Source organism: Tropicibacter alexandrii (genome assembly GCF_003667315.2).
In the GTDB taxonomy this organism is placed as follows: domain Bacteria; phylum Pseudomonadota; class Alphaproteobacteria; order Rhodobacterales; family Rhodobacteraceae; genus Tropicibacter; species Tropicibacter alexandrii.
The window spans coordinates 108,285-163,589 of record NZ_RCTZ02000008.1; the positions used below are offsets into that span (position 1 = coordinate 108,285).

The following is a 55,305-nucleotide window of genomic DNA, read 5'->3' on the forward strand; positions in this document are numbered from 1 at the left end:
GGCGTCATCGGGCGCTTCGGCAAGGGGGAAAGGCAGGGTCATCGCAGCACCTCTACAGGGTCGTTCAAATGCACCGGGCCACCGCGGGTCACGCGCGCCTTGACCGAAAAGTCGCGGTGCCCAAAGCGGTCGAGCGTGGCGAGAATGTCGGCATCGCGTTCACCGGTGGCAGGGTTGGCATGGGTGGCGAGGCAGCGCTCGGTCCGGCCAAGGATTTCGAGCACGGCCTGCCCGATGCGGATGCGCTTGCCGATCCAGTCGAATTCGGCCCAAGGCGCGGCGCCGTCGATCCATAGGTTGCCGCGCCAGCGGGCGATGTCGAGCGCCACCCCGAGCGATGTCTCAATCGCCCGGTGGGAGGCCATGTTGCACAGCGTGATATCGCCCTTCGAACTGTCGAGGAATTGCCGCCCCCCGGCGCGCAGCAGCCGCGCGGGTTGGGGGCGGTTCTCGGGAACGAAGCCCCGTAGCCAGTCCAGCAGCGCCGCCGCCTCCGTATCGGGGGCAAAGGTCAGGTTCGGGCGTTCGGGATGTGACAGGGTCAGGCTGCGGTCGTCGATCATGCGCGCGGTGATCGCGGCCAGCTTGGGAGAGCCGGCCACGCGGGTGAAGTTCCGGCAGGACGCCCATTCGGACCCGTCGACATCTGTCGCATCATGCGCCACCGCCCAAAGCCGGTCGAACGGCAGGGGCAGACCCTCTGACAAAAGAACGGACGCGAGGGGCTCGCGTCCGTGGCTCTTGATCGGGTATCGCCAGATCCGGGTGACCGTGGCGGTCATTTCTGATCGGCTTTCTTGCGCTTGAAGCCCTTCTTGATGTTGCCGAACACGTCCGGTTTGGCCCCGTGGCTGCGCATGATGATGTATTGCTGGGTGAAGGTGATGGTGTTGTTCGCGATCCAGTAAACCACGAGGCCCGAGGCAAAACCGCCCAGCATGAACATGAACACCCAAGGCATCCATGCAAAGATCATCTGCTGCGTCGGGTCGGCGGGCGCCGGGTTCAGTTTCTGTTGCAGCCACATCGAGATGCCCAGCAGGATCGGCAGGATGCCGATGAAGACCAGCGCGAGGATGCTGCCCGCTTCGGGCGCGGCCCATGGGAAGGCGCCGAACAGGTTCCACAGCGAGGTCGGGTCCGGTGCGGACAGGTCATTGAACGGGCCGAAGAAGTCGGCATGGCGCAATTCGAGCGTGACGAAGATCACCTTGTAAAGACTGAAGAAGATCGGGATCTGCAGAAGGATCGGCAAACAGCCTGCGGCCGGATTGACCTTTTCCTTCTTGTAGAGCGCCATCATCTCCTTCTGGAGCATCTCGCGGTTGTCACCGACGCGCTCCTTGATCTTTTCCATCTCGGGCTGCAATTCCTTCATCTTCGCCATCGAGACGTAGGATTTGTAGGCCAGCGGGAAGAGGATCGCCTTGATCAGCAAGGTCAGCACGATGATCGCGACGCCCATATTGCCGATGGCTGCGTTGAGCCAGTGCAGCACGGCGAAGATCGGCTTGGTCAGGAAGAAGAACCAGCCCCAGTCGATCGAGTCGAGGAACCCTTCGATGCCGGACTTCTCGTACTCACGGATGGTTTCCCATTCCTTGGCCCCGGCAAACAGCTGGGTCGTCACGGCCTGTTGCGCCCCGGCCTCGACCTGCATCGTCGGCAGCACGGCCTCGGTCTGATAGATATCGCTGCGCTCGTTATACTTGGCGACCTGTTTGAACGCGGTGCCGGGGGCAGGGATCAGCGACGTCATCCAGTAGTGGTCGGTGAAACCAATCCAGCCGTTTTCCGCTACTTGCGTGACCTCGGCGCGGGCGCCTTCGTTCTGGTTCACGTCGAAATCCGGCATGTCGGCGTAGTCGATTTCAGCCAGAGTGCCGTCAGCCATGGCCACGACACCCTCGTGCAGGATGAAGAAGTTCTTACGGTTGGCGGGTTCGCCGTGCCGCGCGATGATGCCATAGGGCGCGAGCGAAACCGCAGAGTCACCCGGGTTCTCGACGCTTTGCGTGATGGTAAAGAGGTAATCCTGATCGACCGAGATCGCGCGGCGGAAGATCAGGCCCGACGGACTGTCCCAGCGCAGGATGACCGGGCTCTCCGTGGTGAGGGTCTCGCCGGTCTCGATGGTCCATTCGGTATTCGCGCCCGGAACATCCTCGAGGTCGAGTCCCGCGCCGGGTGCCCAGCCGTAAAGCGCGTAATAAGCGCCCTGCTGGCCCGCCGGTTCGAGGATCTGGACGATTGGCGAATCCGGTTCGACCTCTTCGGTGTAGTCCTTGAGACGCAGATCGTCGATCCGACCCCCGGTGAGGGAAATCGTACCCTCGAGGCGCGGCGTATCAAGCGGCACGCGCGGGGCTTCGGCCGCGTCGACCGCATCCGGCGCGGGCGTTGCGCCACCGGGCGCGGCGGACGGTACGCCCGCCACGTCGGCCGTGCCGGGTGCTGCGGTTTCGCCCGCCACGGGGGCATTGGGGTCTTCGGCCGGTGGCGTCGGGGGGAAGAACACCATCCAGACCAGGATCACGAGCGAACTGAGAACGGTCGCGATGATGAGGTTCTTGTTCTGGTCGTCCATTGCGACAGCCGCCTTTCCCTTGAAAAGTCACCGCTGGGTTCAAACCTCACGCGCCTCAAAGGTCAAGCGGAATCCCGGATTATTGCCGGTTCTGCGGCACATCGCTGCGGGTTTCCCGGGCTGCGCGGGTCCTCGATACCTCGCAGCGCCGGCTTTCCGGAAGGCACGCCCGGTGCTTTAGCCAGAGCTGCGGCCAAGGCGATGTGCGCCTGCGATGCGTTCCGCATGTTCGGTCGCCCAGTCGACCATCTGGTCGGGCGGCATGGGGCGCGCGATGCCGAAGCCTTGAACGTGATCGCAGCCAAGTTGCGCAAGGAGCGCATGTTCCCCAACACTTTCCACGCCCTCAGCAAGGGTTTCCAGGCCGAGGCGATCGGCCATGCCGAGGATGGCCGCCAGCATGCGGTGCTGGTCCTCGTCCCGATCGACCCGCGTGACGAAGCTGCGATCGATCTTCAGCCGGTGCACCTTGAAACGCCGCAGCGAGGTGATCGAGGCATGTCCGGTGCCGAAGTCGTCGAGGTCGATATGGCAGCCCATTTCGCCCAAGGTCACGATATTGCGAGCAACCACACCTTCGGGCGCGCCGGCAATCACCGTTTCGAGCACTTCGATGCCCAAGCGCTGGGGCGTCAGTCCGAAACGGTCCAACTCCCATTGGATTCGCTCCACCAAACGGGGGTCGCGCAATTCGCTGTCCGAGAAGTTCACGCTGACCCGCGGAATCGACAGCCCGGCCTGGTCCCAGCTGCGCAACGCGGTCAAAGCATGTTGCAGGATGACCTCGCTGAGGCGCTGCATCTTGCCGGTTTCCTCGAGCACGCGCAGGAACTGCGCAGGCGGGACGATCCCGCGCTCGGGGTGAATCCAGCGCGCGAGCGCCTCGACACCGCTGATCGCGCCGGTCGACGTGCAGACCTGCGGCTGAAACCAAGGCTGGATCTGGCCATTGGCCAGCGCCCGGTCAATCTCGGATTTCAGCGATGTCTGGTCGCGATGCGCCGCGCGCATGTTCTCGGACCAGGCGCGGATCGCCGAAGGACCGTTGGTGATGGCCTCGGCCAGGGCAACCTGTGCGGCTTCGAGCATCTGTTTGCCGGTGGCATCGTCGAGCAGGCGGCTGCTGCCGCAAAAGCCGACTGAGGCTGACAGGTAGCGGGTCGCATGTTCGATCAAGGCAGGCTCCTCGACCGAGGACTGAAGCCGGGTCGCCAATTGCAGCAGCGCCTCAAGGTCGAGGCGCAGCGACGGCGCCAAGAGAATCATGAAGCGGTTGTCGCTGAGCCGGACCGCATGATCGCCACGGCGCAAGGTGTTGCGCAGCCGGCTGAGCGACAGGTCGCGCATCGAATCGGCGGTTGCCGCCCCCGCGCGTTCCGCGACATCGCTGAATCCATCGAGTTCCAGCAGGATGCACCCGGTTGCAAGATTGGCGCCCCGAGCCCGTTGCAGGGCCTTTTCGGCAAGTTCCGCCGCACCGGCCATATTGACGAAGTCACTGTCCGGGTCGATCGGACTGCCCGCCGTCGGTTCGGCCGAATGGCCGGTGAACACGAAAAGCAGCGGCATTCCCAAGGCTGCGACGACCAAAAAAGGTTCGCCCCCCAACCAGAAAGCCGCCAAAACGGCCGCGGGCAGGAATGCCAATGCCTGCGGCCCGTGAAACAGCTTGCGTGTCCAGTTTTGCACCCTAGCAATGCGTGCGGTCATGCCCGCCATGAGCAGCGCCCTTTCCCCAAGTCTTCGGGGACAAATTAAGGGCAATCCGTAACTCGGATATTAATGCAGGTCCGGGATATCGCTCGAATTCGTCCAGTTTACGCTACGCAACAGCCCCGCAAAGTCGAAGAGCTTGGGGTCGAGCATGTGCGACGGGCGGATATTCATCAGCGCCCGGAACATGACATTGCGCCGTCCGGGGCTGTTTTTCTCCCATCCATCAAGGATTTGCTTGACCTGTTGACGCTGCAACCCGTCTTGAGAGCCGCACAGGTCGCATGGAATCACCGGGTAATCCATCGCACGGGCGAATCGCTCGCAATCGGCCTCGGCCACATGGGCGAGGGGGCGGTAGACGAACAGGTCGCCTTCCTCGTTGACCAGCTTGGGTGGCATCGTGGCCAGACGCCCCCCGTGGAACAGGTTCATGAAGAAGGTCTCGAGGATGTCATCGCGGTGATGGCCCAGCACGACGGCGCTGCAGCCTTCCTCGCGGGCGACGCGGTACAGGTGGCCACGGCGCAGACGTGAGCAGAGCGCGCAATAGGTGCGCCCAGCGGGGACCTTGTCGGTGACGATGGAGTAGGTGTCCTGATATTCGATCCGATGGGGAACGCCCATTTTCTCAAGAAATTCAGGCAGAACCGTCGCCGGAAAGCCCGGCTGACCCTGATCGAGATTGCAGGCCAGAAGCTCGACCGGCAGCAGGCCGCGCCATTTCAGTTCATGCAGGACCGCCAGCAGCGTATAGCTATCCTTGCCGCCGGACAGGCAGACCAACCAGCGCGCGCCGGGTTCGATCATGCCGTATTGCTCGACCGCCTCGCGCACGTCCTGCACCAGCCGCTTGCGCAGCTTCTTGAACTCGGTGGTCTTCGGGGCGCCGTGGAAAAGCGGGTGGATGTCGTCGCCGTCGTCCAGCATGTGCAAACCTCAATCCGGTACGTTGTCGATGCCGGAGCCACCCAGCGGATTGCAGCGCCCGATGCGCCGAAGCGCCAGCCAGCTGCCCTTGATCGCGCCATGCTTTTCCAGCGCCTCGAGCGCATAGGCCGAGCAGGTCGGGTGGAAGCGGCAGCCATGCCCGACCCAAGGCGACAGCACCAGCCTGTAGGCGCGCACGGGCAGGGCGGCGATATGGGCAAGCGGGGTCATGCGTGGGCCTTGCGCAAGGCGCGGCGCAGGTCGTCCTGCAACGCCTCGAAATTGCGCGTGTCAGTTTGCTCACGCCGGCCAATCAGCACGTAATCCCAGCCATCCCGCCCGAGTTCGGGCAAGATCAGGCGCGCGATCTCGCGCAGGCGGCGCTTGGCCCGGTTGCGGGCCACGGCATTGCCGACCTTCTTGGAACAGGTGAACCCGACGCGCACCCCGTCGGCCTCGCCCTCGGGGCGTTTGCGCGCCTGCAACAGGAAGGACCCGGCAGGCACACGCTTTGCCTGTGCGGCCTTGAGGAACTCGGCGCGCTTTTTCAGGACGGGCAACTGGGCGTGGCTTTGGGGCATGAGAACCTGCGCAACATGCAAAAGGGTCGCCGCGGATTGCCCCGGGCGACCTTTTTGCAGGCAATCACAGCCTCGTCCGGGGACGAGGGCTGGGACTTATGCGCTCAGGCTCTTGCGGCCGCGGGCGCGGCGTGCGTTCAGAACCTTGCGGCCAGCTTTGGTGGCCATGCGGGCGCGGAACCCGTGGCGACGCTTGCGAACCAGGTTCGACGGCTGAAAAGTGCGTTTCATCGCGGCTACTCCGTGTCATGGACCCGCGGCGAAGGTGACTCGCACGGGCTAGGCATTCGAAGCCCTGCCTATAGGCGGGCATTTGCGCCCTGTCAAACGGGGAATCGGGCCTTGTTGCAACATTCATGACGGTTTTCGCAGGGGAAATGTTTCAACACGGGGCGGGAAGGCGGGATTCCTCACGATCCGGCCGCCCGGCGGTCAAGGGGCCGTGATAGACCTGTCGCGCGGGCCGGGGAAGGGGCATGTTTGGACCTGACCGCAAAAGGAACCCGACGTGACCGAGATGACCCAGAGCAAACCCCGGCGACACTGGCCGCTGATCGTGATCGGCGCCGTCGCCGTCATCGGCTTTTTCACCCTGCGGGACACGCTGACCTTCGACACGCTGCGCGACAACCGCGAGGCGCTGCTGTCCTTGCGCAACGATCATTTCGCGCTGATGGCGGGGGCCTTCGTCGCGATCTACGTGGCCATCGTGGCATTTTCGCTGCCCGGCGCGGCGGTTGCCTCGGTCACCGGGGGCTTTCTGTTCGGGCTCTGGATGGGCACCGCGTTCAACGTGGTGGCGGCGACGATCGGCGCGACGGGGATCTTTCTCGCGGCGCGGGCGGGTCTTGGCCGCAGCCTTGCCGCGAAGATGGAGACATCGGACGGCACGCTCAAGCGGGTCAAGGAGGGCTTGCACGACAACGAGATCAGCGTGCTGCTGATCCTGCGGCTGGTGCCGCTGGTGCCGTTCTTCGTGGCCAATCTGGTGCCTGCGCTGGTGGGTGTCGGATTGCGCAATTTCGTCTGGACGACGGCGGTCGGGATCATTCCGGGCGCGCTGGTGTTTACCTCCATTGGGGTGGGGCTGGGTGAGGTCTTTGACCGTGGGGAAAGCCCGGACCTGTCGCTGTTTTGGGCGCCGGAGGTGATCGGGCCGATCCTTGGCCTCGCGGCCCTCGCGGCGCTGCCCATCGTAATCAAGGCCGTGCGCGGCAAGGGAGCCCTGTGATGAAGGTGATAGAGACGGATATTCTTGTGATCGGCGCTGGCTCCGGCGGGCTGTCGGTCGCGGCGGGCGCGGTGCAGATGGGGGCAAAGGTCGTCCTGCTGGAGGCCGGCGAGATGGGCGGCGACTGTCTGAATTACGGCTGCGTCCCGTCCAAGGCGCTGATCGCCAGCGCCTCGATCGCGCACCAGATGCGCAACGCGCAGGTTTACGGCATCGCCAATGTCGAGCCTCAGGTCGACTATGCCGCCGGGCAATCCCATGTGGCGGATGTGATCGCCCAGATTGCCCCGGTGGACAGTCAGGAACGGTTCGAAGAACTTGGCGTCACGGTGATCCGGGAATTTGGCCGGTTCGTCTCGGACCGCGAGGTCGAGGCGGGCGACACGCGGATCAAGGCGCGTCGGATCGTCATTGCCACCGGCTCCAGCCCGCTGGTGCCGCCGATCCCGGGGCTGGACAAGGTGCCCTATCTGACCAACGAAACCCTGTGGGAGCAGACCACGCGCCCGGATCACCTGCTGATCATCGGCGGCGGTCCCATCGGCCTTGAAATGGCGCAGGCGCATCGGCGGCTGGGCAGCCGCGTCACCGTGATCGAGGGCTCGAAAGCGCTGGGCAAGGACGACCCCGAACTGTCCTCCATCGTTCTCGACAACCTGCGCGCCGAGGGGATCGAGATCGTCGAACAGGCGCAAGCCGCAAAGATCCACGGCACCGAAGGCGCTCTGACCGTCGAGACGGAGGACGGGCGCAGCTTCACCGGATCGCATCTGCTGGTCGCCGTGGGGCGGCGGGCGAACACCGAGGGCATGAACCTCGACAAGGCCGGGATCGAAACGAGCCGCGCCGGGATCAAGGTCGACGCCCATCTCAAGACCACCAATGCCCGCGTCTATGCCATCGGCGACGTGGCAGGCGGGCTGCAATTCACCCATATGGCGGGCTATCAGGCGGGGATCGTCATCCGGTCGGCGGTGTTTGGCCTGCCTGCCAAGGCCTCGACCGCACATATCCCGTGGGCTACCTATACCAAGCCCGAACTGGCGCAATGCGGCCTGACAGAGGCGCAGGCACGCGAGGAACACGGCGACCGGATGGAGGTTGCGCGCTTTGAATACCACCACAACGACCGCGCCATCGCCGAGCGCAAGACCAAGGGTCTGATCAAGGTCATGGTGGTCAAGGGGCGGCCCGTCGGCGCGTCCATCGTCGGCCATCAAGCGGGCGAATTGATCGGGCTGTGGTCGCTGGCCATCAACAGCAAGCTGAAAATGTCCGCCATTTCGGGCATGGTCGCCCCTTATCCGACGATTGCAGAACTTAACAAACGTGCCGCAGGGGCCTATTTCTCTCCCAGATTGTTTGAAAATGACAAGGTAAAGGCGGTCGTCCGGCTGATTCAGCGCTGGCTGCCCTGAGGTGCGAATGCTCAATTCCTTATCAGGACGTTTCCTGATCCTGACCGTGATTTTCGTGATGCTGGCCGAAGTGCTGATCTTCGTGCCCTCGATCGCGCGCTTTCGCGAGGATTACCTGCTGGCGCGGCTGGAACGGGCGCAGATCGCCTCGCTTGCGCTGTTGGCCGACGACATGCTCAGCGAGGATCTGGAGAAGGAATTGTTGCAAAATGCCGGGGTTTACAATGTGGTGCTTCGCCGCGACCAGATCCGGCAACTGGTGCTGAACTCGCCGCTGCCCGACATGGTCGCCAGTACCTATGATCTGCGCGAGGCGATGGCCTTTGATCTGGTGCGCGATGCAATGTTGCGGCTGGCCGACCCCGAACCGCGTGTGATCCGGGTGATCGGCGTGCCCTCGCTGGATGCGGGGCAGTTGATCGAGGTGACGATGGACAGCGGCCCGCTGCGCACGGCGATGATCGATTATGGCTTGCGCATCCTGTGGCTGTCGGCGCTGATTTCCATCGTGACGGCGGTGATGCTGTTCCTTGCGGTCCGGGTGCTGCTGGTCAAGCCGATCAAGGGGGTCGTCGGGCAGATGCAGAACTATGCCGCCGCCCCCGAGGATGCCCGCCGCATCATCACGCCCTCTGCCACCGTGCGCGAATTGCGCGAGGCCGAGGATGCGCTGAAGGCGCTGGAAACCCAGCTGACCCAGTCGCTGAAGCAAAAGGAGCGGCTGGCGCAACTGGGCGGGGCCGTCGCCCGCGTCAGCCACGATTTGCGCAACATCCTGACCTCGGCGCAGCTGTTCACCGACCGGATCGAGATGTCCGAGGACCCGGCGGTCAAACGCATGGCGCCCAAGCTGGTGAACTCAATCACCCGTGCCGTGTCGCTGTGTGAAAACACGCTGGCCTTTGGCCGGGCCGAGGAACCGGCGCCGACCCTGACCCTGTTCAACCTGTCGGAACTGACCAACGAGGTGCTGGAGGCCGAGCGGCTGGCCATCGGCGATGACGATATCAGCCTGTCCGAAGATGTACCCGCCAGTCTGATGCTGCGCGGCGACCCCGAACAGATCTACCGCGTCCTGTCCAACCTCGTGCGCAATGCCCGGCAGGCGCTGGCCGCGACCGGGCAGCATGGCGAGATCAGCGTGGCTGCCACCACCGAGGAGGATGACTGGGTCATCACCGTCACCGATACCGGCCCCGGCCTGCCGCCCAAGGCGCGCGAACACCTGTTCCAGCCGTTTCAGGGCGGAGTGCGCAAGGGCGGCTCGGGCCTTGGGCTGGCCATCGTCGCGGAACTGGTCAAGGGCCATGGCGGCACCTTGTCCCTGCGCCGCACGGACGAGACCGGCACCTGTTTCGAGGTCCGTATGCCGATGGGCCAGATGATCTGAAAAAATCTGAAAAAAGCCCTTGCGGAGGTCACGCACCATCTGTAAACCCCGCCCTCACGGACCGATAGCTCAGCTGGATAGAGTACTTGACTACGAATCAAGGGGTCGGGGGTTCGAATCCTCCTCGGTCCGCCATCAAAAAGCCCCGCAAACGCGGGGCTTTTTGTTTTTCTGCGTCTTGCCAGTCACTTGCAAGCGCGGGGATGCCCACCCGGTAGGCGGCACCCCCGGTCCGGGACTAGTCCACGCTCAGCCCGCTGGGTACCGCGTCGGGCCGCCCGAGCGGGCGTTGCAAAGCGGTCTTGCCGGTCAGCGCGTTCAGGAAGGCCTCTAGCGCGTCGATATCGTCCTCGATCATCGTCACCGGCGTCAGGTCGAGGAAAGCGACCTGACGGGCCATTTCCTCGCTGTCGTCGAGCACCGCGAAATCCCCCGTCAGCCCGTCGATCTGCGGCAGCCGGGCCATGCCCGGCGTCCATGCGCTGCGGGTGGTCAACGGATCGCACATATGGCGGATCATGTCGCGCAGGGTCGGGTAGGCCCCGTTATGGCCATAGGGCGCGGTCAGCGCCACGTTGCGCAGCGACGGCGTGCGGAAGCGGTACGCATCGGCGGGGTTCTTCGTCGTCTCCATCCGGCCAAGGTCGCGAGGGCGCGTATCGCCGTCGAAGGGCCGCCCCGGCCCGAATTGCGGCACACCCACGGCATAGAAATTCTGGTCGGTGAACAGTGGTCCGGCATGGCAGGTCGAACACCCCGCATCGCCAAAGAACAGCTCGCGCCCGCGTTCGGCCAAGGCGGGCAGCGGTTTGCCTTGGGTGATGTAGTCGTCCCACGGGCTGTCATGGCTTTGCCATTCCGTCCCGATGAATGCCGCGAGGGCATTGGCGATCTCGACGATGGTGATGTCGTCCGGCGAATTCACGTTGCGAAAGGCGCGTTTGAACAGACGCTGGTAGTCCGGCACGGCGCGGACGCGGTCCGCAACCATGTCCCAGCCGTGATCGATCCGGTCATCGAAGGCGACGGCCAGTGGGTTCTCATCCGTGCCCCCCGCCATCTCGGCGGGCGAGCTCATGGGAAACAGCGCCTGCGCCGCCAGAACCGAATTCAACCCGGCGGGCAGCAGCGCGCCCGCGGGGCTTTGGAAAGAAGCGCTCTTGCTGTCCAGCTGTTCGACCCGGCCATCGTGGAACATCACACGGACATCCTCGTGGCCAAGGTTCCACAAGGCGGGCGCGTTGCGCGGGATGCGGGCCGAGACGGGCACCACGGCATGGCGCTGATCCGCCAGCCCTTCGCCGCCCTCGCCGATGCCAAGGCTCAGCCCATCGGTGCTGTTCAGATCGTGGTGATGGCACGTCCCGCAAGAGATGTTCTGATTGCCCGAAAGCAGCTTGTCATAGAACAGCAACTGGCCCAATTCCGCCTGCTTGCGGTCGAACTGGATGTAATCATCGGGTGAAATCGTCTGGGCCACGGCGGCGGGGGCCAGCGTCAGAGATGTCAGAGCCAATACGGCTGCGGCTTTCAGGGTCGAAAAGGACATGAGAGGACCAAGTGTTATGAAAATCACGGACTGATGACGAAAATGTTATCAGCCCGCCGACACTTGGCAAGTGTGGTAAATCACACCTTAAATCACCCCAACATGCAGATTTTTCCGACAAACCACGGGTTATCCCCAGATCGTTTCCGGATCGTGGAAAGCGTCCCGAAGACGGACCGAATCAGGGGGTCGGGGTGAAGGTGCCGTATTGTCCGTTCTGGAACAGCAGCGGACGTCCCTCGCGCGTGGTGACGCGCGTGACCTGACCCACGACGATCGAATGATCGCCCGCGTCATGCACGGCCACCTGCCGACATTCGAAGCGCGACAGGCAGCCCTCGATCAGGGGGGTCTTTCCGGCACCCTCGACCCAGGACAGGCTGTCGAAGATATCGCCATTGCGCGCGAACCCGGCGCAGAGGTCGCGCTGTTCCTCGCTCAGCACATGGATCGCGAAATGCGAGGCGGCCACGTAGAACGGGTAGCGCGACGAGGATTTCGCAGGCGCCCACAGCACCAGCGGCGGGTCCAGCGACAGTGACGAAAACGAGTTCGCCGTGATCCCGAGCGGCCCGGTGCCGGTGTCGCAGGTCACGATCGTCACGCCCGTGCCGAAACGGCCCAGGGCCTCGCGGAAGGCGCGGGGGTCGGCTTCGGCCGGGTCAAAGCTGTGGGGCATGGCGGTCATCAAGATTCCTTACGGGACTTCGTGGCCGAGGGCGAGCGTGTAGAGTTCGAACCAAGTCTGTCGGTCCATCGCGATGCGGCCAGCATCGCCGATCCGCCGGATGCGGTCCAGATTGTTGGTGCCCAGAACCGGCAGGATGCCCGCCGGATGGGCAAGCAGCCATGCAATGGCGGCGGCAGAGGCATCGGTGTCATGCGCCGCGCCGATCTCGGTCAGGCGGGCGCGCAGGTCGGCATTGGCCTCGGCGAACAGAGTGCCGCCACCCAGCGGCGACCACGCCATGATCGGCTGGCCGTGACGCTGGTGAAAGGCCACGTCACCATTGGTGAAGGGCGCGTTCTGCATCAGGCTGATCTCGATCTGGTTTGTGGCCAGCGGGGCCTTCATCGCCGATTGCAGCAGGTCCCAGTCCCACGGGCGGAAGTTCGAAACGCCCACCGCGCGCACCTTGCCGCTTGCGATCACCTCGTCCAGCGCGGCGCCGGTCTCATGATGGTCCATGAAGGGATCGGGGCGGTGGATCAGCAGCAGGTCGATATGGTCGATGCCCATCAGCCGCAGCGAATGGTCGACCGAGGCCATGATGTGCGCGCGCGAGGTGTCATAGTATTTCACGCGGGCGGTTTGGTACCGGCCCACCGGCGCGACGATATCGCATTTGGTGACGATCTCGACCCGGTTGCGCAGGTCGGGCGTCAGCGCGGCGCCGAGGATTTCCTCGGCCATGTAGCCGCCATAGATGTCGGCTTGGTCCAGCGTGGTGATGCCCTGATCCAGACAGGCCTCGATCTTGGCCCGGACGTAGTCGGGCGAGGTGTCGCTGTCATCGCCCAGCCGCCACATGCCGTAGACCAGCCGGCTCAGCTCCAGTTCATCCGTCAGGCGCACCCGTTCCATGAATTTCCCCTTCTTGCGCCGTCAGGCGGTCTTGATGTGTCCGGCGCGGCTGGCCCATAGATATGGGGCGCGGACATGGTGTCCAGTTGCGTGGTGCAATTTCATCTTGCCGGTCCGACTGTCCTAATCGGTCAAGCTGACCGAAAAAGGGCAGGCGGGGGGCCGCCCTGCAAAACTGCGCGATACTGGCATTTCTGCCGCACCTTTGTTCCTTTCCTTGGCATAGACCGGGATTTCGAGTAAATCAATGCTGTATCAATCGGAGCGCCCGGATGTCCGACCGCCATGCCCTGCCGCTATATCTGCAAATCTCCGAGATGCTGATCCGCGAGATCAATGCCGGTCGCATCGCGGATGGGCAGCGCCTGCCGCCGGAACGGGACTATGCGGCGCAACTGGGGATCTCGGTCGGGACCTTGCGCAAGGCGCTGGGTGATCTGGCGGACAAGGGGCTGGTCGAGCGCATACAGGGCTCGGGCAACTACATCCGGGCGCGGGCCGATGTGCAATCGGTCTATGCCTTCTTTCGTGTCGAGTTGCTGGAGGGCGGTGGCCTGCCCACCGCCGAGTTGCTGGATGTCGACCGGGTGGCCAAGCCGGACGACCTGCCTGCCTTCGGTCGGTCGGACGGGGCGCTGCGCATCCGCCGCCTGCGGCGTCTGAACGGGCAGCCTGCCATCCTCGAGGAAATCTGGCTGGACGTGGCCTATGCGCCCGCCCTGTCGCGCAAGGACCTCTCGGAATCCCTCTACCTGACCTATCGAGAAAAGCTGGGCCTGTGGATCACCGGCGCCGAAGACCGCATGTCCGTCGCGCCGGTGCCGGACTGGGCGCCCGCCAGCTATGGCCTTGCGCCGGGAACGCTGACCTTGCTGGCCACCCGCGTCAGTGTCTCGCGCGAGGGCGAGCGGGTAGAGGTCAGTCGCGGCTACATCGACACGACGGTCGCCACTTACGTCGCGCGGTTGAAGTAGCGGCGGCACATCTTGCAGGTTGCGCGCGCGCTGCCCATGCCAGCCCCGCGTGCGTGTCGGCTGTTTCCCCGGGGTCAAAAGTGCCGCATTTTGGCCACAATTCGGGGGGCAAAAGCCGGGAAACACCGGTTTTTCGGGCCGCCTGCAAAAGTTAGCCTGTTTTAATTCTGGCGAAAAATTTCTGAATGCGTTATCAAAAAATCAGCAGAACAAGGCACCCGGTATAAAATCGGGGCCAAGAGGTAGAGCGGTGGTATCATGGGCGCGATTGAATTCGTGATCCGCACCCGTGCGGGTGCGATTGAACGTGGGTCTGTTGGTGGCGGTGACGAGGATTTCCTGATCGACGCCGGAACAGGTAACGACATTTCCTTGAACATTCGGCAGGCGGACCTGCGCGGCTATGACCGCTCGGGCAATGACCTGCTTGTGACGCTGGCGGATGGCCGGGTCATCGTGCTTGAGGGCTATTTCGAGGTCGGCGCAGACGGTGGCAACCGCCTGTTCCTCTCGTCGGACGGCATCCTGAACGAAGTGAGCTTCGTCCAGACCGACAACGGCGCGCTGTTCGCGCAATACGGTCCGACCGAGACTTGGGGCAAGTGGAGCCCGTCGGACCAGTTGATCTTCATCGACGATCCGCAGGTCGTGGCCGATGCGCCTCTGAACGCCTATGATGGCGAAGAGGAAGAAGTGACCATGCTGGGCACCGCCCTGCTGGGCGGCCTTGCCGGAACCGGCGCGGGCGTCGGGGCCGCTGCGCTTGGGGGCGCCGCGCTGATCGGCGCCGGCCTGACTGGCGGCGGTGGCGGGAACGGCGGCGGTGGCGGCGGCGGAGGCACGACTTGGGTTACGCCCACGGTCGACGACCCCGACGCGGTGCATACCATCTCTGGCAACGACACGCCGAGCCTGACCATCACCGGAACGGCCAATCCCGGGTCCACCGTGGTCGTCATCATCGGCGGCGAGACCGTCACCGTGATCTCGGACGGCAATGGCATCTGGGAAGCGACCTTCGACGGTGACGACTTCCCCGATGACGGCCTGTATCCGAACGTCAATGTCGAGGTTACGGACCCCGATGGCACCGTGACTGGACTGGTCGGACCCAGCTTTGAAATCGACACGATCGGGCCGATCATCGATGTCACCCATGGCACGGTCAGCGCAGGCGACCTGTTCAACGCCGTCAGCCATGCGGGGGGCGTGACCCTGTCCGGCACCGGCGAGGCGGGCGCGACCCTGATCATCGAAATCGACGGCCATACCGAAACGCTGGTCATCGACAACAGCGGCAGCTGGAGCGCGACGTTCGACGCGACCGTGCTGCCCGGCGGCGAATATACCAGCGTCGTGACGCTGACGGCCACCGACGCCTTCGGCAACACCACCGTGGTCACCGACTCGGTCGAGATCGACACCATTCCGCACCCGATCACCATCGATCCGGTCACCGCCGACAACATCATTTCCGGCGCCGAGGCCAATGCGGGCTTCCTCATCTCGGGGACCTCGACGGCCGGTGCCATCGTGACCGTTTCGTTCGAAACCTTCAGCCAAGACGTGCTGGTCGCGGCGGATGGCACGTGGGAAGTCACCGTGACCGCGGCGGATTTCCCCGGCGGCGAGTATTCGTCGGACATCACCGTCACGACCACCGACCTTGCGGGCAATGGCTCTTCGGCGGTGTGGACGGTCGATATCGACACGGTGAACACCCTGACGCTGGACAACGGTCCGCTGACCGGCGACGACCTGATCAACGCGACCGAGCTGGCCGGGGGCGTGACGCTGACCGGCATGTCGCAGGCGGGCGCAAGCGTCGCCATCACCATCGAGGGCATCACCCAGACCGTCACCGCAGACGCCACCGGCGCGTGGAGCACGACCTTCACCGGCCTGTCCGGCGGCACCTATCAGACCTCCGCGCAGATCGTGTCGACCGATGCGGTTGGCAATACCGAGACGCTGCCCCACAGCTTTACCATCGACACCGAAAACGCCGTGACCATCGACACGTCGGCGGTGGCGGGCGATGGCGTGGTCAACGCGACCGAGCAGGGCGGCATGGTCACCGTGACCGGCACCGGCGAGGCGGGCGCGACGCTGGTGATCGAAAACGCGCTTGGCAGCACATGGACCACCACGGTGGCCGCCGATGGCAGCTGGAGCCTTCAGGTGCCCGGCAGCGCGCTGGCGATCGACGGGGCCGAGCATTCCTATCTGGGCGGCACCGCGCCGCTTTATGTCACCTCGACCGACGCGGCGGGCAACATCTCGTACAGCCAAGGCACGGTGCAGGTCGACACTCGTACCGAGCTTGTGACCCTGATTCAGGACGCCGATGGCGTCATCAATGCCGCCGAGCGCGATGCGGGTGTGGACGTCATGGGCTTTGGCGAGCCGGGGTCGAGCATCGAGCTGACCGTTTCCGGTCAGGTCCTGACGACGACGGTGGATGCGGGCGGATCTTGGTCCGTGACCATCCCGACGGCGCTGGTGCCGACGGGTCAGACCTCCATGGATATCAGTGTCACCGCCACCGACCCGGTCGGCAACGTGCTGACACAAGATCTGAACATCCCGGTCGATACCGCGACCACGGTGCAGGTCTCGACCGCCAATGTGGAAACCGACGGCGTCGTGAACGCGGTCGAGCGCGCCGATGGCGTGACCCTTGTCGGCTCGACCGAGCCGGGCAACAGCGTGAACGTGACCATGGGCGGCGTGACGCGCCCGGCGACGGTCGCGGCAGATGGCAGCTGGACCGTGACCTACTCGGCTGCGGCGATCCCGCAGGGCGAGACCCAAGTGACCGTGACGGCGGTTGCCACGGATGCGGCCGGCAACACGGCCACGGCCACCGATACGCTGGATGTCGACACGCTGGTGCGCAACTTCGGCATCACCTCGACGCCGGGCGGTGCCGATGGCATCGTCAACGCCGCCGAGGCGCAGGCGGGCATGACCGTCACCGGCACGACCGAGCCGGGCGGCACCGTCGTTCTGACCCTTGCGGGCCAGACCGTTCAGGCGGTGGTGGATTCCAATGGCAACTGGACCGCGACCTTCACCGAGTCCCAGCTGCCCAGCGGCGAGACGACCGCCACGCTGACGGCCCTGTCGACAGACGCAGCGGGCAACACCTCGACCGTGACGCAAACCGTGCGGGTCGATACCGATGCGGGCCTGCTGACGATCAGCCCGAACCCGGTCGAAGGCGACGATGTCGTCAACTTTGCCGAGGCCTCGGATGGCGTGGTGCTGTATGGCACCTCGAACCCGGGCCAGATGGTGACGGTCACGCTGGGTGGCGTCAGCCACGTGGTCCAGACCGATGCCGCTGGCAATTGGACGGCGCCCTTCTCAGCCGGAGAGATCACGCCCGGCACCTACACGGCCCAGATCACCGCCACGATCACCGACAGCGCGGGCAACACGCTGACCCGCACCGACAGTGTCCTTGTGGACACCGAGGTCGTCAATTTCGCCACCTCGGCCAACCCGGTCGAAGGGGACAACGTGATCAATGCGACCGAAGCCGCCGACGGCTTTGTCCTGACTGGCACCACCGAGCCCGGCAGCACCGTTTCCGTGACCTTCGAGGGCACCACGGTGCAGGCGAGCGTCGATGCCAATGGCAACTGGTCGGCCAGCTTCGCCGCGTCGAGCGTTCCGGCGGGTGAATACAGCACCGGCGCGACGATCGACACGATCGACCCGGCGGGCAACACGGCCACGACCTCGGTCACGTTCGGCGTGGATACGCTGGTCAACGACCTGACCGGCAACGCCCCCACGCTGACCGGCGACGGCACGATCAACGCGCTCGAAGCGGCCAACGGCGCGACGCTGACCGGTACGGTCGAGCCCGGCTCGACGGTCGAGGTCACCTTTGGCGGCATGGTCTACGTGGCCACCGTCGAGGCCAATGGCAGCTGGTCGCTGGACATTCCCAGCGACGGCATCCCGCGCGGCACCCTGACCGAGCCGATGCTGATCGAGGCGACCGACGCGGCGGGCAACGTTCGGGTCATCAATGACAGCGTTCAGATCGACACGGACGCGCCGGATTCGCTGAACTGGCTGGGCTATGGCCGTGACGGTTCGGGCGTCGACATGATCCGGACCGAGATGACCGATGACGCGGTCTATCTGGGTCGGCTCACCAATACGGGCGGCGCGGCCGACATCGTCGATGTCGACCTTTCTTCCTCGGTCGATATCGGCGCGATCCAGCAGACCTGGATGTCCTTCGACAGCGCGGTGCCGGATGGCACGCACTTGGTTCTCGCCACGACCGACGATGCCGGCAACACGACGGGGACCTATCTCGTCACCGACGACCCGCACACCAACACCGTGCAGATGTCCGACGGGATCGCGAACGCCCTGACCGAGTTCCAGATCGACACCATCGACCTGCACTTTGCCGAGGATGCCGATCTGACCATCACCGAGGCACAGATCCTTGCCCTGTCGGAAACCACCGACACCGTGATCATCAAGGGCGGCAGCGACGACGAAGTGACAATTGCGACTGCGCAGTTGACCGGTTCCGAGACCATCGATGGCGAAGTCTACAGTGAATACACGATGGGTGGTGCGACCCTTCTGATCGATGACGAAATCACCGTCCACAACTTCACTGTTTAACTGACCAAACGTCCGGAGGGCCGGCTGAACCGGCCCCCGGATCCCGGATAACCATAAACGCGCCGATAACGGGGGCACGACATGAGCAGACGCAGGCGGAGCCTGGGCATGATCGCCGCTTTGGCGTTATTGCCCGGATGTATGGGAAATTTGGCGGACGGTCCGGTCTCGCGCTTCAAGGGCGCGGATGACCAAGTCCGTGGGCCGGGCGCGACCAAGGCGGCCTTGGTCAAGCCCGCCGATGCGTCCGAGATCATCCATGCCCTGCAACTGCGTCCCTCCGTCATCCTGTCCGGCACGCCTTACAGTCAGGTCGCAGACGCGGTGATCGCTGCCGATGCCCGCGTTGCCGAGGCCGATCTGCGCGTGGCGCAACTGCGCGCCGAAGCGGCAAAGAAGAACTGGATGCCCCGGATTGGTCCGCGCGTGTCGTTGAACTCGCTGGGCGATTTCGTCGCGCAACTGGTGATCGAGCAGGTGATCTTTGACAATGGTCGCAAGGTGGCCGAGCGCGATCTGGCCAAGGCCAACGTGGAAATCGCCGCTGTCGCGCTGGTCGAGGATGGCAACAAGCGCGTGTATGACGCGCTGTCGCTGTACCTGAAAGCCGAGGAAAACCGTGATCTTGCGGGCCATCTGGGCCGCGCGCTGAAAGACATGTCGCATTTCGAATGGGTCATGCAGGAGCGCGTCAATGGCGGGGTCTCGGACATGTCCGACCTCAATGTCCTGCGCCAGAAACTGGCCGCGATGCGCGCCCGCAAGGGCGAGGCCGAAGAGGCCACCGCGACCGCGCTGGCCGAGTTGAACGCCATGTCCATCCGCAATCTGGGCGACCTGCGCGGCATCGGGGACCTGCGCGATGCAGGCGCGGCCGAGCCTCTGGGCGTGATCCGCGCCCGCGCCGAACGCGAACGCACCATGGCCGAGGCCCGCATCGCCCGCGCCTCGCACCTTCCGGGCCTGTCCGCCAGCGGCTCGGTCGACCGCGATGGCAACACGCTGGGCGGGTTGGAAATCACCACGGATTCGCTGTTCTCGCTGGGAACGATGGCCGAATTCCAGGCGCTGGAAGTCGTCAAGGAGGCCTCCGACCGCAAGGTGGCCGAGGCCCGTGAGGTCGCCGAACGCCATGTTCAGGCGCAATCCAGCAAGCTGTCTGCCTATCAACGGCAGGCGACCGAGGCAGTCACCCTGACCGCGCAGGCCAAGACCAATCTCGACCTCTTCCGCGCGCAATACGAGGGCGGGCAGCGGCAGGTCATGGATGTGGTCGGCGTCTACGAAACATGGGCGCAGGCTTTGGAAACCGAACTTGAACTGAAATACAAGGCCGCCCGCGCCGAACTGGAACTGGCCCGCCTGAAAGGCGCTCTGGCCGAGGGGGCACGGATTTGAGCACAGTCGTCCAGATGGGCCAGCGTGCCCTGCGTGCCGTCCCCGGCGCGTCCCGCCAAAGCCGTTTTTCGGAACGCGCCACCGCACGGGCCGAGTTGATCCGCGTGCTGGCGGGCCGTCTGGGCGTCGAGGCCAAGGCCACCGACATCCTCGAAGCATTGGCGCTGCACGCGGGCTGCGATGACAGCTACGACGCCGTTGCTCTGCGGATGGGTGTCGAGGCGGCGGGGCTTCTGGGGCTCGAAGACGAGCCGGATACTCTGGTGCCGGGCCTCTGGCCCGCGATTGCGCTGATGACGAACGGTCAGGCGGTGCTGGTGCTGAGGCAGGACGGCTACACCCTGACCATCTATGACAGCACCACATCGTCGCGGACATCCGAAGTCTCGGTTGGCGAGTTCGGCCCGTATTTCTCGGGCCAATTGATCCGCGCCGAAGCGCCCGTGGCGCTGCTGTCGGAAACCCATGCCAAGGTCGAGCGCGAACGCCACTGGTTCTGGGGGCAATTCCACCGTTTCACCAAGGCCTTTGGCGAGGTCGCATTGGGGTCGCTCGTGGCGAACGTGTTGGCCGTGTCGGTCGCACTGTTCAGCTTGCAGGTCTATGACCGGGTGATCCCGCACAAATCCGAAGCCACGCTTTGGGTGCTGGCCGCAGGCGCGGGGCTGGCCCTGCTGATGGAGGCGTTCCTCAAGATCGCCCGCAGCCAGTTGCTGGACGGGGCAGGGCGGCAGATCGAGATGGGCATCCAGAAACTGTTGATGGACAGGCTTCTGGGCATGCGCTCGGACCTGCCGGGCAGTTCCCCGTCAAAGCTGTTTTCCGCCATGCGCGAATTCGGCTCGGTGCGCGAGTTCTTTACCGCGTCGACCGTGGGCGTGCTGGCGGATATCCCGTTCATCTTCGTCTTCCTGCTGATGGTCTGGTCGATTGCCGGATCGGTGGTCTGGGTGCTGATCGCGGGGGGCATCCTGATGGTCGTGCCCGGCTTCTTTATGCAGCGCCGGATGATCCGCCTGACGCAGGAAATGCAGGGGGCATCTGCGAAACAATCCCGCCTACTGCAGGAAACCGTCACCGATCTGGATACGATCAAGACCCAGCGCGCCGAAGACCGCTTCGCCCGTCTGTGGGAAGAATTAACTGCCGTGCAGGCGCTCAAAAGCTCGGAACAGCGTCGCCTTGGGGCGATCCTGACATTCTGGAGCCAGGGCGTTCAGCAAGCCACCTATGTGGCTGCCGTGATCACCGGGACTTACCTCGTCTTCGCCGGAGAATTCACGGTCGGCTCCATTATTGCCGTTGGCATCCTGTCCTCGCGCACCCTTGCGCCCCTGACGCAACTGTCGGGCATTCTGGCCCGCTGGGGCAACGTCAAGGCGGCGCTGGATGGCTTGGACGGGGTTGCGCATATCCCGCAGGACCGGTCCGAGAGCCGCACCTATCTGCGCCGCGACCGGCTCGAGGGCCGCTTTGAGTTGAAAGGCGTGACCTATCGCTACGACCCCGAGGGCGCAGCCGTGCTCGACTTGGCGGGCCTGACCGTGCAGGCCGGGCAGGTGGTGGCCGTTCTGGGCACCAACGGCTCGGGCAAGTCCACGCTGCTCAAGATGCTGACGGGGCTCTATGCGCCGGGCACCGGACAGTTGATGATCGACGGGGTCGAGATGGGCCAGATCGAGCCCAAGGACCTGCGCCGCCACATTGGCTACCTCGGCCAAGAGGTGAAGCTGTTCCAAGGCACGCTGCGCGACAACCTGAACCTCAACCTGCTGGAACGCGACGATGACCGCCTGATGGAGGCGCTGGATTTCGCCGGTCTGGGGGCCTTCATCAAGGCGCACCCCAAGGGGCTGGACCTGCCGATCCACGATGGCGGGCTGGGCCTGTCGGTCGGCCAACGCCAATCCATCGGCTGGGCGCGGCTGTGGCTGCAAGACCCCGACATCTGCCTGCTGGACGAACCCACCGCCGCACTGGATCAGGCCTTGGAAAAGGCGCTGATCACGCGGCTGGAGACATGGCTTGCCGGTCGGACGGCGGTGATCGCCACGCATCGCGTGCCGATCCTGTCGCTGGCCTCGCGCACCTTGATCCTGTCGCAGGGGCGTCTGGCGGTCGACGGCCCGCGCGATCAGGTGCTGGCGCGCCTGCGCGGCACGGTGACCGATCAGCCCGTGCAGCCCGCAAAAGGAGCCGCCTGACATGGCCACCAGCAGCACCAACCTGAACGCGCAACTGGCGCGCACGATGCGCGGCCCATCGCTGACCATATGGCTCTGCGCCATCGCGGTCTGGGTGTTCATCATCTGGGCCAGCTTTGCATGGCTGGACGAGATCGTGCGCGGCGAGGGCGAGATCATCTCCAGCTCGCGCCCGCAGATCATCCAGAACCTCGAAGGCGGCATCCTGACCGAACTCTTGGTCAAGGAAGGCGACGAGGTCCTGCGCGGAGATATCCTTGCTCGCCTGCACGGCACACAATTCCAGTCGTCCGTGGACGATTTGGAGGACCAGATCACCGCCCTCGAGATCCGCCGCCTGCGGCTCGAGGCCGAACTGGCGGGGGCGTCGTTCTTTGACGTCCCCGCACCTTTGGCGGTGCGGTCCCTGGATATCGTATCCTCTGAACGGGCGCTCTTGGCCGCGCGCTATCAGGACTACACGTCGCGCAGCGCAGGTGCACAGCGCATCCTCGATCAGGCGGCGTCAGAGTTGAAATTGATGGAAGACCTTTTAGAGCCCGATTTGAAACTAATTGAGTGAGTTCAGGAGGTTGTGATTCTGTTCGGCTGCGACACTGAACGGAGACCACGATGGCCTGGACCGAACTCACCCGCAGCCAGCATGCCCGTGAGGGCGACAAATACGCAAGCGATTTGACAGATGCCGAATGGGCGCTGCTCGCCCCTTTGATGCCGCCGCCCAAGCAAACTGGCCGGCCGCGCACCACGTGTTTACGCGATGTGTTCGACGCGATCCTTTATGTTGCGACCACAGGGTGCCAGTGGCGAATGCTGCCGAACGACTTTCCACCGGTCTCGACAGTACGAGGGTATTTCTATGCGTGGCGCAATGACGGGCTGCTGGAGGAGATGAACCGCGCACTTGTGGAGGCCGCACGTCTGGCCGAGGGCAGAGCGCCCCTGCCAACGGCAGGTATCATCGACAGCCAGAGCGTAAAAACCACTGAAAGTGGCGGGATTAGCGGCTATGATGCTGGCAAGCGGATCAAAGGGCGCAAGCGCCACATTGCCACCGACACGCTTGGCCTGCTGGTCGGTCTTGTCGTTCACAGTGCCGGCATCCAAGACCGTGATGGCGCGCCGGATGTTCTGAAACGTGTGGCCGCACGGTATCCCACCCTGCGCCACGTGTTCGCCGATGGCGGGTATGCAGGGCCAAAATTGCGAGAAGCGTTAAAGTCTATCGGGCGCTGGACGGTGCAGATCGTCAAGCGCTCAGACACCGCAGAAGGGTTCGAGGTGTTGCCACGCCGATGGGTGGTCGAACGTACCCTCGCTTGGCTGGGACGATGCCGACGTCTATCGAAGGATTGGGAGAAATCCATCGCCAGCGCGGCAGCTTGGGTCACGATCGCACACATCCGCCGCGTCACGCGGCTACTCGCAAGACAATGAATTCGCTCGAAGAGTTTTGAATCAGACTCTTAGACAAGAAGGTCGTCGCGCTGATCGAGGTGACCCGCGCCCGCAAGGCCCATGCGGATGCACGCCGGGCATTCGACGAGATCGTGACGCAAACCGAACTGGGCCGCGCCGAAGAGTATTCGGACACGCTGAAGGAACTGGCGACGCTGCGGCAGAACCTCAAGGCCTCGCAAGACCAGTTGAACCGCACGGTTCTGGCCTCACCCATGCACGGGGTGGTGACGAAGCTGGCGGTGACGACCATCGGCGGCGTGGTGCGACCGGGCGAAGAGATCATGCAGATCATCCCGGTCGACGAGGACCTGTTCGTCGAGGCCCGCATCCGCCCCGAGGACATCGCCAATATCCGCCCCGGACAGGAGGCGACGATCAAGCTGTCGGCCTATGATTACACGATCTACGGGACGCTGAAGGGCCGGGTCGACGTGATCTCTGCCGACACGTTCAAGGACGAACGCCGCCCCGAGCAGGAGCCGCATTACAAGGTGCAGGTCCGGGTCGACATGTCCTCGTTGACCGACCGGCAAGCACGCATGGAAATCCGCCCCGGCATGATGGCCACCGCCGAGTTGCACACCGGCGAGAAAACGGTTCTGCAATACCTGCTGAAGCCCCTCTACAAATCGCGCGAAGCCTTTCACGAGCCGTAGGTTCCCGAAAGGAGCGGCTGCGCCGCGCAGGTTTACTCGGCCTTCGGGCTGCGCCCTCGGCCTCGGGTGGGCGCCCGTGGCACGCGATCCACCTGGAAACACCACGTTTCGGCTTCTTTTGGCCGAAAATACCGCGGGGGTCCGGGGGCAGAGCCCCCGTGGCGCGACGGATCAATCCGCGCTGTCCATCCAGATGGTGACCGGCCCGTCATTCACCAAGTGCACCTGCATATCCGCCCCGAAGCGGCCCGTTGCCACGGGCACGCCCTGCGCCTGCATCTGCCCGGCGAAATATTCATACAAACGCTCGCCCTCATCGGGTTTGGCCGCGTAGGAAAACCCGGGGCGGTTGCCGCGTTTTGTGTCGGCGGACAGGGTGAACTGGCTGACGACCAGCGCCGACCCTTTGATGTCGAGCAGGGACCGGTTCATCTTGCCGTCGTCGTCCTTGAAGATGCGCAGCTTTGCGATCTTGGCGGCAAGTTTGTCGGCTTCGGCTTCGGTGTCGCCCTGCATGGCGCAGATCAGGATCAGGACGCCATGGCCGATCTCGCCTACGGTGGCGCCGGAAATGTCGACCCGCGCCTCGGAGACGCGTTGGATGAGGGCTCTCATAGCTCGCGGGCCCAAGGCGGGTTTGCCCCGGCGCGGCTGACCGTGATGGCGGCGGCGCGCGCGCCAAGGTCGGCAGCGGGCTTCAGGTCGTCGAGCCATGCGCTGGCGAGTGCCGCCCGGGTCAGGAGCCCGTCGCGGGCGAGACCGGCGAGAAAGCCCGCGTTGAACGTATCCCCGGCCCCCACCGTATCGACCACCGTCACCTTTTGCGCGGGCACGCGCGCGGTGCCTTCACGGGTCACGATATCGACGCCCTCGGCGCCCCGGGTGATCAGCACAACCGCGACGCCCTGCTTCAGCAGGCTCTCTGCGGAGGTGTCCAGCCACGCCATGTCCTCGTCCGAGACCTTCACGATGTCGGCGCGGGCCAGCATCCCGTCGAGACGGGCGCGATAGCGCGCTTCGTCGGTGATGAAGCCGGGGCGGATGTTCGGGTCGATCATCACCGGCAGGTCGCCGGCCCGCGCGCAGAGCGCGGCGTAGCTGTCGGCCTGCGGTTCCGAGACCAGCGAGATGCCACCAAAGAACAGGGCGTCCAGCGTGTCAGTTGCGGGCAGGTCGGCCTCGGTCAGCATGCGCCCGGCGGTATTCTCATCGTAGAAAGCATATTGCGCGTGCCCGTCCGTGAGCGTGACGAAAGCCAGCGTGGTCGGGCGGTCCGAGCGCGGGCAAAGGCTGTGATCGACATGCGAGGCGTCCAGCGTGTCCGTCAGGACCTTGCCGAAGAGGTCGTTGGACAGGCCGCCGAAATAGCCCGATTGCGCACCCAGTCGCCCCAACGCGATGGCGGTGTTCATGACGGCGCCACCGGCATAGGGCGAAAAGGCGGGTTCGCCCTGCGTTGTCTCGCGAGGGAGCATGTCGATGAGGGCTTCGCCGCAACAGAGGATCATGTCCGTGTCTCCGGGTGAGTGTTTGCGCTAACTGCGCCTGTCTGCCATGGCTCTGGCGCACGGGCAAGGCAAAGGTAGGATGGGTGATCACCCATCCTACTGATTCATCGCGATCAGGTAGCCTATGCCGCCTGCGACGATCAAACCCAGCAGCACCGCGAAGAAGATCTTCCATTTCGACCAAGGCCGTTCGCCCTGCACCCGTCCGGTCCGCCCGTTCACCACGAAGCGGTAGCTCTTGTCGCGATACTTGTACGCGGCCATCCAGACCGGCAGCAGCACATGTTTGAAGGTCACGTCGCGCACATCCGTATCGACGTGATGGATGCGTTGCCGATCCCCGCCAATGTCGAACTTGATGTCCCGCTCGATCTGGCGGTCCATCTTGGCGCGCGCCTCGTCGAAGCCCTCGTCGAGATCGACCTGATACCCTTCGGCGCGAAACCCGGCGAGGAACTCTGGCCGGTAGGGTTCCATCGCCGTCAGGTCCCACGGTTCCAACGCGTCGGTGTAGCGTTTCGGCAAGGACCGCGAGGCCAGCACCAGAACGTCGTCGAAGAACCGGGTGACTCGGCCCGAAACCGGCGTCCAGCGGATCTTTTGCACGCGCTGGGTGGTCATCTTGCCGTCCCGCATCACGGTGCGGTTCTCGTAATAGACCGTCCCGCGCTCCCCCCGGTAGAGCGAGGTCGTATCCGCGTCATAGGTCCAGTAGGGCACGTAGATGCCGGACATCTTGCGCCCCTTGCGCGCGTAGTCCTGCAACCCGTTCGGAGCGAACCACAGCCGCCCCAGCCAATCGGTCATGGCCTGCCGCGCCGCCGGTTCGTCCAACGCAAAGGGCAGCAGACCACGCGGCTTGATCTGGCGGTGCGTCCCGGTATCCGCCACGACCGGCGTCGCGCAGAACGGACATTCCGTGGCATGGGCATCGGCGTCGAATTCCACCTCTGCCCCGCAATTGGGGCATTTCGAAACGCGCAGGTCCTCCATCTCCTGCAGGGGCAGAAGGTTGCTGATCGCGGCCTTGAAATCCAGCTCCTTGATGCCGCCGCCCCAAGGCCCTGCGCCCTGAATGGCGCGGGTGTTGCCGCAATGATCGCAGATCAGCTTGCTCTCATCCGGGTCAAAGCGGAAATCGGCGCCGCATTGGTCGCAGGGAAAGCGGTGCTCTTCCTCGATCGTGACAGGCTCTGGTGCGGCTGGCGGCGGGGGCGGCGGTGTATCGGTCATGAAAAGGACTGTCCGGGGCAAGCGGTGAACATTCAAGCCCATACTGGCCTGAACGCCGCTTGGGGAAAAGGCGGGAATACCGGGCTGGGCCGGAAGAATTGTCGGGACTTTGCCGGGGCAGGTTCAGCAGCCATTAACCGCCGGGGCGCATCGTCTCGGCCGTGTCCGCAATGACGATAACGGGGGTGACAGTGACCCATGACGATCTGATCCGCACGGTGACAGAGGCGGTGCGCGCCCATGACGGGTGGCCGCGACGCCTGCGACGTGCCGTGGCGCAAGGCGGGCTGGCGGTGCCGGCCGATGCGATTGCCTGTGGCGCGCATTGTGGTTTCGGCCAATGGCTTGACGATTTGCAAGCCGATCCCGACATCGCCCACGCACCGGAATTTCGCCGTCTGGTCACGGCGCATACGGTGCTGCATGTCGAGGCCGGGCGCATCGCCGCCATGGTCGAGGCAGGGGACTGCCAGCAGGCGCACGCGGCCTTGTGCGGCCCGAGCCTTGAGCAGGCGACGCGGGCCTTGTCCGAGGCAGGTGCCGAGTGGAGCGCGGTCACAATGTAGAAAGGCTCCGCCATGCGGAGCCTTTCGATCCCTCACCCGGCGGGGGGCGGCGGCGGAGGCGGCGGCATCACCGTGAACAGTTGCGCCAGTTCGGCGACTTGACCTGCGGGTTTCCACCCGTCCTGACCGGCGGTCCAGACCAGCGTTTCGCGGGTCAGCTCGCCATCGGTGGCCATGCGACCCATCCGGGCCTTCGAAAACGGTCCTTTCGTGGCGCCGTTCTCGGCGATGTGCCAGACATGCTCGACCGGTGGCGGCGGTGGGGCCATCGGCGCGGCGGCGGCGGGGGCCGCCTGCTGAGGCTGCGCGCCCCACGGCCCCATGCCCATCTGCCCGGCCATGCCCGCGCCCATGGCGGCGCCCATGCCCATGCCCATCGCGCTGTCCATGGCACCACCCGTGCCCATGGCCTCGGCCGCCTTCCACTTCATGTGGTCGTCGAGATTGCCCGCGATCCCGCGCGAGGTGCGCGCATCCAGCGCCTTTTCCACCGCAGGCGGCAGGCTGATATTCTCGATATACAATTCCGGCAGCGCCAGACCGTAGGCATGGATCACCGGGTCGATCGCCTTGGCGATCAGTGCGCCGACCTCACTGGTATTGGCCGCCATGTCGAGCACCGGAATGCCGCTCTTGGCGATAGCCCTTGAGAATTCCTGCACGATGATGTTGCGGATCTGGAAGCTGATCTCATCCATCGTGAATTCGCCATCCGTCCCGACGATCTCGGTCAGGAACAGCGCGGGGTTGTCGACCTTGATCGTATAGGTGCCAAAGGCCCGGATGCGGGTCGGCCCGAATTCCGGGTCGCGCAGCATGATCGGGTTCTTTGTCCCCCATTTCAGGTTGGTGAAACGGTTGGTGTTGACGAAATAGATCTCGGACTTGAACGGGCTTTGGAACGCGTGGTCCCAATGCTGAAGCGAGGTCATGATCGGCATGTTGTTCGTTTCGAGCATATAGAGCCCGGGGGTGAACACATCCGCCAATTGCCCTTCATGGACAAAGACCGCCGCCTGCCCCTCGCGCACCGTCAGCTTGGCGCCGTACTTGATCTCGTGGCCCTCGCGCTCGAAGCGATAGACCATCGTGTCGCGTGTGTCGTCCGTCCAATGGATGACGTCGATGAACTGACCACGCAGGAAATCGAAAATGGGCATCAGTCTAACCTCGTCTTTCGTCTTGGGGAGGCCCCGGTCATTCAAATGGGTCCCGGGTCGCCCGCCAACTCCGTCGCGCGTTCGCGCACGATCGGAAGCGCCTGTTCGGCGGTCATGCCGGGGGTCAATCGGGGGTCGTAGAGGATCTTCAGCAGCATCTCGTCATGCCGCGTCAGCAGCGCGAATTCGTCGTCGTCGTTGAAGATCGACGGTCGCGCGCGCGGGTCGTCATTGGTCAGGCCAAAGCCTTGGGCGATTTCCTCGTGGATGCAGGACCGGCGCAACAATTCGGGATGCTCGGAGCGGATCACCGCGATGGCGGTGCCGTAATCATAGCCCCCCACGGTGTCGGAAAACGCCACCACGACGCAATGGATCGCGCGCGGCAGGTTGTCGAAGATGCGCAGCGCCGTCGGATTCACATCCGGCACAAGCGCTTGAATACGCGGGGCGATCAGGTCCTTGTCATCCTCTGACATGAACAGCACGTGGAAATTTGCCCCGGTCGATGCCATCGAGACCGGATGCCCGCTGATCCGCCCCAGTCGCGCGGCGTAGGCCGCGACCTGACGGCGATCCCAGTCGCGTTGGTCGACCGGGACGCGGGGGCCAAATTCCACGTTCATGCGAACAGGCTTCGTCCATTTCTTGATGGCAGAGGCCGCGCCCGAAGACGGTTTCAAGCCGTTGCCGCGTTCGTACTCGTCCTCGAGCGCGATCTTCTGGAAGTTGCGGATCAGCATTGTGTCGGTAAAGGCCGTGTCCGGCCCTCCGCCATCGGTGCGCAGCAGTCCGCGTGACAGCAAATTGCGCTGCACGCGGCTGTAATAGTCGGACAGGTCGAGGCTGGCCTGCGACGGAGGCACGCCCGCGGGCGCGGGCATGGCCGCCTGCACCACGCTTTGAGGGCGTTCCGCCGGTTTGGTAGAGGTCTTGCGCGGGGCAAGCTCCGAGCCCGTGCAGCCCGCAAGCAGCACGGCGGACAGGGCGAGAAAGCCCGTGATCTTGCCCCGCGTCAGCATGATCAGGACGGCACCGCCGTGCCTGCATTGTCGCCCGTGCCATCCTTGCGCGCCTTGGCGGCGGCGAGGGTGTCGCGCAGGTCCTTTTCCATCTTCTTCAACTCTTCCTCGGCCTTGGCGCGGCGGGCCTTGCCCTCGTCCGCGATCTGGAGCGATTCCTGAATGGTGCCGATCAGGTCGGCATTGGCCTGCTTGACCGCCTCGATGTCAAAGACGCCGCGCTCCATCTCCTGACGGATCATCGCGTTCGATTCCCGCAGGTTGGCGGCGTTCGAGGTCAGAAGCTCGTTGGTCAGGTCGTTGGCGTCGCGCACGGCGGCGGCCGCCTGTTTGCTGCGCTGGATGGTGACCGCCTGCGCCAGTTGGGTTTCCCACAGCGGCACGGTGTTCACGAGGGTCGAGTTGATCTTGGTCACGAGGCTCTTGTCGTTTTCCTGCACCAGACGGATCGAGGGCAGCGACTGCATCGTCACCTGACGGGTCAGCTTCAGGTCATGCACGCGGCGTTCCAGATCGTCACGGGCGGCGCGCATGTCGCGCAGTTCCTGCGCCTTCATCACCTGATCGCCCTCGGGCGCGGCCTGAACCTCGGCCTCTTTGGCGGGGATGTCCTTGCTGTCCAGTTCGGCCAGCTTTTCCTCGCCAGCGGCGATATACAGCGCCAGCTCGTCGTAGAATTGCAGGGTCTTTTCATACAGCAGGTCGAGCGACTTGATGTCCTTCAGCAACGTGTGCTCGTGCTTGAGAAGGTTGTCGGTGATCTTGTCGATCTGGCCCTGCACTTCTTCGTAGCGCGCGGTGAACTTGGCAAAGGGCGCGGCGCGGCCCAGCAGCTTTTCCCACCAGCTGCGGTCGCGGCGGACGTCCAGTTCGGACACGGAGAACCCGCGGATGGTCGTCACGATCCCGCGCAGGGAGTCACCCGCCGGGCCCACATCCTTGTTGCGCACATCCGCCAGCATTGCCTGAGAGATTTCCTGCAATTCGGCCTGCGCAGCCGAGCCGAAGGCGATGATCGAATTCGTATCCCCCATGTCGATCTCGTCCATGCGGGTGCGGATTTCCTCGGACACTTCGGGGTCGGCTTCCTTCAGCGGGACGATGGCGTTGGCCTCCTTCGGCTCGGGAAGGATGATCGAATTGACCTCTTCGACCATGGTGACGGCCTGTTCGGCCTCTTGGCGGGTTTTTTCAGACATGTGTGTGGGTCCCCTGTTCAAAATTCCGCGCCCTTACAGGCGCACACCTTCACGCTGCAACCTGTCCCGCAGCACCTCGATCTCGACGGCGAGATCGGCATTGCTGTCGCTCAGCAGCCTGTCGGTCTTCTTGTCAAAACTTTCTTCCAGATCGGTCAGCAGCATCATGAAATCGGATTTCGCGGCGCGGTCGGGCTTGCGGTCGTAAATGTCGGCGAATTTCACCGCCGCATCGCGCGCACCCATCAGGTACACACCGAGGTATTTGCGCGCGGCGGTCAGGTCGCGAGGGTCCTCTTCGACAGTCCGGATCATTTCGCGGACCTTGCTGACAAAGCGGTCCACCCGCGCCTCGACCTGCCGGTCGCCCGCGCGCCGGATCGCATCCTGCATGCCGGTCAGGAAATCCTCGGCCTCGTCCACCACCTTGGCCACCCGGTCCTGCTGGAAAGTGTCCACGCCTTCCATTCCCTTGTCGGTCATCGGGTCAAGCCCGAAGGCGCCCAATGACAGGACGGTTGCGGCGAGGCCGTAGATCACGGGCGCGACAAGGCCCGGTTCGTTCGACCATGCGGCAATCGCGGACCCGATGCCCAGCATCACCGAGGCGAACAGCTTACGGGGGATGGCGGGGCGGCGGGCGACCTTGCGCGCGGCGTAGGCGGCGTGCGCCTTGAGGCCGTCGCGCATCAGCCAAGCCCCCAGCAACATCGCACCAGCCCCGGTCAAACCAGCGGCCAATTCCAGCGCCCCGCCAAAGGACGTGGCGGCAAGCACGATCGGTGGAATGAACAATACGTTCGAGCGGGCCCCGACAGGGCTGACCTTCGCCCCCTTGTAAGCGGGTGCGTCCGCGCGAATTTCCTCGCGCGCGTCGGTTTTTGGCCCGGTGCCGTCTGGGCTGTAGGCGCCGCCGTACTTCTTTGCCATGTCAGAGACCCCCAAGCCAACCGCTCGAGACGCCAAAGAGCAGGACGATCAAGAGAACGTAGCTCACCTTTTGCAAGGCGTTGGTCGACATGGTACCCCCCGTGTGCTCACCCAACACGGGAAACTTAGGCGCAAAAGGCATCGGGTGCTAGGGGGAAGTCCTGACTTGGTGCGTCACGTCTGTGCCATCATGCTCACGCCGCCGATTCGCGGGGCATCCGGGTCAGCAGGTTGTCCGCCTCGCGTTCAAAGGCATCGCGGCCGACCTGAAAGCCCTTCTTGCGGGCGTGTTTGCGGAACGATCCGGTCATGACCTGCAACTTTGCCATGTAGCGGCGCCGGGCATAGTCGAATTCCGGACCCTCGGCAGATGCCAACAGGCGCAGGACTTCGGCGGACAGCATCGTGGCAAAGGTCTGGACCGGCTTGCGGATCGTCGCAAAGCTTTCGGGCTGCTGCGTCGCATCGTTCAACATGCGCAGGATCATCTCGCGCGCCACCTCGGTGCGGCGGATCACCTCGGGGTCTTCCAGCGCCGCGACCTGATCGGCGGCAATGGCCAGCTTGTGCTCGATCTCGTCCAGAAGCGCGTCCTGCTCCATCCGGGCGATGACGTCGGGATTGTCGAGTCCCTTGTCCTTCAGCGGATCGATGCCGAAGGCGGCGATGGCCAGCCCCGTCGCACCGAGACCCATCGCGAAGGGCAGCAACAGGTTGTCGAAGGTGTGACCGGCCAAGAGCACCACGAGCACCCCGATCAGGCCAGAGCCGATCAACTTGAGCGGCAGGCGCGGGCGCGCGGCGATCTCGGCGGCGTCGTAGGCGTCATGCGCCTTCTGCCCGCGCGAGATCAAGCGCAGCGCCAGCGAGAACAGCCAGATTTGCATCACTGCCGTTGCCACGCCGCTGAAGGAGCCGCTGAACACCCACAGCAGAAGCGGGAAGGCGGCAAGAAACATCACGTTCAGGGCAGAGTCGAAATTGGCGGCGTCGGAGGCCGATTTCGTGTTCGCTGGCGCCTGCATGACATGCTCCATCAAAGGTAACTCAGCGCAAAGATCATCAGCCACAGTCCAAGGAATGCCAGGCGCTGCACCAGCACACCGTTCTCGCGCGCCCGCTGGGCGCTGAGTGCGACCGTTTCAAACGTGTCTATGACCACGGTGCGCAGGTTTCCGAGCACCAAGAAGGCGGACAGGGCGAGGGTCAATATGGCAAGTAGAGTCGTCATGCCGTCGAAGTTGCACCCGAATCCGGGCAAAACCGGGGCAGATCACGGGAAAAAGAAAGGTAAGTGAACAGGGGGTTAAGTCACCGCCCGCTGCCCTCGTCGCGCCTGCGCCGCACCACCGGTCCGCGCTTCTTCGCGCCGCCGGGGCCTTTGGGTTTCGCGCCGGCTGGCCCCTTTGCTTTCGGCTTGGCGCCCGGCACGGTTTCGAGGCCCAGCTGGTCACGAACCACCTTGCGGCGGAGTTCCTCGACCTCGCCGGCCTTCAACTGGCCCAACTGGAAGGGTCCGTAGGAGATGCGGATCAGGCGGTTCACCTCCAGCCCGATCTCGGCCATGGCGCGGCGGATTTCGCGGTTCTTGCCCTCGCGCAGGCCGACGGTCAGCCAAGCATTGGCGCCGGTCTGCCGGTCGAGACTGACGATCATCGGCTGGAATTTCTCGCCATCGGCCACGATCCCCTTGCGCAGCGGATCAAGCGCCTTGTCATCGGGCGTGCCCTTGACCCGCACGCGGTAGCGCCGCAGCCAGCCGGTGGAGGGCAGTTCCAGCCGCCGCTTGACCGCGCCGTCATTGGTCAGAAGCAGCAACCCTTCGGAGTTCAGGTCGAGCCGTCCGATGGTCATGACCCGCGGCAGATCGTCCGGGAGGACGTCGTAGATCGTCTTGCGGCCCTTTTCGTCACTGGTCGTCGTGACCAGCCCGGTGGGCTTGTGAAACAGCCAGATGCGCGCCTCTTCGGGCGTGTCCAGCGGCTTGCCATCGACGCTGACCCGGTCCTGCCCGGTCACGTTCAGGGCAGGGCTGTCGATCACCTTGCCGTTGACGCTGACGCGCCCTTCGGCAATCAGCTTTTCGGCTTCGCGGCGGCTGGCGCGGCCTGCGCGGGCGATGACCTTGGCGATGCGGTCGCCTTCGGGGGTTTTGGCTGTGTCACTCATGTCCTGCCTCTAGCGCATTCCATGCGCGCCGGGAAGCCTTCCCCGCAGGGGCGCGGCACGCTAAGGAGAGCCATGTTCACGTCCCACATGGATATCGCCCTGACCGAGGCCCGCGCCGCCGCCGCGCGCGGCGAAGTGCCCGTGGGCGCGGTGATCACCGGCCCCGACGGCGTGGTGATCGCGCAGGCCGGCAACCGCACGCGCGAGCTGAACGACCCCACCGCCCATGCCGAGATTCTGGCCATCCGCGCCGCCTGCGCCGTATTGGGGCAAGAACGGCTCGAAGGCTGCGACCTGCATGTGACCCTGGAACCTTGCCCGATGTGCGCCGGGGCGATCTCGTTTGCGCGCATTCGGCGGCTGTATTATGGCGCGTCCGATCCGAAATCCGGCGGCGTGGCGCAGGGCGCGCGGGTGTTTTCGCATCCGCAATGCCATCACGTGCCAGAAATCTACGACGGCCTGTCCGAAGCGCAGGCCGCCCGCCTGCTGAAAGACTTCTTCGAGGCCCGCCGATGAGACCCGCCAAGCCGACCCCGCCGCGCAAGCGCAAGCCCCAGACCGGCCCGCGCCGGATCATCCTGTTCAACAAGCCCTTCGGCGTGCTGACCCAGTTCACCGACAAGGGCAATGCCGACAGCCCGCGCGCGACCCTGTCCGACTATATCGACATCCCCGGCGTCTATCCCGCCGGGCGGCTGGACCGCGACAGCGAGGGGCTGTTGATCCTGACCAATGACGGCAAGGTGCAGGCGGCGATTTCCAACCCGCGGTTTCGCGAACCCAAGACCTACCTCGTGCAGGTCGAGGGCACCCCTTCGCAGGACCAGCTACAGGCGCTGCAAGACGGCGTCACGTTGAACGACGGGCCGACGCGGCCCGCCGACTGCAAGCTGATCGACGACCCGCTGCTGTGGGACCGTGACCCGCCGGTGCGGTTCCGCAAGTCCGTGCCCGATGCGTGGCTGTCCCTGACCATCACCGAAGGCCGCAACCGGCAGGTGCGCCGCATGACCGCGCATGTCGGCCTGCCCTGCCTGCGGCTTGTCCGCTGGTCGATCGGGGAGCGCACCGTCGCGGGGTTGAAGCCCGGCGAATGGCGCGACGCCTGATCAGGCCGCCCGCTTGCGCCGCCTGCCTTCGCAGGCATCCTTGAGGTCGGTCAGCCCCTGCAGCAAAGCCGCCTCGATCTGTCGGGCGGCATGGCCCGGCATCAGGCGCGCATAGGCCCCGCGAAAGGATTCCTCGGTGAGAACCCGGGTCCCGGCCCCGAGATCGGCAAACCGGGTGACATGTCTTGCAGAGATGAACAGCGTCTCGCCGGTCCAGCCGATGACCCGTTCCGGCTCGACCGCTTGCAGGCAGGACCTGATCGTCAGCCCGCCCGCGCGCCATTCAAAGCGCGCGCCCGGATCGAGCGGGATGTTCGCGCCGATCCATTCGACGCCGCTGTTCCAGTCCGGCCAGTCCGCAAGGTCGGTGTATTTCGTCCAGACCGCGTGCAAGGGTGCCGCGATCACGATCTCTGCCCGGCCCGTGGCCGGTGCGGTTCTGTCAATGTCGAAGGTCATGTCATGCCCCAAAAGGATGGGGCCGGGGGATGGGGGCGCGAACGGCAACCGTTCGGAGGCGACCAGGCGCACCGGCCTGCCGCTGAATAAGGGAGCGCCCGAGCCCTTGCGCAAGAGGCGCCCGCACGCCCTGCGCAGATATTTCCGTCTCTCCCGCTCAGTCGCCTTGTTGCAGGTAGCCGATATCGACACCGCGTTCGGTGAAGTATTCGGGCGGTTCGCGGAACATCTCGCATTGCCGGTTGCGGGGGCGCCAGTTCAGGCCGAGGCACCAGTTGCGCCCCCGGCAGATCTGGACGCAATCTTCGTAGGACGAGGCGCCCGCCGTCTCGTCGGCGCGGCCCGGAAAGCTCTTGTCGTTGCGCTTCTGCATGGCGGGCAGGTCGCGGGTTTCGATCAGCCGATCCGCGCGCGAGGCCGTGACGAAACTGGTGGCCTTGGCAAAGATCCGCACCCGGGCCGGGCCGTCCAGCGCCTTGAGGAAGCAACGCTTGTTCCAGCGGTCATAGGTGGCCGCCTGACAGTCCGACCGGCCCTTGCACAGATCGCGGCAGGCATTGGCATGGCTGACCCGTTCGGTCGCAAGGTCGCGCCCGGAGACGTCACGCCCGATCAGTTCGGTGAACCCGCCCACGGGCGCCGCGGCTGCGGGCTGTGCCACCGGGCGGGCGCCCCCGTTGCCGAAATATTTGCGATACAGCGCGTTCTTGGGCAGGTCTGCCAGTTTCGCATCGAAAGGGAACAGCCCAAGGTCATTCAAATAGACCGAGGGGCTGCCATTGTTCGACCGCCAGACCTCTTTCAGGGCGGCGCCGGTTGCCGTTTGGTATTCAGACGCGAAAAACACCTCGATCGTGCCATCCGGGTCAAAGCTGCCACCTTGCCGCGCGTCTTCTCCGAACGACACGAAACACTGGTTGAAGTAGCGATAATCGCCAGACGGGTAGAGCCCGGCATGCCCGATCAACTGCCCGTTGTCGATGAAGAAACCGATGCTGAAGCCCGTCTCTTCGACATCGAAGCGGTCGGCTTCAAAGGCCAATGCGGCCATCAGTTCCGCGGCGCTGCGGTTGGGCTTGCGCCCCTGATTGGTCAGCGAGATTTCAAACCTGCCGCTGACAAGCAGCGCGTTGCGGCAGATCGTGTCCAGCAGGGTTTCTGTGACTGTGGCGCGCCGCTCGACCCCGAGGATGTCCAGTTCGCTCATCAGCGCGTCGCCGACCGTGTCGATGTAATACATGTCGTCGGGCGGCGTTTCGAGGAAGCGTTGATAGAGATAGCTGTTCAACGGCAACTCATTATTGCCGTCGGGGGATTGATGCAGCTGGTAAACCCGAGAGGTCGCCGCCAGCGCCGCCTTGAAGGCGGTTTCGACCGTGTTCGTATCGACGCGCAGCCCGTCGGGCAGGTCCAGACCGGGCGAGTGTAGGCCCAGCTTGCCTCCCGCCCAGAGCGCGCGACCGTGGAAGAAGGCCGGGATACCGTTGCCGGTGACGTAACCCGCCTTGAGAAAGGCCATTGCACAGGCGCTTTCGCAGGTCTCACCGGGCAGGATGCGGGCTTCCCACTGTTTGTCGGTGCCCAGTTCGAGGCCGGCGGGCAGGCTGCCCCCCGGACTGTTCAGGCATATCGGAACTGACCCCGTGGGAATGGGACCATCGCCGACGCTGTCACCGGATTCGATCAGCCCGTCGAAACGCGCAACGCAGGGACCGTCCTTGCGCTCGTCATAGCCGTCCATTGGATCGAGCAGCCAGGTCAGTTCCCCGGCGGAGGGTGCGGTGGCTTGAGCAAGGGCGAGGCAGGCGGCAAGGATCGTGCGTATCATGCCGCCAGAATGGACCGGTCAAGGCGCGTAGGTCAAACCCACTTTGCCAGCGGCGGCAGGCTCATGAGCACCGCGTTGGCGTCATGCCCGGTCGCAAGGCCGAACTTCGTCCCACGGTCGTAGACGAGATTGTATTCCGCATAGAGCCCGCGATGGATCAGCTGGGTGTCCTTGTCGGCATCGGTGCAGGGCTGCACGCGGCGCTTTTCCACCAAGGGCACGAAAGCCGGGAGGAAGGCGCGGCCAATATCCTGCGTCAGGGCGAAATCCGCCTCCCAGTCGCCGGAGTTCTGGTCATCCATGAAGATGCCGCCGACACCGCGCGCGCGATTGCGATGCGGGATGTAGAAATACTCGTCGGCCCAGTCCTTCAGGCGCGGGTAATGCGCCGTGCCATGCGGGTCGAGATGCGCTTTTTGCGTGGCGTGGAAATGGCCGGTGTCCTCGGCATACTCGATGCAGGGGTTCAGGTCGGACCCGCCGCCGAACCACCACGCGCCGGGCGTCCAGAACATGCGGGTGTTCATGTGGACGGCGGGGCAATGCGGGTTTTGCATATGCGCGACGAGGCTGATGCCCGACGCCCAGAAGCTTGGGTCTTCCTTGATGCCGGGCACGCCACGCGCCGCCATCGCCTTTTGCGCGGCCTCGCCGAGGGTGCCGTAGACGGTCGAGACGTTGACGCCGACTTTCTCGAACACGCGCCCGCCGCGCATCACGCTCATCAAGCCGCCACCGGCATCAGAGCCATCATCCGAGGCGCGCTTTGTCTCTGTCACCTCGAAGCGGCCCGGGGCCATCTCGCTGAACGGGCCGGTGTCGTGGCTGTCCTCCAACGCTTCGAACGCGGCGACGATTTGATCGCGCAATTCACGGAACCATGCGCTGGCGCGGGCCTTTTCGGTGTCCATCATGCTGTCTCTCCCTCTGACACCGCTGTAGCGCGGGGCGCGCGCGGTATCAATCTATAGCCTCCGCGCCCCGGGCAAAGACCCGGGGCCTCCGGGCCGATTGCGGTGGAGGTCCCGGGTCAAGCCCGGGACGGGGTCGCTCAATGCGCTGGTGCGGCGACCGTATCCAGCAGGGTGCGCCCGCCATCCAGTGTCAGGATCTGCCCGGTCATGAAGCTGGCGGCGTCGGAGGACAGGTATTGCACCGCCTCGACGATCTCGCCCGGACCAGCGATGCGCCCCAGCGGAGTGTGATCCTCGATATCCGAGCGGTAGTCGCGATGTTCCTTCAGCGTGTCCTGAAGCGAGGCCGACATCACGGAGCCGAACGCCACGGCGTTCACCCGGATGCGCTGCGGCGCCAGCGCCACGGCCATCGACCGTGTCATCTGGTCCAGCGCCGCGCAGCTTACGGAATAGCCCAGCAGTTCGGGATGGGTGCGGCGCGCGGCGATGGAGGACAGGTTGACGATGGCGCCCAGATTGCCCTCGGCCTGATCCTTGCCCTGCTTGATCATCCGCTTGGCGACCAGCTGGCTGAGCCGATAGGCGGTCATCAGGTTCTGAGACAGCAGCGCCTCGATCGAGTCATCCTCGATATCGAGGGGGTCCGAGGCCGCCATCTGGCGCGAAGCGTTGACCAGAATGTCCACCCGGTCGAAATGGTCCAGCGTGGCCGACAGCAGGTTCGCCATGGTCAGCCGTTCGCGCAGGTCACCCGCGAAATAGCGCATATGGGCGTCGTCATCCTGCTCGCCGCATTCCTTGGCCAGTTGCGGTTCGTCCATGTCGGCCAACATCACGTTGGCCCCCTTGTTCGCGAAATGCCGGGCGATGGCGCGGCCGACACCGTTGGCGGCGCCGGTGACGATGGCGGTCTTGCCCTCGATGGAAAAGCTCATGGTGCCTCCTCAGCGCTTGGGGCGGCTGGCGGTCAGGATCTTGAACGCGGACGTGCCCTCGATTTCTGCATGATCGCGGAAGCATTCTGCAAGGGTTTGTTCATAGGGCAGGTGGCGGTTCGCGACCATGTAAAGCTTGCCGCCAGGCGCAAGGTTGCGCGCCGCAGCGGCGATGAAGGCCTGCCCGAGCGACGGATCGCCCTTGCGCCCGGCATGGAAGGGCGGGTTCATCACCACCACATCCAGCAGCGCAGGCGACATCCAGCGCGTGGCGTCGGCCCAATGGAATTTCGCACGGGGGTCGGTGATGTTGACCTGTGCGCAATCCAGCGCGAGCTTCTCGGCCTCGACCAGATGGAGTGCCTTGATGGCGTCCTGCTGCAAGATCTGGGCCGACAACCAGCCCCAACCAGCGCCGAGATCCCCCACCGTGCCCTTGAGCGCGGGAAGCGCCCCGGCCAGCGCGACCGAGCCGGGATCGGGCTTGTCGGCAGAGAACACCCCCGGCGCGGTCCAGAAACCGGCGGCATTCTGCGTGCGTTCGGGCTTGGCCAGCGCCTGCAAGGCGGCGTCGGCCTCGAACCACAGGCATTTGCCATGCGCCTTCGACACCTGCCCGAGCACCGGCACCGTCTTTTTCACCACTTTCAGGATGGATTCGATGCCATCGGTCTTGGCGCCGTCGACCACCACGAGGCCCTCCGGCGCAACGCGCGCGGCCTCGGCGATGCGGGATTCGTTGCGGGTGCGGTCGCGGCCCAGCGTGACGATCGCCGCCGCGTAGGGGCCGCTTGCGGTTTCCGACACGGGCACGCCGCGTCGCTGCCACGCCTCGAAATCGGGCCTGAAGGTGGAAATCACCCGTGCGCCGGGCAGGGCGCCCGCATCACCGGGCGCGTCGAACAGCGCAATCGGGCCGTCGGGCAAGCTCAGCCCCCCGGCCTCCATGGCGTAGGTCAGTCGATCTGTCATGAGGGGTAGGCCGCGCCTATTCCTTTTCCATCGTGCATTGCAGCGGGTGCTGGTGGCGCCGGGCAAAGTCCATGACCTGCCCCACCTTGGTCTCGGCGATCTCGTGACTGAAAACGCCCACAACGGCAACGCCTTTCTTGTGGACGGTCAGCATCACCTCAAAGGCCTGCGCATGCGTCATGCCAAAGAACCGTTCGAGCACATGCACGACGAATTCCATCGGCGTGTAATCGTCGTTGAGCAGCAGCACCTTGTAGAGCGGCGGGCGCTTGGTCTTGGGCCGGGTTTCGACGGCGACACCGGCATCGCCGCCGCCATCGCCCGGCTGGTCACCGGCGCGCGTGGCGTGGATCGGGGGCAGAAATGTGTCTGTCATCGGACCTTTGGGCATGAAACCTGTGTGGCGCTTTACGTTTCGCGATTACGGCCTCTCTATATAACCTGACAGCCCCCGGCGAAAAGGGGGACGGTGAGCATGGGGTCAGAATGGCGCAAAAACTGCAAACAATTGGTTTCGACGCGGATGATACGCTTTGGCACAACGAGCGTTTCTTTCATCTGACGCAGGAACGATTCGCCGATCTGCTGGCCGATCACGCCCCGCGCGACCATCTGGCCGAACGTCTTCTGGCCGCCGAGACGCGCAATATCGGGCATTACGGATTCGGGGTGAAGGGATTCGTGCTGTCGATGATCGAAACCGCCATCGAGGTCACCGATGAGCGCGTGCCCGCCTCGGTCATCCGGCAATTGCTGGAAGCCGGGCAGGACATGCTCGACCACCCGATGGAATTGCTGCCCCATGCGCGCGAGGCGGTGGAGGCGGTGGCCGACACCCATCACCTGATCCTGATCACCAAGGGCGACCTGCTGCATCAGGAACGCAAGCTGGCGCAGTCGGGGCTGGGCGACCTGTTCGACGGGATCGAGATCGTCTCGGACAAGCAGCCGGACACCTATGCGCGGATTTTCGGCAATGCCCCCGGCGGGCCCGAGGCGGCGATGATGGTCGGCAATTCGATGAAGTCCGACATCCTGCCCGCGATCGAGGTCGGGGCCTGGGGCGTGCATGTGCCGTTCGAACTGGTCTGGGGCTTCGAGCATGCCGAGCCACCAAGCGCGGCGCGGTTCAGGGAATTGTCGGACCTATCATCTTTGCCCGCATTGGTTGAGGAGGTCGGCTGATCCGTCAAGGGCGGCCATATTTCTGCCACATTTTGCCACAATCCGAACACAATCGCCTGTCTAGGGGCTGGGGATGTCCGCGCCCCTAGATGTGGTTGGCGGCGATCCGCAAAACCGGCTACTTTTCAATGGATTGCGGGGTTTTCCTGACCCGTTTTGCGTGTTAATCTGGTGTTAATGATGACGCCCGTAATGTGGCGCACAAGAATAAGCCCACCGAAATATCGGGGGTCGAGGCAGAAAGGCGGAACATCGTGACGGGACGTCGCAGGCAGACGGGCCGGTTGGGCCTGTATCTAATCACGTTCATCTGGCTGGCATTGCTGGTGCCGTTATCGGCACGGGCTGCGCCCTATGCGGCGATGGTGATGGACGCCCGAACCGGCAAGGTCCTGCATGAGACCAACGCCAATACCCGCCTGCATCCCGCATCGCTGACCAAGATGATGACGCTCTATGTCGCCTTCGAGGCGGTGCAGAACGGCGAACTCAGCATGGACACGCTGGTCACCGTCTCGGCCAAGGCCGCCGCCGAGGAGCCGTCGAAGCTGGGCCTGCGCGCCGGGCAAAAGATCGCCCTGCGCTATCTCGTGCGCGCCGCGGCCGTGAAGTCGGCCAATGACGCGGCCACCGCCATCGGCGAGGCGATCGCAGGGTCCGAGGCGGCCTTTGCCGCACGGATGAACCGGACCGCCAAAGCCATCGGCATGACCAAGACAACGTTCAAGAACGCGCATGGCCTGACCCAATCCGGCCACCTGTCGACGGCGCGCGACATGACGATCCTTGGGCGGCACATGATCTATGACTACCCGCAATATTATAACCTGTTCTCGCGCCGCACGGCGGATGCCGGGGTGCGCACGGTCAGCCACACCAATTCGCGCCTGCTGTCGTCCTACAGGGGCGCCGACGGGATCAAGACGGGCTACACCCGCGCGGCAGGCTTCAACCTTGTCGCCTCGGCCGAGCGCGGCAGCCAGCGGGTGATCGCGACGGTGTTCGGCGGGCGGTCCACCGCGTCGCGCAATGCCAAGGTTGCGGAACTGCTCGACCTCGGGTTTCAGCGCACGCCGCAACGGGTGGCCTTTGTCGCACCGGGCAAGCCGCCCTACATGGGCAAGGGCGCGGCGGTCCCTCAGGTGGTGATTGCCGACAATTCCGACCCCGATCCAACGCCCGGCGCGCGCGCCAAGTCGATCCGAGTAGCAGCGGCTGCGGTCAATCGCAGCCTGCGCCCGGTGGCCCGACCCGCTCCGGACATCCCCGATGTCGCGCCGCTGGTCGCCGGGATCGAGCAGGACATCGAGAATGTTCTCAAAGAGGTGCAATCGGTCGCCGCAACCGAGGCAGAGCCAGCCCCGGAGCCAGTCGCCCCCGTGGCGCGCCCGCGTGTTGTCGTGGCGGCGGTTGCGCCGCCCAAGCCGGTCAAGGACAAGCCGACGCTCGCGCGTGAAGCCGAGGTCGTCACACGCTTTTCCACCTCTGGCGAACGGCATTGGGGCATCAATGTCGGGCGCTATCCGAACCAGTTTCTGGCGGAAAAGGTCCTGCTGAAGACCGCATTGGCGGAGACCTCGACGCTGGACGGCGCGCTGCGCAAGGTGACGCGCGGCAAAAGCGGCTTCGACGCCAATTTCATGGGTCTGACGCGGGACGGGGCGGAACTGGCCTGCAAACGGCTTCAGGCGCGGCAGGTCACCTGCTTCATGATCGGGCCGAGCTGAGATCTCCCCGTCCCGGGCGCAGACCCGGGACCTCTGGGCTCATTTCAGCACGGACTCCAGCACCGACAGCACCAGTTGGCTGCGATCCGGTTCGCCCAGCAATTGCGGCACCAGCGCCCGGACCTTTTCGGGGTCGCGCATGCCCGCATGGCGAAGGTTCGAGATCACGCCGATCAGGTCATTGGTCGGGCAGGCGCCCTTGCGATAGACCCAGACCGAGGCCAGCCCGCCCCGTTGCTGCAAACCGCAGCGGCGTTCGGGCGGGGTGTCGCGCCAGAACAGCGTGACCATGTCCGCCAGAACGGAACTGTCATTCGAGAAATAGTTATGCGCCAGCATGTCCTCGCCCAGCGAGGTCATGTCGACGCTGTCGAAGGCATCCGACCCCACCAGCACGTCCCCCCCCAGCCCCGCACGCGGGGCCGAGCCGTGCAGCTTGCGCGACGAGACCAGCGCCCAGTCGGTCGACGAGGCATAGAGTGTCAGCCGCTTGGCCAGCGGGCGGAAGGTGCGCGCCATCGCCGCGAACAGCTGGGCATCGACATCGGGTGCGGCAAACATGATCTGGCCAAAGACGGGATCGTCGCCCGGTTGCGCGCCGCGCCGCAGGGCCATGATCTCCAGCGCGTCGGTCAGGGCGCGGCTGCCCATGGAATGGGCCAGAACGTGGATCGACTCGGCCCCGGACCGGGCCACCAGCTCTTCGAGGAAATCGGCGAGGCGACGGCCAGACAGGCGCACCACGGCGGCATCGGCGATATAGCCCATGGTGGTGTCGCGCGACGGCCAGCTGAACAGCACCGGCACGGCGCTGTCGCCCATGTCATGGGCGATCTGCGCGGCCCGCTGCGTGGCATATTCGAAACTGTGGTTGTAGCCGTGGATATAGACGAACAGGTCACGCCCGGGAACGTCGCTCACCGCGCCTTGCAGGCGCCCGAAATAGCTGTCGGGATCGACAGGTTCGACCTTTTGCAGCAGCACGTGTTTGGTCGGGTTTGGCGCGAAATCCAGCCGCCAGACCGAGGGCCGCTCGACCACGCCCGGAACATGGGTGTCGGGGATGCTGACCGTGGCAATGCCCAGTTCCAACCGGTCGGCGCGCTGGCCCGTATAGAATTCGGTCGGCACGTCCGAGCCAGAGCGCGCCCGGTCTGTGGCATAATAGACGTCGATCGCGACAAAGGCATTGGCATCACCCTCGCCGCTGGATTCCAGCGCCGGGCCATCCAGCGCCTCCATCGCGGCGCGGGCATTGGCGGCCGCCTCCAGCCGCCCATCCTGCGTGGCGATGCGGGCCAGCCGCTCATAGAGCGCATACAGGGCCGCGCCATCGCGCCCGGTTTCGGTTTCGGCGGCGATCGCCGCTTCGAGCACGCGCTGGGCATGTCCGAGCGCGCCCTGCGCCTCATACAGATCGGCCGCGCGGTGGTATGCGGGCACTGGGTCCAGCCCCAGTTCGGCCCGGGAAAAGTTGCGCGTGCGGCCCACATGCGCCCACGCGTCACCGGCGGCCATGCCATAGCCCAGCTGTTCCAGCAGTTCGGCGCGCAGTTGCAGCAGGTCGAGAAGAATGCGCAGATCGGGCGGCGTGCCCAGCACTTCGGGGGTGCGCAATACGTCATCGACCTCTTGCAGGGCGGCGAGGGGGTCGTCCTCGACAAGGGTATCCAGCGTGATCAGCCTCGCGATATCCTGCGCCGCGGCCAAGCCGGGCAAGGTCAACATCGCGCAGAGAATCAGCCGCATGAAGGGGCGCATCGGGTCCATCCTGTCGTTTCGCTGCGCGCATTACATCGCGTCGGGCCCCGCATCACAAGGCAGGCATTCCACCAGTTTGACCCGCTGGACAAAGAAAAACCCCCGCGCGGGCGGGGGTTCCTCAAACCTCTATCCCCCGTTGCCGAGGGATCAAAAGCGTTCGGTCGCTTACAGCAGCCCTTCGCGTTGGGCTTTCTTGCGCGCCAGCTTGCGGGCCCGGCGAATCGCCTCGGCCTTCTCGCGTGCTTTCTTCTCGGACGGCTTCTCGAAATGTTGCTTGAGCTTCATTTCGCGGAAAACGCCTTCGCGCTGCAGCTTTTTCTTCAGGGCACGAAGCGCCTGATCGACATTGTTGTCGCGAACACTAACCTGCATGTGGTTGTCACCACCTTTCTAAGTTGAAGTTGCAAGGATTTGCAGGAGGTGGCCCTATAGCAAGCCTCGGACTATTTGTCTAGGGTAACGACGATTTGGGAGATTGCCATGACCGAGAGCATCGAAACCCGCCTGCTGGACGCCGCGCTGATGCACGTGGCCTTTGATGGCTGGTCCGAAACGACGTTCCGCGCCGCGGTCGACGATGCCGGGGTGGACCCGGTCGTGGCGCGCGGGCTGTTCCCGCGCGGTGCGGTCGATCTTGCCGTGGCCTATCACAAGGCCGGCGATGCCGAGATGCTGCGCCGGATCGAGGCCGCCGACCTGTCGGAGATGCGGTTCCGCGACCGCGTGGCCTTTGCCGTGCGCGCCCGGATCGAGGATGCCGACCGCGAGGCGGTGCGGCGTGGGACGACGCTGTTCGCGCTGCCGATCTATGCGCCGGACGGGGCCAAGCTGATCTGGGGCACCGCGGATGCGATCTGGACCGCGCTGGGCGACACGTCGGAGGATTACAACTGGTACTCGAAACGCGCGACCCTGTCGGCGGTCTACTCCTCGACGGTGCTGTTCTGGCTGGGCGACGACTCGCTCGGGGCAGAGGCAACGTGGGAGTTCCTCGACCGCCGGATCGAGGACGTGATGCGGTTTGAAAAGGTAAAGGCCGGGGTGCAGGACCACCCTGTTCTGGGCAAGCTGATGGCCGGGCCGATGGCGCTGCTTTCCGGGCTGAAAGCCCCCGGGGTCCGCAGCGATCTGCCCGGTTCGGTCGGCAAACAGGGATAAGACGGGAAGACTATGTCAGACACGATGCGCGCAGTAGAGATCACCACGGCAGGTGGCCCCGAGGTTCTCAAACCGGTCACGCGGCCGATGCCTGAGGCCGGGGCCGGTCAGGTGGTGATCAAGGTCGCCTATGCCGGGGTCAATCGCCCCGACGCCCTGCAGCGGGCGGGGATGTACGACCCGCCCAAGGGGGCGTCGGACTTGCCGGGCCTCGAAGCCTCGGGCGAGGTGGTCGCGGTCGGTGACGGCGTCGGCTGGCCCGCCATAGGCGACAAGGTCTGTGCGCTGCTGCCGGGCGGGGGCTATGCCGAGTACGTGGCCACCCCGGCGGCGCATTGCCTGCCGGTTCCGCAAGGCATGGGCATGAAGGAAGCCGCCTGCCTGCCCGAGACCTTCTTTACGGTCTGGTCCAACGTCTTCCAGCGCGGCGGGCTGAAGGCCGGAGAGCGGTTCCTGCTTCACGGCGGCTCATCCGGGATCGGGACGACGGCGATCCAGTTGGCGCGCCATTTCGGCGCGCGGGTCTTCGTCACGGCCGGTTCGCCTGAGAAATGCGCGGCCTGCACCGATCTGGGCGCAGAGCGCGCGATCAACTACCGGGATGAGGATTTCGTCGAGGTGCTGCGCGCCGAAGGCGGGGCAGACCTGATCCTGGACATGGTGGGTGGTGATTACATCCCGCGCAATATCAAGGCCTTGGCTGATGACGGGCGTCTCGTCCAGATCGCCTTCCTGCAAGGTCCGAAGGTCGAGTTGAACTTTGCGCAGGTCATGACCCGTCGCCTGACGATCACCGGCAGCACCCTGCGCCCGCAAAGCGACCTTTCCAAGGGGCGGATCGCCGAAAGCCTGCGTGAGCAGGTCTGGCCGCTGCTGGATGCCGGAAAGGTCGCGCCGGTCATGGATTCCGAGTTCCCCTTGGACCGGGCCTGCGACGCCCATGCCCGGATGGAAAGCTCGGGCCATATCGGCAAGATCGTTCTCAAGGTTTGATGGGGTAGGATGGGTGATCACCCATCCTACTTTCCGTTTCACACTACCGCGCGGCGATACAGGTGCCACGTTGCGTGGCCCAGCACGGGCAGCGCAACGACCAGACCCAGCAGGAACGGGATCGCCCCCGCCACCAATGCGGCACCGACGATCACCCCCCAGCCAAGGATCACGCGCGGATTTTCCCGCGTCACCCGGACCGATGTCGTGATCGCCACCGGCAAGCCGGTCGCGCGGTCCATCAAGAGCGGCACCGTGACCACCGAGACCGCCAGCACCGCCACCGCAAACAACGCGCCCACGCCGCAGCCGATGATGATCAGGAACCAGCCGTCAGCCGTGCCCAGAACGCTTGCGAGAAAGGCGCCGATGCTGGTCGGGATGCCGGGCCCCATGATCAGATCATGCAACATGCCCGCCGCCAGCATCCACGCCACCAGCAGCGCCGCTAGATAGAGGCCGAACATCAGGATCGCGCCGAACCGTGGCCGCTCCACCACTCTGAAGGCGCTGTACCAATGCACGGGCCGACCCTCTTCGCGCATGCGGCTGAGTTCGTAGACGCCCACCGCCGCCACCGGGCCGATCAGGGCAAAACCCATGATCAGCGGAAACATCAGTGGCACCAGTTCCATCCGGGTCGCCATGCCGATCAGCAACAGTCCGATGACCGGATACATCAGGGCGATGAACATCACGTCGCTGCGGCAGGCCTTGAAGTCTTCCCAGCCCGCGCGCAGCGCCAGTCCGAGGTCTTGCGCCGTCAGTTTGCGGATGTCCGGCGGGGCCTGCGTCTCGCTGCCCAGCCGCTGCGTGCCGGTCGCCACGTGAGACCCCGCGCGGCCCAGGGATTGTGCGGTCCAGGATAGGGGGTTTCCGATGGTCTTTGCCATGTGCGTACTCCTTCAGATCGCAGCATGCTGCATCGACAGAAGGCCCCGGATGCATACCCGGGACGTCCCGTTGATGGCATGCTGTGGCAAAAGGTAGCATATGTTGCGCGGCCTGTCGTCTCACAGTGCCGCGACGGGCTCATTTCCAGGCAAAGAACCCGTCCCCGGCGCGGTCAAGAAGCCGTTTGGCTAGTGCCCGACCAAGCTCCGGCCCTTCGGCGATGGGGCCGGTGATCTCGTCCGCATAGGCCTCGGACCCGTCGGGTTTCAGGATCTCGCCGCGCAGGCGCAGGTTGTCGCCCAGCAGTTCGGCCAGCGCGGCAATCGGCGTCTCGCAGGAGCCGTCCAACTGCGCGAGAAAGGCGCGCTCGGCGGCAAGACGCTGCCCCGTAGGCGTGTCGTGGATGGCCGCCAGCATTTGCGCCGTGCGGTCGTCATCCTGACGGCGCTCGATGCCGATGGCGCCTTGCGCCACGGCGGGCAGCATGTCCTCGGGGGCGATGGGCGTCATGGGGACATCCGCCATCCCCAGCCGGTTCAGACCGGCGCAGGCAAGGAACGTCGCCTCGGCCACGCCTTCGTGCAGTTTCTTCAGCCGGGTCTGCACGTTGCCCCGGAACTCGACCACCTGCAGGTCGGGTCGACGATGCAGCAGTTGCGCCCGCCGCCGCAGCGAGGACGAGCCGACCACCGCGCCCTCGGGCAGGTCATGGATCGACCCGCCGCCGGGACGGATGAACGCGTCGCGGACATCCTCGCGCGGCAGGTAGCAGTCCAGCACCAGCCCCTCGGGCTGTTCGGTGGGCATATCCTTCATCGAGTGCACGGCGATGTCGATGCCGCCGGAACTCAGCTGTTCCTCGATCTCACGGGTGAACAGCCCCTTGTTCCCGATCTCCTTCAATGGCCGGTCCGCCGCGATCATCGCGCGGTCATCGCCCGTGGTCTTGATGACCACGATCTCGAAGGCGTCTTCGGGCAGGGCAAACGCAGCAGCCAGCCTGCGGCGCGTCTCATGCGCCTGCGCCAGCGCCAAAGGCGAGCCACGGGTGCCGATTTTCAGCGGTTCAGCGGGGGAGGGCAGATCGATGGTCATATGCGAGGTTTATGCGGCAGGAAGATCGCTGGCAATGGGAACTGTCATGTCCTATTGACAGGACAAGACCAGAAGGATGCCCCGATGACCAAGACGATCCTGCGCGCCCTTGCGGGCGAGACCCTGCCCACCCCGCCGATCTGGATGATGCGGCAGGCGGGGCGCTACCTGCCGGAATACCGCGCGACGCGCGCGCAGGCGGGGGATTTCCTGTCGCTGTGCTACAATCCGGAACTGGCCGCCGAGGTGACCTTGCAGCCGATCCGGCGCTACGGCTTCGACGCGGCGATCCTGTTCGCCGATATCCTGTTGTTGCCGCAGGCATTGGGGGCGGACCTGTGGTTCGTCACCGGCGAGGGGCCGCGCCTGTCCACGATCACCACCGATGCCGAGTTCGACAAGCTGGGCAAGGGCGAGATGATCCACGACACGCTGAACCCGGTCTATGAAACGGTGAAGATCCTGTCGAAGGAACTGCCTGCCGAGACGACGCTGATCGGCTTTGCGGGCGCGCCCTGGACCGTGGCGACCTACATGATTGCCGGGAAAGGAACGCCGGATCAGGGACCGGCGCATGCGCTCAAGGCCGAGAACCGCGCGCTCTTCGAAAAGATCATCGAGCGGCTGACCGAAGGCACCATCGACTACCTCTCCAAGCAGGTCGAGGCCGGGGCCGAGGTGGTCAAGATCTTCGACAGCTGGGCAGGCAGCCTCAAGGGCGAGGATTTCGACAAGTATGCCCTCGAACCTGCCCGGATCATCACCCAAGAGATGAAGGCGCGCTTTCCCGGTCTGCCGGTCATCGCCTTCCCGCGTCAGGCGGGCGACAAGTATATCGGCTTTCACAAGGCGACCGGCGCGGATTGCGTTGCGGTCGATGACAGCGTCACGCCGGAATGGGTGGCCGAACATGTCCAACCGGCGGGTTGCGTGCAGGGCAACCTGAAGAACACGCACATGGTGACCGGCGGTCAGGGCCTGATCGACGAGATCCGGCACGTGGTCAAGGCGCTGTCCGGTGGCCCGCACATCTTCAACCTCGGGCACGGGATCACGCCGGATGCCGACCCGGAGAATGTCAAACTGATGATCGATACGATCCGCAACGGCTGACGCTGCGGATCGTTGTCGGACTAGCCAAAGCTCGGGTCTTCGAACGCGAGCGGGACAAAGCCATCCTCGGTGAACGGCAGGCGCTGGCTTTCCCCGGCGATGTCGGGGATTTTCAGGTAGGATTGCGGGCTGAAGCCAAAGCTTGGGTCCTCGAAGACCGGCGGCGCCTCCTTGCCGAAGCTCGGGTCCTCGAAGGCCTGAGGTTCAAAGCCATCGTCGGTGAGAACGGCGGGAATGGGTTTCTTGAATTGGAATTCGTCGGCCAAAAGAGTGCCTCCTGTGAATTGAATTGAGTGGAACAGGGGCAGGGTACAGGTTGTGTGGCGTCACGACAGGTCCGGATTCCCGGACCCTATCTGCGCCCCCAGCGGGCGCGGCGGCCCGGTTGTGGGCGGTTGCGGATCTGCTCGCGGATGAAGACGGTCAGACCCGCGCCGATGATCAGCGCGCAGCCCGCCCATGTGGCGATGGATGGCCATTCGTCAAAGAACGACCAGCCCCACAGGATGGCCAGCGGCAGGCCGACATACTCGAACGGTGCGATCGTGGCTGCGTCGGCCATGCGGTAGGCGGCGCTGAGGCAGTAGCCCACGATCCCGGAACACAGGCCGAGCCCGATGAAGACCGGCCAGTCCTCGGACGTGGGCCAGACCCAAGCCCGCAGCAGGAAGATCAGGCTGTCATTGGTGACGCCCTCGGCAAAGCGCCCGTCGCCCGCGATCAGGAAGAACCCCGCCGAAACGATCAGGAAGGTGCCCTGTATGTAGATCGCCATGGCCGAGGCGCGCATCGTCGCGCCCAGTTTGCGTGTCAGCACCTGCATCAATGCGTACATGCCAGCGGCGATCACCGGCAACAGCAGCACAAGGCGGGATGCGTCGAGGTCGGCTTTCCACGGTTGCTGCATGATCAGCACGCCAGCAAAGCCGACCAGCACCGCGCCGATCCGCCATGCGCCGACCTGCTCTCCCAGCAGGGGGATCGACAGCACCGTGATGAACAGGGGCGCAACAAAGAACAGCGCCGTGGCTTGGCCCAAGGGCAGCACGGCAACGGCGGCGTAGAAGGTCATGTTCGCCAGCACCACCAGCAATCCGCGCAGCGCGTGAAAGCCCGGCATCGAGGTGCGCAGCAGCCGGGGCCCGCCCTCGTACATCAGCAAACCGATGGTAAAGATCAGCCCGATGGCGGAGCGGGCAAAGACCATCTGGTGCAGGGGGTAGCCGCCCGAGAGCAGCTTGATCAGCATGTCGTTGATCGAAATGGCCACCACGCCAAGGCAGATGAACAGGATACCGAGGCCGGGGCGGTTCAATGCGTTTGTCATGCAATTGCCCTATCCCGGTCCGTGCGTCGGCACCAGCCTGTTTGCGACATGCATGGTCTTTGTGCAGCCACGCACGATTGCACATCCCGCCGGTGGCGCTAACTTGCGCGCAAAGGAGTTTCCGATGGACATGGTTGATATCCGGGACGCCCGGAAGACATACGAAGGCGGTTTCGAGGCGCTGCGCGGGGCCTCCCTGCAAATCCGCGAAGGCGAGATTCTCGCCTTGCTCGGGCCGAACGGGGCCGGAAAAACGACCCTGATTTCAGCGATTTGCGGCATCACGCAGCCCACCTCCGGCACGATCCGGGTGGGTGGCCATGACGTGGTCAAGGACTACCGGCAGGCGCGCAACCTGATCGGGTTGGTCCCGCAGGAAATCAACCTCGAACCCTTCGAGAAGGTCGCCAATACGGTGGCCTTTTCGCGCGGGTTGTTCGGGTTGCGGCGCAACGATGCGCTGATCGAAGACATCCTGCGCAAGCTGTCGCTGTGGGACAAGCGCGGCGCGGCGGTCAAGGAACTGTCGGGCGGGATGAAGCGCCGGGTGCTGATCGCCAAGGCGCTCAGCCACGAACCGCGCGTGTTGTTCCTCGACGAACCGACCGCAGGCGTGGACGTCGAACTGCGCCGCGACATGTGGGCCATCGTCGAGGAGTTGCGGCAGGACGGTGTGACCATCATCCTGACGACGCATTACATCGAAGAGGCCGAGGCCATCGCCGACCGCGTGGCTGTCATCGACAAGGGCCAAATCCTGCTGGTCGAGGACAAGGATTCGCTGATGGAACGCATGGGGCAAAAAAGCCTGACCATCGACCTGACCGAGCCGATTTCATCCGTGCCGGACGTCCTCTCGGACTATGACCTTGTGCTCAAGGACGAGACCACGCTGGTCTACAGCTATGACATCAACGCCGAACGCACCGGCATCGGGCGGTTGATGGCCGACCTGTCGGGGGCTGGGCTGTATGTCCGCGATGTGTCGACCCGTCAGAACTCGCTCGAGGATATCTTCGTCGGGCTGGTCGAAGGAGATGCCGCATGAACTGGCCTGCCGTCGCATCCATCTACCGCTTTGAAATGGCGCGGTTCTTTCGCACGCTCATGCAGAGCTTCCTGAGCCCGGTGATTTCCACCTCGCTCTATTTCGTGGTCTTCGGCGCGGCCATTGGCAGCCGTATCGACCAAGTCGAGGGCGTCAGCTATGGCGCGTTCATCGTGCCGGGGCTGATCATGCTGTCGGTCATCACGCAGGCGATTTCCAACGGCAGTTTCGGCATCTATTTTCCGAAATTCATCGGCACGATCTACGAATTGCTGTCCGCGCCTATCAACTTCCTGGAAATCGTCATCGGCTATGTCGGCGCGGCGGCGACCAAGGCGCTTTTCATCGGGTTGGTGATCCTCGCGACCTCGTTCCTGTTCGTCGACATCACGATCCAGCACCCGTTTGCGATGCTGGGCTTCCTGATCCTGACGGCGATTTCGTTTGCGTTGTTCGGCTTCATCATCGGCATCTGGGCGAAGAATTTCGAGCAGTTGCAACTGGTGCCGCTGCTGATCGTGACGCCGCTGATCTTTCTTGGCGGGTCGTTCTACTCGATCTCGATGTTGCCGCCGGTCTGGCAGACGATCACCCTGTTCAATCCGGTGGTCTACCTGATCTCGGGGTTCCGCTGGTCGTTTTTCGGCATGGCGGATGTGCCGATCGGGTTCAGCCTTCTGGCGATTGCCGGGTTCTGCGCGCTGTGTCTTGGCGTGATCTGGTGGATATTCAAAACCGGCTGGCGCATCCGCTCATGAGCCGGCACGATATGTTCACACGCCTGCATGTTGCAGGCTTTTTCCAAGGCCATGAGATCAGCCGAGCGCCTGATCCAGAATACGTGCCGCAGCGTATGAGTGGCACGCTTCCGGGGTTCCATGTTCTGCAGATCGGTCCCGGTCCGCAAACATCTGGTTGGGCCTACGTGACACAGGGTTTGTGCCAAACCACATTGGCCGATGGGGACGGGCTGGAGTTGTGCCTTGTCAGCCCCGAGCCTGACGCGCGCAACGTGGAATGCCTGTTCATGCTTGGGGACTACCTCGTCGAAAAGGTCTCAACCGTCCACTTCGGCCAGACGTTCGATATCGGCGCGCCGTGGCTCAGCGGGCTGATGACGCACCTGCTGCTCAGCAAACCGTATCCTTTTGGGCCCGATCTCGAAATCGCGAAACGACCGTCGGGCTATGTGCATCATCTCTGGGTTCTGCCCATCCACAAGGCCGAGGCGGATTTCCTTCACGAATGCGGTGATCTGGATGCCCTCGAAGACCGGTTTGATGTCGCTGGTATCGACTACCTTGATCCTTGGCGTGCAGCTGTCGTCTGACCCATCACCTTCGGAGGCAAAGTTCTAGACCACGGCAGGCTGCCCGCGCCCGCCCATCACGACGTCCATGGTCATCCCGCCGATCCACATGCAGAACAGCGCCAGCCACGCGGTTCCGGCAAAGATCGACCCGCCCGACACGCCCGCGCCGATGGCGCAGCCGCCCGCCAGCATCCCGCCAAACCCCATCATCACCGCGCCGATCATGGCGTTGCGCATGGGCGTTGGGCCGTCGAAGCCCTGTACGGTGAACTCCTTGGCCAAGATCGCAGAGACCATGCTGCCGATCACCACGCCCGGCACCAATCCGACGTCGAATTCCAGCGCCGCGTTGCGGTCGAGGAAGAACATCAGCGTGTTGGCCGACGGTCCGGTGAATGTCAGGCTTTCGATCTGGACCGGGTCAAAGGCCGATTGCGACAGCGTATAGGTCAAGGCGTAGCCCACGGCGGCGGCAAAGCCCACGCCCGAGGCAAAGACCAGCCGTGACCAGCCGATATTGTTGCGGCGGCTCAGTTCCAGCGCGATCAGGGCGATGATCAGACCGATGACCAGACCGGCTTCGCGCGGCAGGTGTGCCGCAGCCAGCAGGTCCATGTTGCGCCCGCCCCCGGTGATCCACAGCGCTGCCAGCTTGTCGCGCAGCGGGGCCAGCCAGCCGGTCAGCGACATCTGCGCGACCACCGCAAAGATCAGGCCGGACACGACGCTGCGCAGGTTCCCCGTGGCGGCCAGCACCAACAAGCGCCCCGAACAGCCGCGCGCCAGAACCATGCCCATCCCGAAGAGCAACCCGCCGATGATCGCCCCGGACCAGCTGCCCGGCACGGCCATCATGCGCGCCTCGGTCGTGTCGAGATAGCCCAGCAATTGCGCGCCCTGCACCCAGACCACCGCCGTCGAAAAAGTCAGCAGCCAGACCGCGACCTTGTCCTTCATCATGCCTCGGGCAAATTCCACCGTCGCCGCGCGCAAACAAAAGCGCGAACGTTGCGCCGCAACCCCGAACAGGATGCCGGTGATCAGGCCGAACAGCGCGGCGGTGGGGCTTTCTCCGATGCGGTCGATGAGGGGGACGATATCCATGGCGGGCTCCGGTCGCGGTTTCGCGCATGGATGCCAAAACATGCATGCGTTCGCCTTGATTCAGATCAGTCCACACGCGACACCGATGCCGCTTTCAGGCCTCCGTATCGCGACAGGGCCGGTCGCACATGGGAAAGAGCGATTCGGGCGGTGCTGGCATCTTCCGGCGAAACACGCAGGAGGTGCGCCATGGAAAATATGTTTGCCGAAGCCATGACTGCCGCAATGGCGGCTATGCC

55 protein-coding genes, 1 tRNA gene and 1 pseudogene (2 of these 57 running past the window's edge) are annotated in these 55,305 nt (G+C 64.6%); 23 read left to right on the top strand and 34 right to left on the bottom strand.

What is annotated here, in order from left to right:
- The 8 genes from yihA to rpmH form a co-directional block, all read right to left on the bottom strand.
- A protein-coding gene (yihA, locus tag D8Z78_RS12385) for a ribosome biogenesis GTP-binding protein YihA/YsxC (protein WP_121631259.1) crosses the window boundary here: on the bottom strand, positions 1–42 show its beginning. The gene continues 609 nt to the left of window position 1, outside the view; the window shows 42 of its 651 coding nt (coding positions 1–42); it begins with the start codon at positions 40–42; its stop codon lies beyond the left edge, outside the window.
- Entirely contained in the window at positions 39–782 is a 744-nt protein-coding gene (locus D8Z78_RS12390; RefSeq protein ID WP_121631260.1) for an MOSC domain-containing protein, read from the bottom strand. Before D8Z78_RS12390 ends, yihA begins: the two co-directional genes overlap by 4 nt.
- On the bottom strand, positions 779–2,587 hold the full coding sequence (gene yidC / locus D8Z78_RS12395) for a membrane protein insertase YidC (RefSeq protein WP_121631261.1): 1,809 nt from the start codon (positions 2,585–2,587) through the stop codon (positions 779–781). The genes D8Z78_RS12390 and yidC overlap by 4 nt, the downstream gene beginning before the upstream one ends.
- Before the next feature lie 177 nt (positions 2,588–2,764).
- Positions 2,765–4,297, bottom strand: coding sequence for a putative bifunctional diguanylate cyclase/phosphodiesterase (locus D8Z78_RS12400; protein ID WP_206169680.1), 1,533 nt, complete (start codon positions 4,295–4,297; stop codon positions 2,765–2,767).
- A gap of 69 nt (positions 4,298–4,366) precedes the next feature.
- Positions 4,367–5,230, bottom strand: a complete 864-nt coding sequence (gene ttcA / locus D8Z78_RS12405) for a tRNA 2-thiocytidine(32) synthetase TtcA (RefSeq protein ID WP_121631262.1) — start codon at positions 5,228–5,230, stop codon at positions 4,367–4,369.
- 9 nt (positions 5,231–5,239) lie between these two features.
- Positions 5,240–5,461 (bottom strand): membrane protein insertion efficiency factor YidD, encoded by a 222-nt coding sequence (gene yidD / locus D8Z78_RS12410; RefSeq protein WP_121631263.1) that lies wholly within the window; start codon positions 5,459–5,461, stop codon positions 5,240–5,242.
- Positions 5,458–5,811 (bottom strand): ribonuclease P protein component, encoded by a 354-nt coding sequence (gene rnpA, locus D8Z78_RS12415; RefSeq protein WP_121631295.1) that lies wholly within the window; start codon positions 5,809–5,811, stop codon positions 5,458–5,460. The genes yidD and rnpA overlap by 4 nt, the downstream gene beginning before the upstream one ends.
- A 96-nt stretch (positions 5,812–5,907) precedes the next feature.
- Entirely contained in the window at positions 5,908–6,042 is a 135-nt protein-coding gene (rpmH, locus tag D8Z78_RS12420; RefSeq protein WP_028092427.1) for a 50S ribosomal protein L34, read from the bottom strand.
- A 286-nt stretch (positions 6,043–6,328) separates the two neighbouring features.
- Here rpmH and D8Z78_RS12425 point away from each other — a divergent pair, with 286 nt between their 5' ends.
- The 4 genes from D8Z78_RS12425 (at position 6,329) to D8Z78_RS12440 (ending at position 9,985) form a co-directional block, all read left to right on the top strand.
- Complete coding sequence (locus D8Z78_RS12425; RefSeq protein ID WP_121631296.1) at positions 6,329–7,042, top strand: TVP38/TMEM64 family protein; 714 nt, start codon at positions 6,329–6,331, stop codon at positions 7,040–7,042.
- Positions 7,042–8,460 carry a dihydrolipoyl dehydrogenase family protein gene (locus tag D8Z78_RS12430; protein WP_121631264.1) on the top strand — a complete coding sequence of 473 codons (1,419 nt, stop codon included), beginning with the start codon at positions 7,042–7,044 and terminating at the stop codon, positions 8,458–8,460. Before D8Z78_RS12425 ends, D8Z78_RS12430 begins: the two co-directional genes overlap by 1 nt.
- 7 nt (positions 8,461–8,467) lie before the next feature.
- Positions 8,468–9,850 (top strand): sensor histidine kinase, encoded by a 1,383-nt coding sequence (locus D8Z78_RS12435; RefSeq protein ID WP_121631265.1) that lies wholly within the window; start codon positions 8,468–8,470, stop codon positions 9,848–9,850.
- A gap of 58 nt (positions 9,851–9,908) precedes the next feature.
- Positions 9,909–9,985 (top strand) — tRNA-Arg (locus tag D8Z78_RS12440).
- Between the two features lie 103 nt (positions 9,986–10,088).
- On the opposite strand, the gene D8Z78_RS12445 is transcribed toward D8Z78_RS12440, so the two are convergent.
- From D8Z78_RS12445 to D8Z78_RS12455, 3 genes are all read right to left on the bottom strand, one after another.
- Entirely contained in the window at positions 10,089–11,399 is a 1,311-nt protein-coding gene (locus D8Z78_RS12445; protein WP_121631266.1) for a cytochrome-c peroxidase, read from the bottom strand.
- 181 nt (positions 11,400–11,580) lie between these two features.
- The gene (locus tag D8Z78_RS12450) at positions 11,581–12,087 is read right to left on the bottom strand and encodes a flavin reductase family protein (RefSeq protein WP_121631267.1); all 507 of its coding nucleotides are present in this window, start codon (positions 12,085–12,087) and stop codon (positions 11,581–11,583) included.
- A 9-nt stretch (positions 12,088–12,096) separates the two neighbouring features.
- Positions 12,097–12,984, bottom strand: a complete 888-nt coding sequence (locus D8Z78_RS12455) for an aldo/keto reductase (protein ID WP_121631268.1) — start codon at positions 12,982–12,984, stop codon at positions 12,097–12,099.
- A 272-nt stretch (positions 12,985–13,256) separates the two neighbouring features.
- On the opposite strand from D8Z78_RS12455, the gene D8Z78_RS12460 reads away from it, so the two are divergent.
- The 7 genes and pseudogenes from D8Z78_RS12460 to D8Z78_RS12490 form a co-directional block, all read left to right on the top strand.
- Entirely contained in the window at positions 13,257–13,958 is a 702-nt protein-coding gene (locus D8Z78_RS12460) for a GntR family transcriptional regulator (RefSeq protein ID WP_121631269.1), read from the top strand.
- A gap of 258 nt (positions 13,959–14,216) precedes the next feature.
- Positions 14,217–18,617: an Ig-like domain-containing protein gene (locus D8Z78_RS12465; protein WP_121631270.1), complete on the top strand. Its 4,401-nt coding sequence runs from the start codon at positions 14,217–14,219 to the stop codon at positions 18,615–18,617.
- A 141-nt stretch (positions 18,618–18,758) separates the two neighbouring features.
- Positions 18,759–20,015: a TolC family protein gene (locus tag D8Z78_RS12470; RefSeq protein WP_240672110.1), complete on the top strand. Its 1,257-nt coding sequence runs from the start codon at positions 18,759–18,761 to the stop codon at positions 20,013–20,015.
- 14 nt (positions 20,016–20,029) lie between these two features.
- Entirely contained in the window at positions 20,030–22,219 is a 2,190-nt protein-coding gene (locus tag D8Z78_RS12475) for an ATP-binding cassette domain-containing protein (RefSeq protein ID WP_121631272.1), read from the top strand.
- 1 nt (position 22,220) lies between these two features.
- Positions 22,221–22,781: a biotin/lipoyl-binding protein gene (locus D8Z78_RS12480; protein WP_121631273.1), complete on the top strand. Its 561-nt coding sequence runs from the start codon at positions 22,221–22,223 to the stop codon at positions 22,779–22,781.
- A gap of 50 nt (positions 22,782–22,831) precedes the next feature.
- Positions 22,832–23,656, top strand: coding sequence for an IS5 family transposase (locus tag D8Z78_RS12485; RefSeq protein WP_121631274.1), 825 nt, complete (start codon positions 22,832–22,834; stop codon positions 23,654–23,656).
- 26 nt (positions 23,657–23,682) lie between these two features.
- Positions 23,683–24,336: pseudogene (locus tag D8Z78_RS12490) on the top strand (HlyD family type I secretion periplasmic adaptor subunit); the annotation flags it as partial.
- Between the two features lie 171 nt (positions 24,337–24,507).
- Here D8Z78_RS12490 and dtd read toward each other — a convergent pair.
- The 3 genes from dtd to D8Z78_RS12505 all read right to left on the bottom strand — a co-directional run bounded on the left by dtd (position 24,508) and on the right by D8Z78_RS12505 (position 27,077).
- A complete protein-coding gene (gene dtd / locus D8Z78_RS12495; protein WP_121632846.1) occupies positions 24,508–24,951 on the bottom strand; it encodes a D-aminoacyl-tRNA deacylase in 444 nt (147 codons plus the stop codon).
- Positions 24,948–25,844, bottom strand: a complete 897-nt coding sequence (locus D8Z78_RS12500) for a carbohydrate kinase family protein (RefSeq protein ID WP_121632848.1) — start codon at positions 25,842–25,844, stop codon at positions 24,948–24,950. Before D8Z78_RS12500 ends, dtd begins: the two co-directional genes overlap by 4 nt.
- Positions 25,845–25,940: 96 nt before the next feature.
- On the bottom strand, positions 25,941–27,077 hold the full coding sequence (locus tag D8Z78_RS12505) for a TFIIB-type zinc finger domain-containing protein (protein WP_164932953.1): 1,137 nt from the start codon (positions 27,075–27,077) through the stop codon (positions 25,941–25,943).
- 191 nt (positions 27,078–27,268) lie between these two features.
- Between D8Z78_RS12505 and D8Z78_RS12510 the strand changes: the two genes are divergently transcribed.
- Positions 27,269–27,643, top strand: coding sequence for a CZB domain-containing protein (locus D8Z78_RS12510; protein WP_164932954.1), 375 nt, complete (start codon positions 27,269–27,271; stop codon positions 27,641–27,643).
- A gap of 32 nt (positions 27,644–27,675) precedes the next feature.
- Here D8Z78_RS12510 and D8Z78_RS12515 read toward each other — a convergent pair whose 3' ends face one another.
- The 7 genes from D8Z78_RS12515 to D8Z78_RS12545 form a co-directional block, all read right to left on the bottom strand.
- Positions 27,676–28,803 carry an SPFH domain-containing protein gene (locus tag D8Z78_RS12515; RefSeq protein ID WP_121632851.1) on the bottom strand — a complete coding sequence of 376 codons (1,128 nt, stop codon included), beginning with the start codon at positions 28,801–28,803 and terminating at the stop codon, positions 27,676–27,678.
- Positions 28,804–28,844: 41 nt separating this feature from the next.
- Positions 28,845–29,825 carry a DUF2927 domain-containing protein gene (locus D8Z78_RS12520; RefSeq protein WP_121632853.1) on the bottom strand — a complete coding sequence of 327 codons (981 nt, stop codon included), beginning with the start codon at positions 29,823–29,825 and terminating at the stop codon, positions 28,845–28,847.
- Between the two features lie 2 nt (positions 29,826–29,827).
- Positions 29,828–31,024, bottom strand: coding sequence for a toxic anion resistance protein (locus D8Z78_RS12525; protein ID WP_121632854.1), 1,197 nt, complete (start codon positions 31,022–31,024; stop codon positions 29,828–29,830).
- Positions 31,025–31,057: 33 nt separating this feature from the next.
- On the bottom strand, positions 31,058–31,954 hold the full coding sequence (locus tag D8Z78_RS12530) for a 5-bromo-4-chloroindolyl phosphate hydrolysis family protein (protein WP_121632856.1): 897 nt from the start codon (positions 31,952–31,954) through the stop codon (positions 31,058–31,060).
- A gap of 194 nt (positions 31,955–32,148) precedes the next feature.
- Positions 32,149–32,979 carry a hypothetical protein gene (locus D8Z78_RS12535; protein WP_128910782.1) on the bottom strand — a complete coding sequence of 277 codons (831 nt, stop codon included), beginning with the start codon at positions 32,977–32,979 and terminating at the stop codon, positions 32,149–32,151.
- An 11-nt stretch (positions 32,980–32,990) separates the two neighbouring features.
- Positions 32,991–33,185: a hypothetical protein gene (locus tag D8Z78_RS12540; RefSeq protein WP_121632859.1), complete on the bottom strand. Its 195-nt coding sequence runs from the start codon at positions 33,183–33,185 to the stop codon at positions 32,991–32,993.
- Positions 33,186–33,265: 80 nt separating this feature from the next.
- The gene (locus D8Z78_RS12545) at positions 33,266–34,123 is read right to left on the bottom strand and encodes a pseudouridine synthase (RefSeq protein ID WP_121632861.1); all 858 of its coding nucleotides are present in this window, start codon (positions 34,121–34,123) and stop codon (positions 33,266–33,268) included.
- A 72-nt stretch (positions 34,124–34,195) separates the two neighbouring features.
- Between D8Z78_RS12545 and D8Z78_RS12550 the strand changes: the two genes are divergently transcribed.
- Together D8Z78_RS12550 and D8Z78_RS12555 are read left to right on the top strand one after the other, a co-directional pair.
- Complete coding sequence (locus D8Z78_RS12550) at positions 34,196–34,642, top strand: nucleoside deaminase (RefSeq protein WP_121632863.1); 447 nt, start codon at positions 34,196–34,198, stop codon at positions 34,640–34,642.
- Positions 34,639–35,235 carry a pseudouridine synthase gene (locus D8Z78_RS12555; RefSeq protein WP_121632864.1) on the top strand — a complete coding sequence of 199 codons (597 nt, stop codon included), beginning with the start codon at positions 34,639–34,641 and terminating at the stop codon, positions 35,233–35,235. Before D8Z78_RS12550 ends, D8Z78_RS12555 begins: the two co-directional genes overlap by 4 nt.
- Here the strand turns inward: D8Z78_RS12555 and D8Z78_RS12560 are convergent, their stop codons facing one another.
- The 6 genes from D8Z78_RS12560 to clpS all read right to left on the bottom strand — a co-directional run bounded on the left by D8Z78_RS12560 (position 35,236) and on the right by clpS (position 40,722).
- Positions 35,236–35,694, bottom strand: a complete 459-nt coding sequence (locus D8Z78_RS12560; protein ID WP_121632866.1) for an SRPBCC family protein — start codon at positions 35,692–35,694, stop codon at positions 35,236–35,238.
- A 157-nt stretch (positions 35,695–35,851) separates the two neighbouring features.
- Entirely contained in the window at positions 35,852–37,522 is a 1,671-nt protein-coding gene (locus tag D8Z78_RS12565) for a PAN domain-containing protein (protein WP_121632868.1), read from the bottom strand.
- Between the two features lie 32 nt (positions 37,523–37,554).
- Positions 37,555–38,436: an oxygen-dependent coproporphyrinogen oxidase gene (gene hemF / locus D8Z78_RS12570; protein WP_121632869.1), complete on the bottom strand. Its 882-nt coding sequence runs from the start codon at positions 38,434–38,436 to the stop codon at positions 37,555–37,557.
- Between the two features lie 137 nt (positions 38,437–38,573).
- A complete protein-coding gene (locus D8Z78_RS12575; RefSeq protein ID WP_121632871.1) occupies positions 38,574–39,374 on the bottom strand; it encodes an SDR family NAD(P)-dependent oxidoreductase in 801 nt (266 codons plus the stop codon).
- Between the two features lie 9 nt (positions 39,375–39,383).
- Positions 39,384–40,346, bottom strand: a complete 963-nt coding sequence (locus D8Z78_RS12580; protein ID WP_121632873.1) for a class I SAM-dependent methyltransferase — start codon at positions 40,344–40,346, stop codon at positions 39,384–39,386.
- A gap of 16 nt (positions 40,347–40,362) precedes the next feature.
- Positions 40,363–40,722: an ATP-dependent Clp protease adapter ClpS gene (gene clpS / locus D8Z78_RS12585; protein ID WP_121632874.1), complete on the bottom strand. Its 360-nt coding sequence runs from the start codon at positions 40,720–40,722 to the stop codon at positions 40,363–40,365.
- Between the two features lie 110 nt (positions 40,723–40,832).
- On the opposite strand from clpS, the gene D8Z78_RS12590 reads away from it, so the two are divergent.
- On the top strand, positions 40,833–41,531 hold the full coding sequence (locus D8Z78_RS12590) for an HAD family hydrolase (protein ID WP_121632876.1): 699 nt from the start codon (positions 40,833–40,835) through the stop codon (positions 41,529–41,531).
- Positions 41,532–41,785: 254 nt separating this feature from the next.
- The gene (locus D8Z78_RS12595) at positions 41,786–43,258 is read left to right on the top strand and encodes a serine hydrolase (RefSeq protein ID WP_420824316.1); all 1,473 of its coding nucleotides are present in this window, start codon (positions 41,786–41,788) and stop codon (positions 43,256–43,258) included.
- A 39-nt stretch (positions 43,259–43,297) separates the two neighbouring features.
- On the opposite strand, the gene D8Z78_RS12600 is transcribed toward D8Z78_RS12595, so the two are convergent.
- Positions 43,298–45,007, bottom strand: a complete 1,710-nt coding sequence (locus D8Z78_RS12600; RefSeq protein WP_164932955.1) for an alpha/beta hydrolase — start codon at positions 45,005–45,007, stop codon at positions 43,298–43,300.
- A 180-nt stretch (positions 45,008–45,187) separates the two neighbouring features.
- Entirely contained in the window at positions 45,188–45,394 is a 207-nt protein-coding gene (gene rpsU / locus D8Z78_RS12605; RefSeq protein ID WP_005614280.1) for a 30S ribosomal protein S21, read from the bottom strand.
- A gap of 108 nt (positions 45,395–45,502) precedes the next feature.
- Here rpsU and D8Z78_RS12610 point away from each other — a divergent pair, with 108 nt between their 5' ends.
- A complete protein-coding gene (locus tag D8Z78_RS12610) occupies positions 45,503–46,180 on the top strand; it encodes a COQ9 family protein (RefSeq protein WP_121632879.1) in 678 nt (225 codons plus the stop codon).
- A 12-nt stretch (positions 46,181–46,192) separates the two neighbouring features.
- Positions 46,193–47,173: an NAD(P)H-quinone oxidoreductase gene (locus D8Z78_RS12615; RefSeq protein ID WP_121632881.1), complete on the top strand. Its 981-nt coding sequence runs from the start codon at positions 46,193–46,195 to the stop codon at positions 47,171–47,173.
- 38 nt (positions 47,174–47,211) lie between these two features.
- Here D8Z78_RS12615 and D8Z78_RS12620 read toward each other — a convergent pair whose 3' ends face one another.
- On the bottom strand, positions 47,212–48,066 hold the full coding sequence (locus D8Z78_RS12620; protein WP_121632883.1) for a DUF2189 domain-containing protein: 855 nt from the start codon (positions 48,064–48,066) through the stop codon (positions 47,212–47,214).
- Positions 48,067–48,205: 139 nt separating this feature from the next.
- The gene (hemC, locus tag D8Z78_RS12625) at positions 48,206–49,162 is read right to left on the bottom strand and encodes a hydroxymethylbilane synthase (RefSeq protein WP_121632884.1); all 957 of its coding nucleotides are present in this window, start codon (positions 49,160–49,162) and stop codon (positions 48,206–48,208) included.
- Positions 49,163–49,246: 84 nt separating this feature from the next.
- Between hemC and hemE the strand changes: the two genes are divergently transcribed.
- Complete coding sequence (gene hemE, locus D8Z78_RS12630; RefSeq protein WP_121632886.1) at positions 49,247–50,275, top strand: uroporphyrinogen decarboxylase; 1,029 nt, start codon at positions 49,247–49,249, stop codon at positions 50,273–50,275.
- Positions 50,276–50,295: 20 nt separating this feature from the next.
- Here the strand turns inward: hemE and D8Z78_RS12635 are convergent, their stop codons facing one another.
- Both D8Z78_RS12635 and D8Z78_RS12640 read right to left on the bottom strand, forming a co-directional pair.
- Positions 50,296–50,541 (bottom strand): hypothetical protein, encoded by a 246-nt coding sequence (locus D8Z78_RS12635; protein WP_121632888.1) that lies wholly within the window; start codon positions 50,539–50,541, stop codon positions 50,296–50,298.
- Between the two features lie 86 nt (positions 50,542–50,627).
- Positions 50,628–51,602, bottom strand: coding sequence for a DMT family transporter (locus D8Z78_RS12640; RefSeq protein WP_121632890.1), 975 nt, complete (start codon positions 51,600–51,602; stop codon positions 50,628–50,630).
- A gap of 124 nt (positions 51,603–51,726) precedes the next feature.
- Between D8Z78_RS12640 and D8Z78_RS12645 the strand changes: the two genes are divergently transcribed.
- From D8Z78_RS12645 to D8Z78_RS12655, 3 genes are read left to right on the top strand one after another with little or no spacing between them, the layout of a single operon-like run.
- Positions 51,727–52,650, top strand: a complete 924-nt coding sequence (locus tag D8Z78_RS12645) for an ABC transporter ATP-binding protein (protein WP_121632892.1) — start codon at positions 51,727–51,729, stop codon at positions 52,648–52,650.
- Positions 52,647–53,408 (top strand): ABC transporter permease, encoded by a 762-nt coding sequence (locus D8Z78_RS12650; RefSeq protein WP_121632894.1) that lies wholly within the window; start codon positions 52,647–52,649, stop codon positions 53,406–53,408. The genes D8Z78_RS12645 and D8Z78_RS12650 overlap by 4 nt, the downstream gene beginning before the upstream one ends.
- Positions 53,405–53,980: a suppressor of fused domain protein gene (locus D8Z78_RS12655; protein ID WP_121632895.1), complete on the top strand. Its 576-nt coding sequence runs from the start codon at positions 53,405–53,407 to the stop codon at positions 53,978–53,980. The genes D8Z78_RS12650 and D8Z78_RS12655 overlap by 4 nt, the downstream gene beginning before the upstream one ends.
- Positions 53,981–54,004: 24 nt before the next feature.
- Here the strand turns inward: D8Z78_RS12655 and D8Z78_RS12660 are convergent, their stop codons facing one another.
- The gene (locus D8Z78_RS12660) at positions 54,005–55,066 is read right to left on the bottom strand and encodes a YeeE/YedE family protein (protein ID WP_121632897.1); all 1,062 of its coding nucleotides are present in this window, start codon (positions 55,064–55,066) and stop codon (positions 54,005–54,007) included.
- A 189-nt stretch (positions 55,067–55,255) separates the two neighbouring features.
- On the opposite strand from D8Z78_RS12660, the gene D8Z78_RS12665 reads away from it, so the two are divergent.
- On the top strand, positions 55,256–55,305 hold the beginning of the coding sequence (locus D8Z78_RS12665; RefSeq protein WP_240672111.1) for a cupin domain-containing protein. 391 nt of this gene lie beyond the right edge of the window; the window shows 50 of its 441 coding nt (coding positions 1–50); the start codon lies at positions 55,256–55,258; its stop codon lies beyond the right edge, outside the window.

Excerpts from the sequence above, each read along its gene's own strand:
- yidD (WP_121631263.1), bottom strand. The coding sequence starts at position 5,461 with ATGACCCCGCTTGCCCATATCGCCGCCCTGCCCGTGCGCGCCTACAGG.
- D8Z78_RS12555 (WP_121632864.1), top strand. The coding sequence starts at position 34,639 with ATGAGACCCGCCAAGCCGACCCCGCCGCGCAAGCGCAAGCCCCAGACC.
- D8Z78_RS12520 (WP_121632853.1), bottom strand. The coding sequence starts at position 29,825 with ATGCTGACGCGGGGCAAGATCACGGGCTTTCTCGCCCTGTCCGCCGTG.
- D8Z78_RS12425 (WP_121631296.1), top strand. The coding sequence starts at position 6,329 with ATGACCCAGAGCAAACCCCGGCGACACTGGCCGCTGATCGTGATCGGC.
- D8Z78_RS12650 (WP_121632894.1), top strand. The coding sequence starts at position 52,647 with ATGAACTGGCCTGCCGTCGCATCCATCTACCGCTTTGAAATGGCGCGG.
- D8Z78_RS12515 (WP_121632851.1), bottom strand. The coding sequence starts at position 28,803 with ATGCCCATTTTCGATTTCCTGCGTGGTCAGTTCATCGACGTCATCCAT.
- D8Z78_RS12600 (WP_164932955.1), bottom strand. The coding sequence starts at position 45,007 with ATGCGGCTGATTCTCTGCGCGATGTTGACCTTGCCCGGCTTGGCCGCG.
- hemE (WP_121632886.1), top strand. The coding sequence starts at position 49,247 with ATGACCAAGACGATCCTGCGCGCCCTTGCGGGCGAGACCCTGCCCACC.
- rnpA (WP_121631295.1), bottom strand. The coding sequence starts at position 5,811 with ATGCCCCAAAGCCACGCCCAGTTGCCCGTCCTGAAAAAGCGCGCCGAG.
- D8Z78_RS12470 (WP_240672110.1), top strand. The coding sequence starts at position 18,759 with ATGGGAAATTTGGCGGACGGTCCGGTCTCGCGCTTCAAGGGCGCGGAT.
- hemF (WP_121632869.1), bottom strand. The coding sequence starts at position 38,436 with ATGATGGACACCGAAAAGGCCCGCGCCAGCGCATGGTTCCGTGAATTG.
- D8Z78_RS12565 (WP_121632868.1), bottom strand. The coding sequence starts at position 37,522 with ATGATACGCACGATCCTTGCCGCCTGCCTCGCCCTTGCTCAAGCCACC.
- D8Z78_RS12400 (WP_206169680.1), bottom strand. The coding sequence starts at position 4,297 with ATGACCGCACGCATTGCTAGGGTGCAAAACTGGACACGCAAGCTGTTT.
- D8Z78_RS12450 (WP_121631267.1), bottom strand. The coding sequence starts at position 12,087 with ATGACCGCCATGCCCCACAGCTTTGACCCGGCCGAAGCCGACCCCCGC.
- D8Z78_RS12465 (WP_121631270.1), top strand. The coding sequence starts at position 14,217 with ATGGGCGCGATTGAATTCGTGATCCGCACCCGTGCGGGTGCGATTGAA.
- D8Z78_RS12480 (WP_121631273.1), top strand. The coding sequence starts at position 22,221 with ATGGCCACCAGCAGCACCAACCTGAACGCGCAACTGGCGCGCACGATG.
- D8Z78_RS12655 (WP_121632895.1), top strand. The coding sequence starts at position 53,405 with ATGAGCCGGCACGATATGTTCACACGCCTGCATGTTGCAGGCTTTTTC.
- D8Z78_RS12645 (WP_121632892.1), top strand. The coding sequence starts at position 51,727 with ATGGACATGGTTGATATCCGGGACGCCCGGAAGACATACGAAGGCGGT.
- D8Z78_RS12435 (WP_121631265.1), top strand. The coding sequence starts at position 8,468 with ATGCTCAATTCCTTATCAGGACGTTTCCTGATCCTGACCGTGATTTTC.
- D8Z78_RS12535 (WP_128910782.1), bottom strand. The coding sequence starts at position 32,979 with ATGCAGGCGCCAGCGAACACGAAATCGGCCTCCGACGCCGCCAATTTC.
- D8Z78_RS12660 (WP_121632897.1), bottom strand. The coding sequence starts at position 55,066 with ATGGATATCGTCCCCCTCATCGACCGCATCGGAGAAAGCCCCACCGCC.
- D8Z78_RS12545 (WP_121632861.1), bottom strand. The coding sequence starts at position 34,123 with ATGAGTGACACAGCCAAAACCCCCGAAGGCGACCGCATCGCCAAGGTC.
- D8Z78_RS12530 (WP_121632856.1), bottom strand. The coding sequence starts at position 31,954 with ATGGCAAAGAAGTACGGCGGCGCCTACAGCCCAGACGGCACCGGGCCA.
- D8Z78_RS12460 (WP_121631269.1), top strand. The coding sequence starts at position 13,257 with ATGTCCGACCGCCATGCCCTGCCGCTATATCTGCAAATCTCCGAGATG.
- dtd (WP_121632846.1), bottom strand. The coding sequence starts at position 24,951 with ATGAGAGCCCTCATCCAACGCGTCTCCGAGGCGCGGGTCGACATTTCC.
- D8Z78_RS12485 (WP_121631274.1), top strand. The coding sequence starts at position 22,832 with ATGGCCTGGACCGAACTCACCCGCAGCCAGCATGCCCGTGAGGGCGAC.
- rpmH (WP_028092427.1), bottom strand. The coding sequence starts at position 6,042 with ATGAAACGCACTTTTCAGCCGTCGAACCTGGTTCGCAAGCGTCGCCAC.
- yidC (WP_121631261.1), bottom strand. The coding sequence starts at position 2,587 with ATGGACGACCAGAACAAGAACCTCATCATCGCGACCGTTCTCAGTTCG.
- D8Z78_RS12430 (WP_121631264.1), top strand. The coding sequence starts at position 7,042 with ATGAAGGTGATAGAGACGGATATTCTTGTGATCGGCGCTGGCTCCGGC.
- D8Z78_RS12455 (WP_121631268.1), bottom strand. The coding sequence starts at position 12,984 with ATGGAACGGGTGCGCCTGACGGATGAACTGGAGCTGAGCCGGCTGGTC.
- D8Z78_RS12580 (WP_121632873.1), bottom strand. The coding sequence starts at position 40,346 with ATGACAGATCGACTGACCTACGCCATGGAGGCCGGGGGGCTGAGCTTG.
- hemC (WP_121632884.1), bottom strand. The coding sequence starts at position 49,162 with ATGACCATCGATCTGCCCTCCCCCGCTGAACCGCTGAAAATCGGCACC.
- D8Z78_RS12505 (WP_164932953.1), bottom strand. The coding sequence starts at position 27,077 with ATGACCGATACACCGCCGCCCCCGCCGCCAGCCGCACCAGAGCCTGTC.
- D8Z78_RS12550 (WP_121632863.1), top strand. The coding sequence starts at position 34,196 with ATGTTCACGTCCCACATGGATATCGCCCTGACCGAGGCCCGCGCCGCC.
- rpsU (WP_005614280.1), bottom strand. The coding sequence starts at position 45,394 with ATGCAGGTTAGTGTTCGCGACAACAATGTCGATCAGGCGCTTCGTGCC.
- D8Z78_RS12620 (WP_121632883.1), bottom strand. The coding sequence starts at position 48,066 with ATGGCAAAGACCATCGGAAACCCCCTATCCTGGACCGCACAATCCCTG.
- D8Z78_RS12525 (WP_121632854.1), bottom strand. The coding sequence starts at position 31,024 with ATGTCTGAAAAAACCCGCCAAGAGGCCGAACAGGCCGTCACCATGGTC.
- D8Z78_RS12560 (WP_121632866.1), bottom strand. The coding sequence starts at position 35,694 with ATGACCTTCGACATTGACAGAACCGCACCGGCCACGGGCCGGGCAGAG.
- D8Z78_RS12475 (WP_121631272.1), top strand. The coding sequence starts at position 20,030 with ATGGGCCAGCGTGCCCTGCGTGCCGTCCCCGGCGCGTCCCGCCAAAGC.
- D8Z78_RS12540 (WP_121632859.1), bottom strand. The coding sequence starts at position 33,185 with ATGACGACTCTACTTGCCATATTGACCCTCGCCCTGTCCGCCTTCTTG.
- clpS (WP_121632874.1), bottom strand. The coding sequence starts at position 40,722 with ATGACAGACACATTTCTGCCCCCGATCCACGCCACGCGCGCCGGTGAC.
- D8Z78_RS12575 (WP_121632871.1), bottom strand. The coding sequence starts at position 39,374 with ATGAGCTTTTCCATCGAGGGCAAGACCGCCATCGTCACCGGCGCCGCC.
- D8Z78_RS12610 (WP_121632879.1), top strand. The coding sequence starts at position 45,503 with ATGACCGAGAGCATCGAAACCCGCCTGCTGGACGCCGCGCTGATGCAC.
- D8Z78_RS12390 (WP_121631260.1), bottom strand. The coding sequence starts at position 782 with ATGACCGCCACGGTCACCCGGATCTGGCGATACCCGATCAAGAGCCAC.
- D8Z78_RS12500 (WP_121632848.1), bottom strand. The coding sequence starts at position 25,844 with ATGATCCTCTGTTGCGGCGAAGCCCTCATCGACATGCTCCCTCGCGAG.
- D8Z78_RS12640 (WP_121632890.1), bottom strand. The coding sequence starts at position 51,602 with ATGACAAACGCATTGAACCGCCCCGGCCTCGGTATCCTGTTCATCTGC.
- ttcA (WP_121631262.1), bottom strand. The coding sequence starts at position 5,230 with ATGCTGGACGACGGCGACGACATCCACCCGCTTTTCCACGGCGCCCCG.
- D8Z78_RS12445 (WP_121631266.1), bottom strand. The coding sequence starts at position 11,399 with ATGTCCTTTTCGACCCTGAAAGCCGCAGCCGTATTGGCTCTGACATCT.
- D8Z78_RS12590 (WP_121632876.1), top strand. The coding sequence starts at position 40,833 with ATGGCGCAAAAACTGCAAACAATTGGTTTCGACGCGGATGATACGCTT.
- D8Z78_RS12615 (WP_121632881.1), top strand. The coding sequence starts at position 46,193 with ATGTCAGACACGATGCGCGCAGTAGAGATCACCACGGCAGGTGGCCCC.